55 protein-coding genes, 1 pseudogene and 1 riboswitch (1 of these 57 only partly in view) are annotated in these 57,671 nt (G+C 37.8%); of the genes and pseudogenes, 16 read left to right on the forward strand and 40 right to left on the reverse strand.

The features are described from left to right. The first annotated feature begins 147 nt into the window (after positions 1 to 147). Positions 148 to 936 (forward strand): Cof-type HAD-IIB family hydrolase, encoded by a 789-nt coding sequence (locus E2K98_RS21670; RefSeq protein ID WP_133337854.1) that lies wholly within the window; start codon positions 148 to 150, stop codon positions 934 to 936. Positions 937 to 984: 48 nt separating this feature from the next. On the opposite strand, the gene E2K98_RS21675 is transcribed toward E2K98_RS21670, so the two are convergent. Beyond that, entirely contained in the window at positions 985 to 1,821 is an 837-nt protein-coding gene (locus E2K98_RS21675) for a DMT family transporter (RefSeq protein WP_133337856.1), read from the reverse strand. Positions 1,822 to 2,063: 242 nt separating this feature from the next. Between E2K98_RS21675 and E2K98_RS21680 the strand changes: the two genes are divergently transcribed. Further along, the gene (locus tag E2K98_RS21680) at positions 2,064 to 3,029 is read left to right on the forward strand and encodes a MerR family transcriptional regulator (RefSeq protein ID WP_133337858.1); all 966 of its coding nucleotides are present in this window, start codon (positions 2,064 to 2,066) and stop codon (positions 3,027 to 3,029) included. Positions 3,030 to 3,083: 54 nt separating this feature from the next. Continuing rightward, positions 3,084 to 3,596: a MerR family transcriptional regulator gene (locus E2K98_RS21685; RefSeq protein ID WP_133337860.1), complete on the forward strand. Its 513-nt coding sequence runs from the start codon at positions 3,084 to 3,086 to the stop codon at positions 3,594 to 3,596. Positions 3,597 to 3,897: 301 nt separating this feature from the next. Here E2K98_RS21685 and E2K98_RS21690 read toward each other — a convergent pair whose 3' ends face one another. The 10 genes from E2K98_RS21690 to E2K98_RS21735 form a co-directional block, all read right to left on the reverse strand. Beyond that, the gene (locus E2K98_RS21690) at positions 3,898 to 4,917 is read right to left on the reverse strand and encodes an acyltransferase family protein (RefSeq protein ID WP_133337862.1); all 1,020 of its coding nucleotides are present in this window, start codon (positions 4,915 to 4,917) and stop codon (positions 3,898 to 3,900) included. A gap of 329 nt (positions 4,918 to 5,246) precedes the next feature. After that, entirely contained in the window at positions 5,247 to 5,795 is a 549-nt protein-coding gene (gene hxlB / locus E2K98_RS21695; protein ID WP_133337864.1) for a 6-phospho-3-hexuloisomerase, read from the reverse strand. Then, complete coding sequence (gene hxlA / locus E2K98_RS21700; protein ID WP_133337866.1) at positions 5,788 to 6,441, reverse strand: 3-hexulose-6-phosphate synthase; 654 nt, start codon at positions 6,439 to 6,441, stop codon at positions 5,788 to 5,790. Before hxlA ends, hxlB begins: the two co-directional genes overlap by 8 nt. A gap of 156 nt (positions 6,442 to 6,597) precedes the next feature. Continuing rightward, positions 6,598 to 7,581 (reverse strand): LacI family DNA-binding transcriptional regulator, encoded by a 984-nt coding sequence (locus tag E2K98_RS21705; protein WP_208025405.1) that lies wholly within the window; start codon positions 7,579 to 7,581, stop codon positions 6,598 to 6,600. A gap of 183 nt (positions 7,582 to 7,764) precedes the next feature. Next, positions 7,765 to 8,400: a bifunctional 4-hydroxy-2-oxoglutarate aldolase/2-dehydro-3-deoxy-phosphogluconate aldolase gene (locus E2K98_RS21710; protein WP_133337870.1), complete on the reverse strand. Its 636-nt coding sequence runs from the start codon at positions 8,398 to 8,400 to the stop codon at positions 7,765 to 7,767. A gap of 117 nt (positions 8,401 to 8,517) precedes the next feature. Next, on the reverse strand, positions 8,518 to 9,798 hold the full coding sequence (locus E2K98_RS21715) for an MFS transporter (RefSeq protein ID WP_133337872.1): 1,281 nt from the start codon (positions 9,796 to 9,798) through the stop codon (positions 8,518 to 8,520). 1 nt (position 9,799) lies between these two features. Then, positions 9,800 to 10,759, reverse strand: coding sequence for a sugar kinase (locus E2K98_RS21720; RefSeq protein WP_133337874.1), 960 nt, complete (start codon positions 10,757 to 10,759; stop codon positions 9,800 to 9,802). Then, positions 10,747 to 11,526, reverse strand: a complete 780-nt coding sequence (locus E2K98_RS21725) for a sugar phosphate isomerase/epimerase family protein (RefSeq protein ID WP_133337876.1) — start codon at positions 11,524 to 11,526, stop codon at positions 10,747 to 10,749. Before E2K98_RS21725 ends, E2K98_RS21720 begins: the two co-directional genes overlap by 13 nt. Positions 11,527 to 11,689: 163 nt before the next feature. Continuing rightward, positions 11,690 to 12,937 carry a DHHA1 domain-containing protein gene (locus E2K98_RS21730; RefSeq protein WP_133337878.1) on the reverse strand — a complete coding sequence of 416 codons (1,248 nt, stop codon included), beginning with the start codon at positions 12,935 to 12,937 and terminating at the stop codon, positions 11,690 to 11,692. 118 nt (positions 12,938 to 13,055) lie between these two features. Then, a complete protein-coding gene (locus E2K98_RS21735; protein ID WP_133337880.1) occupies positions 13,056 to 13,541 on the reverse strand; it encodes a nitroreductase family protein in 486 nt (161 codons plus the stop codon). Positions 13,542 to 13,700: 159 nt separating this feature from the next. Between E2K98_RS21735 and E2K98_RS32110 the strand changes: the two genes are divergently transcribed. Next, positions 13,701 to 13,829 carry a hypothetical protein gene (locus tag E2K98_RS32110; RefSeq protein ID WP_268884126.1) on the forward strand — a complete coding sequence of 43 codons (129 nt, stop codon included), beginning with the start codon at positions 13,701 to 13,703 and terminating at the stop codon, positions 13,827 to 13,829. A gap of 77 nt (positions 13,830 to 13,906) precedes the next feature. Here E2K98_RS32110 and E2K98_RS21740 read toward each other — a convergent pair whose 3' ends face one another. From E2K98_RS21740 to E2K98_RS21750, 3 genes are all read right to left on the reverse strand, one after another. Next, positions 13,907 to 14,296 (reverse strand): hypothetical protein, encoded by a 390-nt coding sequence (locus tag E2K98_RS21740; protein ID WP_133337882.1) that lies wholly within the window; start codon positions 14,294 to 14,296, stop codon positions 13,907 to 13,909. A 233-nt stretch (positions 14,297 to 14,529) separates the two neighbouring features. Continuing rightward, complete coding sequence (locus E2K98_RS21745) at positions 14,530 to 15,909, reverse strand: sensor histidine kinase (RefSeq protein WP_133337884.1); 1,380 nt, start codon at positions 15,907 to 15,909, stop codon at positions 14,530 to 14,532. Further along, positions 15,910 to 16,581: a response regulator transcription factor gene (locus E2K98_RS21750; RefSeq protein WP_133337886.1), complete on the reverse strand. Its 672-nt coding sequence runs from the start codon at positions 16,579 to 16,581 to the stop codon at positions 15,910 to 15,912. A 238-nt stretch (positions 16,582 to 16,819) separates the two neighbouring features. Here E2K98_RS21750 and E2K98_RS21755 point away from each other — a divergent pair, with 238 nt between their 5' ends. After that, positions 16,820 to 17,944, forward strand: a complete 1,125-nt coding sequence (locus E2K98_RS21755; RefSeq protein WP_133337888.1) for an ABC transporter ATP-binding protein — start codon at positions 16,820 to 16,822, stop codon at positions 17,942 to 17,944. Beyond that, positions 17,944 to 19,506, forward strand: a complete 1,563-nt coding sequence (locus E2K98_RS21760) for an ABC transporter permease/substrate-binding protein (RefSeq protein ID WP_133337890.1) — start codon at positions 17,944 to 17,946, stop codon at positions 19,504 to 19,506. Before E2K98_RS21755 ends, E2K98_RS21760 begins: the two co-directional genes overlap by 1 nt. Positions 19,507 to 19,544: 38 nt before the next feature. Here the strand turns inward: E2K98_RS21760 and E2K98_RS21765 are convergent, their stop codons facing one another. Beyond that, positions 19,545 to 20,162 (reverse strand): TrkA C-terminal domain-containing protein, encoded by a 618-nt coding sequence (locus tag E2K98_RS21765; RefSeq protein ID WP_026576495.1) that lies wholly within the window; start codon positions 20,160 to 20,162, stop codon positions 19,545 to 19,547. Between the two features lie 167 nt (positions 20,163 to 20,329). On the opposite strand from E2K98_RS21765, the gene E2K98_RS21770 reads away from it, so the two are divergent. Together E2K98_RS21770 and E2K98_RS21775 are read left to right on the forward strand one after the other, a co-directional pair. Then, entirely contained in the window at positions 20,330 to 20,896 is a 567-nt protein-coding gene (locus E2K98_RS21770; protein ID WP_133337892.1) for a membrane-spanning protein, read from the forward strand. A 16-nt stretch (positions 20,897 to 20,912) separates the two neighbouring features. Continuing rightward, on the forward strand, positions 20,913 to 21,488 hold the full coding sequence (locus E2K98_RS21775) for a hypothetical protein (RefSeq protein WP_133337894.1): 576 nt from the start codon (positions 20,913 to 20,915) through the stop codon (positions 21,486 to 21,488). An 86-nt stretch (positions 21,489 to 21,574) separates the two neighbouring features. Here the strand turns inward: E2K98_RS21775 and E2K98_RS21780 are convergent, their stop codons facing one another. From E2K98_RS21780 to E2K98_RS21830, 11 genes are all read right to left on the reverse strand, one after another. After that, positions 21,575 to 22,822 (reverse strand): NAD(P)-dependent malic enzyme, encoded by a 1,248-nt coding sequence (locus E2K98_RS21780; RefSeq protein ID WP_133337896.1) that lies wholly within the window; start codon positions 22,820 to 22,822, stop codon positions 21,575 to 21,577. Positions 22,823 to 23,145: 323 nt separating this feature from the next. After that, positions 23,146 to 24,507: an aspartate kinase gene (locus E2K98_RS21785; RefSeq protein ID WP_133337898.1), complete on the reverse strand. Its 1,362-nt coding sequence runs from the start codon at positions 24,505 to 24,507 to the stop codon at positions 23,146 to 23,148. A gap of 184 nt (positions 24,508 to 24,691) precedes the next feature. Beyond that, the gene (locus E2K98_RS21790) at positions 24,692 to 25,306 is read right to left on the reverse strand and encodes an NUDIX hydrolase (RefSeq protein WP_133337900.1); all 615 of its coding nucleotides are present in this window, start codon (positions 25,304 to 25,306) and stop codon (positions 24,692 to 24,694) included. Positions 25,307 to 25,441: 135 nt separating this feature from the next. Further along, complete coding sequence (locus E2K98_RS21795) at positions 25,442 to 26,023, reverse strand: O-methyltransferase (RefSeq protein WP_133337902.1); 582 nt, start codon at positions 26,021 to 26,023, stop codon at positions 25,442 to 25,444. 218 nt (positions 26,024 to 26,241) lie between these two features. Then, positions 26,242 to 26,350, reverse strand: a riboswitch (SAM riboswitch). Between the two features lie 101 nt (positions 26,351 to 26,451). After that, positions 26,452 to 27,615, reverse strand: a complete 1,164-nt coding sequence (locus tag E2K98_RS21800; RefSeq protein ID WP_133337904.1) for a homogentisate 1,2-dioxygenase — start codon at positions 27,613 to 27,615, stop codon at positions 26,452 to 26,454. A gap of 15 nt (positions 27,616 to 27,630) precedes the next feature. After that, on the reverse strand, positions 27,631 to 28,554 hold the full coding sequence (locus tag E2K98_RS21805; protein ID WP_133337906.1) for a fumarylacetoacetate hydrolase family protein: 924 nt from the start codon (positions 28,552 to 28,554) through the stop codon (positions 27,631 to 27,633). Further along, the gene (locus E2K98_RS21810; protein ID WP_133338070.1) at positions 28,551 to 29,174 is read right to left on the reverse strand and encodes a flavin reductase family protein; all 624 of its coding nucleotides are present in this window, start codon (positions 29,172 to 29,174) and stop codon (positions 28,551 to 28,553) included. The genes E2K98_RS21805 and E2K98_RS21810 overlap by 4 nt, the downstream gene beginning before the upstream one ends. A 117-nt stretch (positions 29,175 to 29,291) precedes the next feature. Next, positions 29,292 to 30,407 carry a 4-hydroxyphenylpyruvate dioxygenase gene (gene hppD, locus E2K98_RS21815; RefSeq protein ID WP_133337908.1) on the reverse strand — a complete coding sequence of 372 codons (1,116 nt, stop codon included), beginning with the start codon at positions 30,405 to 30,407 and terminating at the stop codon, positions 29,292 to 29,294. A gap of 232 nt (positions 30,408 to 30,639) precedes the next feature. Then, on the reverse strand, positions 30,640 to 31,434 hold the full coding sequence (locus E2K98_RS21820) for an ABC transporter ATP-binding protein (protein ID WP_026576505.1): 795 nt from the start codon (positions 31,432 to 31,434) through the stop codon (positions 30,640 to 30,642). After that, positions 31,409 to 32,440, reverse strand: coding sequence for an ABC transporter permease (locus E2K98_RS21825; RefSeq protein ID WP_133337910.1), 1,032 nt, complete (start codon positions 32,438 to 32,440; stop codon positions 31,409 to 31,411). The genes E2K98_RS21820 and E2K98_RS21825 overlap by 26 nt, the downstream gene beginning before the upstream one ends. A gap of 201 nt (positions 32,441 to 32,641) precedes the next feature. Continuing rightward, entirely contained in the window at positions 32,642 to 33,640 is a 999-nt protein-coding gene (locus E2K98_RS21830; RefSeq protein ID WP_133337912.1) for an ABC transporter substrate-binding protein, read from the reverse strand. A gap of 681 nt (positions 33,641 to 34,321) precedes the next feature. On the opposite strand from E2K98_RS21830, the gene E2K98_RS21835 reads away from it, so the two are divergent. Together E2K98_RS21835 and E2K98_RS21840 are read left to right on the forward strand one after the other, a co-directional pair. Beyond that, positions 34,322 to 34,870, forward strand: a complete 549-nt coding sequence (locus E2K98_RS21835) for a cupredoxin domain-containing protein (RefSeq protein ID WP_133337914.1) — start codon at positions 34,322 to 34,324, stop codon at positions 34,868 to 34,870. After that, positions 34,860 to 36,326 carry a cbb3-type cytochrome c oxidase subunit I gene (locus tag E2K98_RS21840; protein WP_133337916.1) on the forward strand — a complete coding sequence of 489 codons (1,467 nt, stop codon included), beginning with the start codon at positions 34,860 to 34,862 and terminating at the stop codon, positions 36,324 to 36,326. The genes E2K98_RS21835 and E2K98_RS21840 overlap by 11 nt, the downstream gene beginning before the upstream one ends. A 434-nt stretch (positions 36,327 to 36,760) precedes the next feature. Here the strand turns inward: E2K98_RS21840 and E2K98_RS31780 are convergent. The 3 genes and pseudogenes from E2K98_RS31780 to E2K98_RS21855 all read right to left on the reverse strand — a co-directional run. Further along, positions 36,761 to 36,871 (reverse strand): annotated as a pseudogene (locus tag E2K98_RS31780) (cell wall hydrolase); the annotation flags it as partial. A gap of 13 nt (positions 36,872 to 36,884) precedes the next feature. After that, positions 36,885 to 38,048: a cation:proton antiporter gene (locus E2K98_RS21850; protein ID WP_133337918.1), complete on the reverse strand. Its 1,164-nt coding sequence runs from the start codon at positions 38,046 to 38,048 to the stop codon at positions 36,885 to 36,887. A 328-nt stretch (positions 38,049 to 38,376) separates the two neighbouring features. Beyond that, positions 38,377 to 41,787, reverse strand: a complete 3,411-nt coding sequence (locus E2K98_RS21855) for a hypothetical protein (protein ID WP_133337920.1) — start codon at positions 41,785 to 41,787, stop codon at positions 38,377 to 38,379. 191 nt (positions 41,788 to 41,978) lie between these two features. On the opposite strand from E2K98_RS21855, the gene E2K98_RS21860 reads away from it, so the two are divergent. Continuing rightward, positions 41,979 to 42,077 carry a YjcZ family sporulation protein gene (locus E2K98_RS21860; protein ID WP_133337922.1) on the forward strand — a complete coding sequence of 33 codons (99 nt, stop codon included), beginning with the start codon at positions 41,979 to 41,981 and terminating at the stop codon, positions 42,075 to 42,077. A gap of 45 nt (positions 42,078 to 42,122) precedes the next feature. Here E2K98_RS21860 and E2K98_RS21865 read toward each other — a convergent pair whose 3' ends face one another. The 3 genes from E2K98_RS21865 to E2K98_RS21875 all read right to left on the reverse strand — a co-directional run bounded on the left by E2K98_RS21865 (position 42,123) and on the right by E2K98_RS21875 (position 45,695). Continuing rightward, entirely contained in the window at positions 42,123 to 42,662 is a 540-nt protein-coding gene (locus tag E2K98_RS21865) for an HD domain-containing protein (protein ID WP_133337924.1), read from the reverse strand. Positions 42,663 to 42,782: 120 nt separating this feature from the next. Then, the gene (locus tag E2K98_RS21870; RefSeq protein ID WP_133337926.1) at positions 42,783 to 43,670 is read right to left on the reverse strand and encodes a thermonuclease family protein; all 888 of its coding nucleotides are present in this window, start codon (positions 43,668 to 43,670) and stop codon (positions 42,783 to 42,785) included. A 63-nt stretch (positions 43,671 to 43,733) separates the two neighbouring features. Further along, entirely contained in the window at positions 43,734 to 45,695 is a 1,962-nt protein-coding gene (locus tag E2K98_RS21875) for an LTA synthase family protein (RefSeq protein ID WP_133337928.1), read from the reverse strand. Positions 45,696 to 46,160: 465 nt separating this feature from the next. Between E2K98_RS21875 and E2K98_RS21880 the strand changes: the two genes are divergently transcribed. Continuing rightward, complete coding sequence (locus E2K98_RS21880) at positions 46,161 to 46,364, forward strand: hypothetical protein (RefSeq protein WP_133337930.1); 204 nt, start codon at positions 46,161 to 46,163, stop codon at positions 46,362 to 46,364. 129 nt (positions 46,365 to 46,493) lie between these two features. Further along, complete coding sequence (locus tag E2K98_RS21885) at positions 46,494 to 46,673, forward strand: H-type small acid-soluble spore protein (protein ID WP_026576515.1); 180 nt, start codon at positions 46,494 to 46,496, stop codon at positions 46,671 to 46,673. 294 nt (positions 46,674 to 46,967) lie between these two features. Here E2K98_RS21885 and E2K98_RS31125 read toward each other — a convergent pair whose 3' ends face one another. The 5 genes from E2K98_RS31125 to E2K98_RS21905 form a co-directional block, all read right to left on the reverse strand. After that, on the reverse strand, positions 46,968 to 47,129 hold the full coding sequence (locus tag E2K98_RS31125) for a hypothetical protein (RefSeq protein WP_165976339.1): 162 nt from the start codon (positions 47,127 to 47,129) through the stop codon (positions 46,968 to 46,970). 44 nt (positions 47,130 to 47,173) lie between these two features. Continuing rightward, positions 47,174 to 48,328 carry an acyl-CoA dehydrogenase family protein gene (locus E2K98_RS21890; protein WP_133337932.1) on the reverse strand — a complete coding sequence of 385 codons (1,155 nt, stop codon included), beginning with the start codon at positions 48,326 to 48,328 and terminating at the stop codon, positions 47,174 to 47,176. A gap of 63 nt (positions 48,329 to 48,391) precedes the next feature. After that, positions 48,392 to 49,045 carry a potassium channel family protein gene (locus E2K98_RS21895; RefSeq protein WP_133337934.1) on the reverse strand — a complete coding sequence of 218 codons (654 nt, stop codon included), beginning with the start codon at positions 49,043 to 49,045 and terminating at the stop codon, positions 48,392 to 48,394. Between the two features lie 25 nt (positions 49,046 to 49,070). Beyond that, the gene (locus E2K98_RS21900; RefSeq protein WP_133337936.1) at positions 49,071 to 50,408 is read right to left on the reverse strand and encodes a TrkH family potassium uptake protein; all 1,338 of its coding nucleotides are present in this window, start codon (positions 50,406 to 50,408) and stop codon (positions 49,071 to 49,073) included. 27 nt (positions 50,409 to 50,435) lie between these two features. Then, positions 50,436 to 51,716: an ArsB/NhaD family transporter gene (locus E2K98_RS21905; protein ID WP_133337938.1), complete on the reverse strand. Its 1,281-nt coding sequence runs from the start codon at positions 51,714 to 51,716 to the stop codon at positions 50,436 to 50,438. 300 nt (positions 51,717 to 52,016) lie between these two features. Between E2K98_RS21905 and E2K98_RS21910 the strand changes: the two genes are divergently transcribed. Together E2K98_RS21910 and E2K98_RS21915 are read left to right on the forward strand one after the other, a co-directional pair. Next, positions 52,017 to 53,522, forward strand: coding sequence for a nitrate/nitrite transporter (locus E2K98_RS21910; protein WP_133337940.1), 1,506 nt, complete (start codon positions 52,017 to 52,019; stop codon positions 53,520 to 53,522). Between the two features lie 223 nt (positions 53,523 to 53,745). After that, the gene (locus E2K98_RS21915; protein WP_133337942.1) at positions 53,746 to 55,047 is read left to right on the forward strand and encodes a NarK family nitrate/nitrite MFS transporter; all 1,302 of its coding nucleotides are present in this window, start codon (positions 53,746 to 53,748) and stop codon (positions 55,045 to 55,047) included. A gap of 127 nt (positions 55,048 to 55,174) precedes the next feature. On the opposite strand, the gene E2K98_RS21920 is transcribed toward E2K98_RS21915, so the two are convergent. Next, on the reverse strand, positions 55,175 to 55,348 hold the full coding sequence (locus E2K98_RS21920; RefSeq protein ID WP_165976340.1) for a hypothetical protein: 174 nt from the start codon (positions 55,346 to 55,348) through the stop codon (positions 55,175 to 55,177). A gap of 395 nt (positions 55,349 to 55,743) precedes the next feature. Here E2K98_RS21920 and E2K98_RS21925 point away from each other — a divergent pair, with 395 nt between their 5' ends. After that, on the forward strand, positions 55,744 to 56,220 hold the full coding sequence (locus E2K98_RS21925; RefSeq protein WP_133337946.1) for a GNAT family N-acetyltransferase: 477 nt from the start codon (positions 55,744 to 55,746) through the stop codon (positions 56,218 to 56,220). A 322-nt stretch (positions 56,221 to 56,542) separates the two neighbouring features. Here the strand turns inward: E2K98_RS21925 and E2K98_RS21930 are convergent, their stop codons facing one another. Both E2K98_RS21930 and E2K98_RS21935 read right to left on the reverse strand, forming a co-directional pair. Next, positions 56,543 to 57,127, reverse strand: coding sequence for a 3D domain-containing protein (locus E2K98_RS21930; protein WP_133337948.1), 585 nt, complete (start codon positions 57,125 to 57,127; stop codon positions 56,543 to 56,545). 208 nt (positions 57,128 to 57,335) lie between these two features. Next, on the reverse strand, positions 57,336 to 57,671 hold the final stretch of the coding sequence (locus E2K98_RS21935; RefSeq protein ID WP_133337950.1) for a molybdopterin oxidoreductase family protein. 888 nt of this gene lie beyond the right edge of the window; 336 of the gene's 1,224 nt are visible here — the last part of the coding sequence; its start codon lies off the right edge, out of view; its stop codon occupies positions 57,336 to 57,338.

Here is a 57,671-nt window from a genome sequence, read left to right on the forward strand (position 1 = left end):
AAAAATATCATACAAACCGACGGTCGGTTTGTCAATAAGTTTATTCCCAATCTAAACCCAATTTTTTTATGAATGGTCTCCTTATGTGACTTCTTTAATTCGAAAGTGGTAGACTAAAATTATATTCACAAAAAAGGAGTACCAATCATGCCGGAATACAAAGTATTATTTCTTGATGTTGATGGAACCATCCTAAGGCCGGATGACACTATTGAAGCCTCAACCAAAGAGGCAATTTCCACTGTCCAAGAAAAGGGAATCGAAGTTTTTTTAGCAACCGGGAGACCACTACATGAGCTTGATAAAATTGCTGAGGAATTAAATATTCATTCTTTTATAGGCTACAACGGTGCCTATGCCGTCTACAATCAGGAAGATCTTTTTAAAGAGTATATGAATGAGGAAAATGTGAAACAGTTTCTGCAAATAGCAGCAGATAATCAACATGAAGCCGTCCTTTATACAAACGATAGTAATGCCTTTACCCATCTGGAATCTCCTATTGCAGCACAGTTTATTGAAAAATTCCACATACACAAAAATAGCAGCTACACTACATCATTGGGTAATCAGATTTTAGGAATAACGCTGATGAATTTAAAGGAAGGTGATGTTGAGCATTATAAAAATAACGATGGGATTCATTTATCACAGGTGCATCTTGAAGGCTTAAAGCACTGTTATGATGTCATCAGGGACAAAGTGAACAAGGGAATCGGGATCCAAATGGTTTTAAAACATCTTGGGATTGACAAGGAGAGCTCGATTGCTTTTGGTGACGGAATGAATGATAAGGAAATGCTAATGAGTGTGGGCGAAGGTTTTGCGATGGGAAATGGCCACCCGGATCTCTTTCAATACGCGAAACATAAAACGACTGAGGTAACAAACTCCGGGATTTATAATGGCTTGAAAAAACTTGGTTTAGTAGGTTAATAAAAGAAGCAGTGGAATTAAATTTTCCACTGCTCTTTTAACTTCATATTATATTTTTGTTAAAAGGATTCCCAGCACTGCCGAGAACACACCAATAATTTGATATAATTTTAATTTTTCCTTATAAATCCAGCAACCCGCCAAAACGACGATTAAACAATTTAAACTAACAATTGGGAAAACAATGCTGGCAGCTCCAAACTGTAAGGCAAAGAAATAAGCAGCATAACCAAAAACACTAATGATTCCCACCATTGCCCCTACACCCGCCTCATTCCGCCGCCATTTTTCTTTTTGCAGAAGGCTGCAAACGGCCAAATAAACACTGCCGCCGCCATACATCGAAATAAGGATATTTACAGAATTAATGTGTAAATAGGTGGAAGTTTTCATCAAAATCCCCAAAATACCAAAAGACAAAATGGCAAGTGCAACCCTTAGAATCCACGGCAGATAACTTGTATTTCGTTTTGAAGACGGTGAATACTGAATCACCATCGCTGACCCTAACATAAATACAATACCCAGCCATTGTAATAAGCTTATTTTCTCGTGAAAAATAAGTCCAGCACTTAAAATTGGAAAGAGTGCATTCGTGCCGATTAGTGGTGAAGTGAGACTTGCTGGTCCCTTTTCAAAGGCTTTAGACATTTGGATATTACCGTTTGCATTTAAAATACCAATTAAAGAACCTAGTAAAATGGTGAATAGGTTAAAGTGAAGGATTCCATTCATCGCTCCATATCCAAATGATACGATAAAGGCAACAAAATAAAAGAAAAATTGGATATGAAGTTTTGATAGTCCATTTCCGGTACTCCACTTAAAAATCGTGTTATTCGTTCCAAAGCTAATCATGGTTATAAATGCAGCTGCGATCCACATGATGAACCTTCTTTCTGTCTATCAAATTCTCTTAAAATTTTATTCCTTTTTTCGAAATTTCTCAATCCCTTTTTTGTCAATTTTCGATATTTACGCTCTTTTTGCAGAAAGCTGTAGGTATTTTGAGATTTCCGTCTTGTTTTGATAGCTTTTGTCACCTAGCAGGAAAAGCAGGTACTTCTTGGTGAATTATAAGATTAAGAGAAACATTCGTAGATAATAGGGGAAGGAATGAATTTTTTATGAAAGCATACACAATCAAAGAAGCCGCTAAGGAAATTAATATATCTCATGGAATTATTCGGAAGTGGGTAAAAGAGTTTGATGGACTCTTAGACATTCCAAGAACAAAGCAAGGAGCAAGAATTTATACCGAGTCAGAAATAGAGCTCTTTCAAGAGATTAAGCAGAGGTTTGCAAATAAAGAAAGCAAAGAATCTGTACGTGAATGGCTACTAATTAGACATGAACCAGTCGTTGAAACAATATCTGAACCAGAGGAAGTAACCGTTCCAATGGATTCTAATCCATTGGACAATGACCTCGATCCGGTGCCAAACCCGGATGAAAGTGAAAGCCCCGAAACTCAAGAAATCTCCTTAGAGCTTGTTTCCAGCCCTGAGCAGGAGTCTGCTATTGCAACCCATGAACTTTTAAACAATGCTAATTTGTTTTTTGAAGCAATGGATACGTACAAGCAAACCTTTTTAAGTGAAGTAAAAAGCGAGATCCGCAGTGTGGTCCGCAAGGAAGTTCTTGATGAAGTAAAAAAAGAGATTCAAAAAGGTAGTTGCATAACTGTAAAATCCCTCTCTGATGCGGTTTATAAGTCATCGGAAAACACCAAGGAAGAAATTAAAGAGCTATCTGCTGCAATTGAAAAAAACGGTGAACAGACAACGGATTCCCTTAAATATCTTTCGAATAGCATTGCAAACGTATCAATTGAAACCGCTGAAGAGATTTACTCCCTTTCCAAGCAAGTTGCCGAAACATCAGAAGGCCTTTCTCACTATATGGATGTCACCAATGAGGAAATTACAAATTTAACTGAAGCGATTACAAAGGAACGAGAGATTCACCTGGAAGAACGTGAACATTTGTCACGAGAAATTATAAAAAGAGAGGCTGCCTTTCAAAACATGTTAACCAGTTTTCGTGATGTTGCCGCCACTAAAGAGAAGAAATGGTGGAAATTCTGGTCTTAGGATTATTGATCACTTATTGCCAAGGGTCTAAATAATTTTAGGAGGGTGATATTGATGAATACAAGTGAGGTTTCAAAATTATTAGGAGTATCTTCAAGTACCATCCAACGCTGGGTAAAACAACTCGAACTTCCAATGGAAAGAAATGAACGGGGACATTATTTTTTTAAAGATGAGGATATTGCCTTACTAAAAAAAATCCAGGAACAAATCCAAAATGGAGCACTCTTACAAGATATTGCTCCCGTCCAAGAGAAAAAGCCACGAAGGGGGATTGTTAAGGCAGTAGAAAACGATCATGCAATAGAAAAACTGTTTGCAAAGGTAAGTGAGTTGGAAATCAGCCTGAATGAAAAAGCGGATTCCGTTGCCTCCTATCAACTCCTGCAGCACCGTAGAGAAATTGAGGAACTTCAGTCCCAAGTAAAGGCATTAAATCTCCAGCTCGAAACACTGCAAAAGCAAGTTACCGAGCTATCCACCCCTGTTCAGACAGAAATCGTTCATTTTCAAAAGAAAAAACCTAAAAAGAAGAACATTGTCAGCATGTTATTCGGATTGTTTTAATAGGCTGTGTTAAAGGACAATGTTGATTTTAACCAACGTTGATTGGAGCGGAAGGCACGAAGACTCCTCGAAAATGCTAACGCATTTTCTTCGTGCGTGGGCGGATTCAAGGAGCAATTCAGTGTCCTGTGGGATTACGGGACAGGGGAGACCCCGCAGGAGCGAAGCGACGAGGAGGCTCCCCGAACCGCCCACGAACCGCTTGTGCCTGGAGCGGAAATCAACAACCAGGTTTAACAGAGCCTTGTAATAAAAAGAGGGTCGAATGTAGGAAAACACATTCGACCCTTTTTATTATAGATTATCTGGTCAAACCCTTCTGCCTATGACCAGATAAAATATCTAATTCAACCAAAGGACTTGTATACTTCTTTATAAGATAACTTCCGAGACCTATACAAATGATAAATGAAAAAATAATCAGTAAAACATAATTATTCGATACCAAATCTAAACGATCGTTCGGTAAAAACGATTGAATCGATTTTAAAATAAACCCATGAAATAAATAGACATAAAGGGTTCTCTCCCCTATTTTTGTTACTTTAAACTTATTTGAAGGAATTAATGCCAAAAAGCCAAATACCACAACAAGTGTAAGGACATATTGACCGGCACGAAGTAATCCATCGATAAACTGCTCTTTCCCCATATGTGCATAAGAGGTATCACCTAATAGCCATGGGACCGCATCCTTCGGAAAGCCAATCGCAAACAATACGATTATTGCAAGAATGACCACCACTCCAAGAGGACGTGAAATTTTTGAGCGAATAAGTCCTCTAAGCATTTCCTTATCCAACAAATACCCTAATAGGAAATAAGGAAAAAACACAAAGGTTCTCGAAAGGCTTAAAAAACTGCCGACGGAATCAATATAACCAATGGCGATTCCCAATATGACGGAAACCAAAAATCCATACCATCTGTATTTTGCAAATAAATAAAGCATTATATTCCAACAAAACATACTGAGTAAAAACCATAACGACCAATGGGGATGAAGAAAATCAATTTCAAATGATTTTTCCTGACCGCTTACAAAGTAAAAGATGGAATAGATAATTTGAAAAATAAAATAGGGTAATAATACTTTCTTTACTGTTTTTAATAAGTAGCCTTTTTTTCGGTAGCCCTTGGCAAAATACCCCGAAATCAAAATAAATGCCGGCATATGAAACAGAAATATGACTGTATATAACGTGAATAAGAATCCATCATCCTCTTTTAACGGACTGATCACATGACCAAAAACAACAAGAAAAATTAATACAAATTTCGCATTATCAAAAAACATACTCCTTTTTGAAGCTGAAGCCATTTTATCACCTCAAATATTATTTCAAAAAAGGTATTTAAAATTATTCAAGATTTTAAAAGTGGAGATCTAAAACCATTATACCCTTTTTATATTACAGGGATATGTAACTAAGTTTTCTTTCTGTTTCATCCTTTTTACAATTTTACAATAATAATCAAAAATACCCACGATTAATTTACCATATAAATCTTAATCCAAGCTTAATATTAGCAGAAATTTTTTGCGCAAGCTTTGGATAAGCTTATCTGCTGATTTGCGCTCCAGGTGCAATAAAAAAGGGGCAAGTTCAAAAAATTGAACCTGTCCCTTTTACTTGTTCATCTATTCATTTATTCTAAATTGCTGTGTTGTTTAAACGCTATTTGATGGTTTACCTGATTTAGTTCACCGTAAAAAAGACAAATCGTATCAAAAAGAATATGAGCACATTGATCAAATAAGGAACCTAGCGGCTGAATGGTTTCCCGTTCATTTTCACGACGGTATTTTGTTGCAGCCGGAACATGAAGAATTTGGTCTGCAACAGCGGCTAATGGTGAACCGGTATTCGTTGTCATCGCAATAATCGTAGCTCCGATTGATTTCGCTTTATCGGATGTCCATGTAACACTTTTGGTTGTGCCCGAACCCGAAACAGCTACCAAAACATCCCCTTCCTTAATGGAAGGTGTAATTGTTTCCCCTACAACGTAAACATTCGCACCGAGATGCATTAATCTCATTGCAAAAGACTTTGCCATTAAACCTGAACGGCCTTCTCCGACAACGAAAATTCTGGTTGCCTTTATAAGATGATCTGCTAAGTCATGAAGAGGCTGTTCCTCTATTTGTCCGAGCACTGCTTCTATCTCTTTTAAAATAGTAAAGACCTTATTCATCGACGTGTTCACCCTCCAATTTTACAATTAAATCTTTGAATTTTTCTGCCGCTTCTTTTGGATTACCAGCCTTTGTGATCGCCGACCCGATAATGACCACATCAGGATTCAACCTTGCTTTGAGGGACTTTAATGTATCCGTTGTAATCCCTCCTGCCACCGCGGTTTTAAGAAAATGTTTTTTAAACATCTCGGTTTGACGTATTCCACTTTGGGATTTACCATTTTCTTCTTGTTCATCCTTGCTGACATGGTCACAAAAAATCGCATCTTTATATTTCATTAAATAGCTTTTCTGCTCTTCAGATGTATTTAATAAATCAATCATAACTTGCTTGTTATGCTGACTGGCAACCTCAAGACATGTATCAATGGTTACCAATGGTGAGACTCCCATAACTGTAGCCACATCAGCTCCTGCCTTAAAACACATTTCAAATTCATAACGTGCATTATCAATTGTCTTGATATCAGCAATAATTTTTTTATTAGGAAAGGCATTCTTTAGTTCTTTTATACTTGTCATTCCAAATTCTTTAATTAAGGATGTTCCCACTTCAATCCAGTCGATGGAATGCTCTACTAGTTTTGTTAATTGAATGGCTTCTTGAATTTCTAATCGATCAAGCGCTAATTGTATTTTCATCAAGCGAGCTCCTCTTATTTAATAAATCGGTTTACTAAATCGGTTTATTAAAATTATAAACTACTTTTCTTTAATATACAATCCCATTCATAAAATGGATATTAATAATAAAACAGCAATGGTACTGAACCGTTTGCTGTTTTTACTTAAATTTTTTCATTGAATCATTATTTTACTTTGAAAAACAATCTCTTCTGGTTTTATTTCGGTTTTGTTAATTTTCGCAAATAATAATTCTGCCGCCTTTTTCCCCATTTCAAATGCAGGTTGTGTAATAACTGTAATAGGCGGTTCAACCAAGTGGGCAAATGGAATATTATCGAACACAATCAAATCGATATCTTTCCCTAACGCTCGGTTTGTTTCTTTAAGGAATTCTAAAACTTCTAAAAATACCCGGTCATTTCCAGAAAATAATGCGGTTGGCGGTTCACTTAGGGAAAATAATTTTTCCAAATTCGCTTTCAAATCTGAAATATTGGCTTCAATTATATAATCAGAATTAATAGTAATACCCTCATCCTTCATCGCTTTTTTATAGCCTTCTAGCCTGTCTTTACGTGTACTAATCGTCAGTGGCTGAACAGCAAAAGCAATTTTCCGGTGTCCCCTTTTTAAAAAATAGACAATCGCATTATACGTAGACTGCATATTATCTGTCACAATCGAGAGGGCCTTTAGGTTCTCTACCTTCCGATCCATGAATACAACTGGATAGTCTTCCACAATCATATTTTTGTATAAATCATGATTTTGACCGGTAGGAAAAATAATCAGTCCATCTACCTGCTTTGCCCGCAACATTTCAATATAGTTCTTTTCCTTTTGCGGATCATCATCCGCATTACAAACAATCGCGTGAATTCCATGTTCATGAAAGTAATCCTCTATTGCACGGCTAACCTCCGTAGAAAATCGATGCATAATATTGGCCACAATAATCCCCACCATTGAGGTTCGTTTTTGCTTTAAGCTTCTTGCAATATAATTTGGCTGGTAGCCTAAGTTTTTTATCGCTTCTTCAATTTTTAATTTTGTTTTTTCCCCCATATATTCAAATCGATTATTCAAAAATTGTGAAACTGTGCTTTTCGATACGCCCGCTTCTTTTGCTACGTCGGCCATGGTGACTTTTTCCATTCTATCTTCCTCTTTCATCCTATTTCAATGACTTCATTGTAGCCCTAAATCGGTTTATTATCCAGTTTAGAAACAAAAAGAGGATGACGATTCTGTTTTAATACAACACATCCATAAGAAAAATTCTTATTTGGACATGTGCTCTTAAACCCGAATCTAAGTCATCCTCTAATTAATAATCTATTAAATACGTGAAGAATTCGCCGCTTCTATAATTTTTTTAGCGTTCAACTGAACTTCAGCCAGATACTCGGCAGTTAATTCCCGGTTCGGATTGATTAATGTGCTGCCAATCCCAACTGCAACTGCACCTGCCTTGAAGAATTCTTTTACATTTTCCAAATGAATTCCCCCGGTTGGCATAAGGGGAATGTGCGGCAATGGACCAGCGATATTTTTTAAATAATCCGGTCCCAAACACCCTGCCGGGAACAATTTTACTAGATCAGCACCATTTTCAAATGCAGTTTGAATTTCGGTTGGCGTAAATGCACCAGGTACACTGATGATCCCATACCTTTTTGTCATTTTAATTGTTTCCTTGTTCACTATCGGAGAAAAAATAAATTTTGATCCGGCTTGGATTGCTGCTCTAGCTGTCTCAGGATCAAGAACCGTTCCGGCACCTACTAATACCTCGTCACCAAATTCATTCCCCACTTTTTCAATAATGGATAAAGCATTGGGTGTTTCCATCGTGATTTCCACGGCAGTTACGCCGCCGTTTTTTAATGCTTCTGCAATTGGTACGATAGTTTGCAATGTGGCACCACGAATGACTGCAACAACCGCGCGATTTTTTATTTCCTCTACGCCCATTTTTAAGGACTCCCTTTTTCTTTTCATTTATTTCATTTTTTTCTATAATGAATCATGTATGTGTTTCTATTGGTCAACAGCTAAAGAACTGATTGTTCTTTTTAGCTGTTGAATTTTTTATGCACTAACATCCATATCCGTTGCTTTATTAGGCTTTTTTGCCGCATTAACTGCCCAAATTGTTAATATTGCGGAAAGGAATAATGAACCTGCCATAAAGATATATGATGCTCCAAAACCTCCAGTAGCTCCGTTCAGGTAACCAACCACATAAGATCCAACAAACGAGCCTAATGCGCCCATGCTATTTATCAGTGCCATCGCACCCCCGGCAACATTGCGTGGCAGAATTTCGGGAATAATCGCGAAAAACGGTCCATATGGAGCATACATGGCACCTCCGGCAATCACTAATAAAATAAAGGAGAGCCAGAAATGATGGGTTCCGATTGCATATGAGATGTAGAAGGCTACTGCTCCAATCAATAGAAATGGCCAAACAAATGCTTTGCGATTTAATGTTTTATCTGAGAAATAAGAGGCTGCTAACATTAATACAACCGCTAAAATGTATGGTACAGACGACAACCAACCCGTTTTTACAATATTCATATTTGGCGCTGCTTTAATAATCGATGGCAGCCACATAACGAATCCATAAACCCCAATACTCCATAACGCATATTGTAAGCTTAATAAAATAACATGCTTTGATTTAAATGCTTCACGATAATTTTTAACCGGCTTTAATCCTTCTTGTTCTTTTCGTAATTGCTCTTCCAAATCTAATTTTTCTTGTTGTGACAACCATTTTGCATCCTTCGGTTTATCATTTACTAGTTTCCACCAAATAAATGCCCAGATGACTGCCGGCAGACCCTCAATAATAAACATCCATCTCCAGCCAAAAGATTGTAATAAATATCCTGATACGATAGACATCCATAAAACAGTTGCGGGGTTTCCTAAGATGAGGAAGGTATTGGCACGTGAGCGTTCCGCTTTCGTAAACCAGTGGCTTAAGAATACAAGCATCGCTGGCATAACAGCACTTTCAACCACTCCAAGGGCGAACCGAATGACAAACAATAATTTAATATTGGTAATAAGACCTGTTGCAGAAGCCAATACTCCCCATGAAATAAGCGACCAGAAAATGAGTTTTTTCGCACTTTTATTCTCAGCGTAATGCGCTCCAGGTATTTGGAAAAAGAAGTAGCCTAAAAAGAAAAGTGAGCCCAATAATGATGACGTTCCCGGGGTTATATGAAGATCCTTCGCTAATCCAGCAGCTGCGCCAAATCCATAGTTGGCACGGTCAAGGTAGGCAAGACTATACGTAATAAAAGCAATTGGAATTAAGAAAAACCATCTTTGCTTTGCAATTGTCTGTTTCATATTATTTCACTCCTTGAAAATGATTTGCCATATAATCATTTAATTGACTGCTTGTCGGGTACCCTGTATGATCCCCCGGCGATTGAACAGCTAAAGCACCTATCGCATTTCCTCTTAATACTGTCTCATGGACCGGAAGACCTTGTAATAAGCCACTCATGACTCCTACTGCAAAACCATCTCCGGCTCCCACCGTATCAATTACCTTTTGTACTTTGTACCCTGGAACCATTCCTTCTTCGATTTGCGTCTTATAGAACGCCCCTTCTTCACCAAGTTTAATAATGACGAGCTCAACGCCTTTATCAAGATAAAATGATGCGATATCATAAGGTTCTTGGTAACCCGTTAAAATTTCACCCTCTTTTATCCCAGGAAAAACATGATTCACTTGAAAGGCAATCTCATTGGTTGCCTGAATCATTTCTTCCTTTGAAGTCCATAAATTTGGGCGTAAATTTGGATCAAAGGATATGCTTCGGCCATTCCTTTTCATCAGAGCCAGCGCATGATTGGCAAATGCCCTTGTATGACTTGATAGAGCCAATGGGATACCTGTCATATGCATGTGCCGAGCTGATAAGAAATATTCTTCATTAAAATCATCGATACTTAGGTTGCTGGCAGCAGAGCCTTTACGAAAATATTGAACTTCAGGATCTCCAATAGTAACCTTTGATTTTAATTGAAAACCAGTCGGATAATTGGTATCCACTAAAACTTGATTAATATCAACCTTTTCCTCTTTAAGTCTGTTCACGATGAACTTTCCGAAGGCATCATTTCCCACTTTACTTACCCACCCAGATTGAAATCCAAGACGAGTGAGCCCAATGGCCACATTCGTTTCAGCCCCAGCCAGTTCGAGTGAATATTGACTAATTTCATGTAAAGGGCCTGGTTGGTTAGCAATAAACATGGCCATAGCCTCTCCAAAAGTAATGACATCTAGCTGTTGCATAATTCTTTCTTCCTTTCATTTGTAAAGTTTTTCACCAACTCTACAAATTCCTTTGTCTTTTCTTTTGGTTGAATCGGGAATTCAAGCGCTTTCACAAGATTGTTTGGAAATTGATTCATTACTTTCTTCCAGCAAAGTTTTCCCTCTGTTTCAAGCGGCACCGGGATGAATTCTCCATTTATATTTTCAACCTGTTTTAAATGAATGTACAGAACAAATGGGGCAAGTTCACGTAAAGCAGATTCAACCTCTTCATTCGAATAGATCCAGTTTCCAACATCAAACGTCATTTTAATCGGGACATGGAATTGGCGAGCGCTTTCAAAAAATAATTTTAATCGGTTTACATTTCCGCCATATAAGGTTTGGTCATTCTCAACTAAGAACTGAATATCAAGAAATGGTATCAGGAATCGTTTTAATTCTTGAATATTGGATTTGAATTTTTCAAAATGACCTAATGATACTTTGATCCAGTTTGCACCTAGGGCCTGGCCTTCTTCCATCACCATCATTAATTCCTCTGTATTCAAGGAGTGATCCGGCTTCCATAATTCAATCGGAGCTGAGTATACAGTGAAAAGTTGATATTTTTCGATTTCATTTTTAATGTATTCTAATTGAAAGTCATGGCCGGGGAATAGTTCTCTGCGAATTTCTACCCCAAATGCCCCGGATTTCGCGATCAATTCAATAAATGCAGCTTGGCCTTTCTTTAAAACTTCTATACTATCAAATGCATTTAAAGGAACGATTATATTTTCCATCTGAACACACTCCTTTCCTTTTAAATAAATCGATTTACTAAATCGGTTTAGTAAATCGATTTATTTAAAGTATAAACGTAATGTAAGCGCTTTTCAATATTAATTTTAAAAAAATCATAAAAAAATAACTCGGACCAATTTTCAGATCCGAGTTATTTTTTTCTTATTTATCCAATTTATCGATTAATTTTTTTACTAAAGGTTGATAGTTTTCTTTGACCTTATCTATTCTGATTGAAAAAGCTTCAGCCAATTGTTGGATACATTCCTGATCATAACGAAGCCAAGATCCGTATGTCCGTTTAATATACCGTTCTGCTTCCTCATATGTTTCAAATAAGGAAGCATATCTCTTACCATTATGTATGACCGCATAGGCATTATCATTTACCAGACGGATAAAGGAAATTTCTCCTTTTACACTTTTATAACTTGTACCAGTTTTTGCTTCTTTTAAATTAAATTCATTCTTGTCCGGATCCGGTTTTAGCGTTGGCAAACTAAATACCTTTATCACAAATTTTTCAAATGCATCGGCTGACATTTCTGAGCCGGAAGCTTTCGGATGGCCGCCGCCTCCAAACCGTTTTGCATATTCAGCGACATTCACTTCGTCATGTATGGTTCGATACCCAACTTTCTTGCCACTTACATTTAGAAGTAGAATCATATCTAAATGAGGATAGAGTTTATTTAACGCGTTCCCAAGCTCAGATAAATACTGTTCTGCATGAATGATTCCAATGCAATAATCATCAATAAAGGCTTGCACGGTCTGTCTGCTTTTCGAATGAATATAGCGGTTAATTTTCGCTTCTTCCATATCCAGCAGCATATTTTCAGTTTCCGTTAAATAGAAATTCTGCGGATTTTCAGAAAAACGCTTAAGCATCGCTTCTTCAAATTGTTCACGATTTAAAATATAGAACAAATCATTCAGGCGTTTGGCATCAATATTATTATTTTCGTCCCATTCCCATGTATCATATTGGCGGACTAATTCGATAAATTCCTCAAGTGCCTGATTCCTCTGTATTAAACCCTGTTCCTTTAAATAATCATAAAATAAGGAAGTTGCGCAGGTTTTCTTTCCTGTATCATATTCCGGGTGAACAAATGCCCACTTATATTCATTGAAATGAAGGGCTGTAACATGATGGTCAATCATTCTGATATGCTTCCCTTGTTGATAACGGGCTGCTAGCTTTTTCTCATTCGTTTCATTGACGGCTAAATCAGTAATATAGATTTGTGAACTATGATTTTCGGGATTTTCGATATATGTTTCTACCTGTTGGTTCAAGGTCCGATATGAGCAATATGAAACATCAGCGTTTTCACCAAATGCAAGTTTAGCAATGATTCCGCAGCCAAGTCCGTCCAAATCAATATCGGTAAATAATTTTACCATCTTCCTTACCACCATTCTTTATTTTTTCCATAAGAGTTAGTTTGTTGTTGGAACAATTATCTTATACGATTGTCAAAAAAGTGGAGCCAACTGCAAAGTAGCAATTGGCTTTTCTAGTCTATGGCAGTTCCTTTAGTTTATTTTGCATTGGCGTCCGTGGTTTTGGCTCACTGATTTCTTCAGGGTAACCAACTCCAAATACCCCAATCACGTCATATCCTTCCGGTACCCCCAGAATCTCCCGTTTGTTTGCTGCCGCTGCAATAGAGGACCAAAATGTCCCGACCCCTTCTTCCCATGCAGCTAAATTAAAATTTTGAACAAAACATGCCGTTGCAAGAGCATTTTCCTCTGTTTCAAGAGCTGTTGCCCCATGTTTTGATAAAACAGCCATTAAAACAGGAGCATTTCCAAAATTGGTTTTATGGTTCAGTTTTGCTCGAGTTTCTTGCCCAATAAAATATACTTCCCAAGGCTCCGTCATTCGATGATTGGGGGCCATGGCCGCCGCCTCCAGCCAGGTCATCAGTTTCTCGGAATGAACCGGATCAGTTTTAAATTTTTTTATCGTACGGCGTGACTTAATCGTTTCCAAAATACTCAATGGATTTCTTCCTCCCATTCAAAATACAGTTAACGAATACACGTTATACTATCATATGTAGGATGTATTTTCCAGATTCTTTTCTTTTATAGTAGCGGTTATAAAAAACACACACCTGTACACAATAATGGTCGAGGTTAAAGAAGAGGGGTGAAAAACATGACAAATCGTAATGATAACCGTGAACGTAAAAACAAGTATCCTAATAACCAAAAACAAGACAGTGAATTTGCGAAGGAAACAAGTATTCGCAGTGAAATCACTAAAAAAGATATGCAAAATAAATAGTATAAAGAAAAGAAACTCGTTCCTAAGGAGAGTTTCTTTCTTTATGAACCAATTCAATTACTCTTTTAATCTTTCATTTAATCCTCATTACCTTGTGTAAATGTAAGAATGCAAAAGAGAATGAAACTAATGAGGAGCACGGCCCCACCGCCAATATAAAGGCCTGTCTCAACAGTTGCTGGCAGAAATGCCGGTTTAAAATTGTACAAGGCCATTCCAACAGTTAATCCAACTACACCAATAATGGCACTATAAACATGCAGCCCTGCTAAAATACGACTTTTCGGTTGAAATAGTCGATAATAAACTGCCCATGCAAACATTGTCAACCAACCAACCACTAAAATATGAGCGTGGATCGGGCGAAACGCATAATCACCCGAACCAGCCATGTGACCACCAATCGCAGCACCAGCTAAGGCAAAAACAGAGGACACCCTTAACAACAAATTACTGTACTTTTTCATATTTAACCTACCTTTCTTACTCCACCAACTGTCCGTCCTTCATTGACAGCCCATGCGCCAAACCGCTAATAATAAAACCAACGAGAATACAAAAAACAAAATAAACTAATTAAAAAATATCAATTTGATAAAATGTCATCTCTTTAAACGGTAAGAACATAAAAAAATCACCTTCCAATTTTCATTTCGTAAATAGAATACGTTACGAATATGAACGGAAGATGAACGATAGTTTACATTTTCGGAAGTGTCACTTTAACGGATGTTCCTTTGCCTACTTGGCTAACTGCCTCCACTTTTCCATGATGCAACTGAACAATCGATTGGACGATCGACAGCCCAAGGCCAGTTCCATCAACGGATCGTGTCCTAGAAGTATCCGCGCGATAAAACCGGTCAAATATTCTTTTCAATTGCTCTTGTTCCAAACCAATTCCACTATCTTTAACTGTCACTTTAACGGATGAACCTGAATCAATTAGGTCAATTTCAATATTTCCATTTTCATTATTATACTTAATCGCATTTGTCAGCAGGTTTTCCCAAACAGAATATAGCAAAGAGGAGTCCCCATTAATCCACGTTTCAGGGAGTGAATAACTCATCATAATCCCTTTATCACCAATACTCCACTGATATTGATGAAGCACACCTTTTAATTGTTCAGCAAGATTAAAGCGGCTGATCTTCATTAAGTCCTTCTTGCTTTCAATCGAGGCAAGAAGAAGTAACTGCTTTGTAATCGTCGATAACCGCTCTACTTCCGATTGAACAACTTGGATATATTGAGTTTTTTCCTTCTCCTCAAGATTTTGATCATCAATTAAGTTTAAATATCCCTTTATATTGGTTAGCGGGGATTGTATATCATGAGAAATATTTGAAATCAATTCTCTTCTTAATTGTTCCACTTTCGCTAATTTCTGTGACATATTCGTAAAGCTGACTGCCAAATCCCCTAATTCGTCACTCCGGTCAATGTCCAATTTTACCGAAAAATTCCCTTCTGAAATTTCCTTTGTTGCTGCGTTTAGCTTTCTAATCGGTTTCACCAAATAATTTGTACTGACTAGGACCAAAATAACACTTAGCAAAATCGAGAGCAGCAAGAGCCAGCCAAATAAAATATGCATTTCATTAAACATTAACTTAATATCAGGGCGAATAAAAATAGCATATGATTTTTTCTGGTATGTAAACGGAACACCGATTGAGTTCTCTAATTCATTCGCAAAAAAACCAGTCACAAAGGTTTGTTTCGGAAATTGACGAATCCCATGGTACACCTCACCATTAAGCACCTTTTCCTTCACTGCATCAGGGAGATTTTTTTTTCGAAAGGCTGACCCAAAAGACTGTTGATGACCCGTTGAATCGACCAAAAGGATTTGGTAACCGATTCCGCCAATATGAGTGAAATAATCCTTTAAACTGATCTTTTTTTGCTTACTGGCAAAATCAGCAATTTTTTGAGCAAAACCGGTGATTTTCTCATCATTCTGTTTTTTCAATGTCACCTGATAATAATGATTGGAAACAATAAACGAAAGAACCCCGCTTAAAATCATGATTAAAATCGTCGTAATCGCGAACTTACTATAAAGAGATTTCATTTATTGAACCTCCAGCGAATAGCCTACCCCTCTGATTGTCTTGATGGAAAAATCTTTTTCAATCGTATTGAATCGTTCTCTGAGGCGCTTAATATGTACATCGACGGTTCGTTCATCCCCTTCAAAATCCAGTCCCCAAATCTTTTCAATTAAATGGCTGCGGCTAAAAACTTGGTTTTGGTGTTCAGCTAGAAAGGAAAGCAATTCAAATTCTTTTAATGGCAGCATATACGTTTTCTGATTAATTTTTACCTCGTAGCCTTTTTTATTTATATAGAGGGAGCCGAGACTTATATTGGCTTCACTTGTTTTACCATATCTTCTTAACAGTGCGTTTACACGGAAAATTAATTCGCGGGGTTCAAATGGTTTAACTAAATAATCATCTGTTCCCGACTCAAAGCCTTTTTCTTTATCTTCAATTTGGCTTTTGGCTGTTAATAAAATAACCGGTATGTCATAATGCTTCCTTATTTCTCTTGTTAAACTATATCCATCCATAACGGGCATCATAATATCAACAATGGCCAAATCACATAGGTCTGTTTCCAGAACCTTTAATGCTTCTCCACCGTTCTTTGCGGTAACAACCTTAAATCCTTCCTTTGTTAACAGCCCCTTAATCAGATTAAGGATATTCACATCATCATCTGCTGCTATAATCGTTTTCATCTACTACTCCTTCTACTAACTTACATTATTTATTCCATTTCAATTGTAATCAATCCATAAGAATTAGGAAAGATTAAGCCTTTAAACTCAGGGATTTCAGCACCGAATTCGACAAAGTAACAACTTATGTGTTATAATTAGGTTGTTGCATTAAGGCGTGCTAAATAACAATGTTGATTTTTAAAACATAGTTAAACGAAGCGGAAATCAACAACCAACACAAAAAGGAGGACAAAACATGATCGAATTTAAAAATATAGTTAAAAAGTATCGGACAAAAACGATTATCAATTCATTTTCGTTAGATATCGAAGCGGGACAATTAGTCGTATTTATCGGTCCCAGTGGATGTGGAAAAACAACACTACTGAAAATGATTAATAAATTAATTCAACCAACATCAGGAAAAATCTATGTAAATGGGAAAGATATCTCGACCATGAATACGATTGAACTTCGCCGAAACATTGGCTATGTTATCCAAAATACGGGTTTATTCCCACATATGTCGATTAAGGAAAATTTGGAGCTCATTCCGAAGCTTAAAGGAGAAGATCCCGAGGCAATTGCCAAAAAAACGGAGGAATTATTGGAGACGGTTGGATTAAATCCAAAGGAATATCTGCACCGCTATCCAAATGAACTGAGCGGCGGGCAGCAGCAAAGGGTTGGCGTAGCTCGTGCTTTCTCCACTAACTCCGATATCATCTTAATGGACGAACCATTCAGTGCCTTAGACCCCGTGACTAGAAGCTCTCTGCAGGATGAACTATTCCAAATGCAAAAGGAATTTAACAAGACGATTATCTTTGTAACGCATGATATGGATGAAGCTATTAAAATAGCTGACAAGATTTGTATTTTAAAAGATGGTGATATTCTTCAATATGATTCACCGGAAAATATCTTAAAAAATCCGGCTAACCATTTTGTTGAAGACTTCATTGGAAAAAGAAGAGTATGGAATAATCCTGAATTACTATTGGCCGAGGATATTATGATCGCTCATCCTGTTAAAATTACCGGGAAACGTAATGTTCTTCAGGCAATTGAAATTATGAAGGATCATAAGGTAGACAGCTTAATGGTAACGAATAAGAATAATATTCTCATCGGTTTAGTGACATTGAAAGGAATTCAATTGCTGAACCGTAATGATGCAATTGAGGATGTTATGGAGCAAAATGTTCTATCTGTATCACAAGATGCAAATTTGATTTCTGTTCTTACAACGATGAATGAACACAAGATTGGCTATGTACCTGTTGTAAATTACATGAATCAATTAACAGGTCTTATTACAAGGAGCAGTATTTTATCAGCATTAAGCAGTCAACTAATTGACTTGGAGGTGGCCTTTTAATGAAGGATTTCTGGAACTATCTACAATCAAACTCAGACCAAATTTTTGGTTTAATAGGGGAACATTTATATTTAAGTGTCATTTCAGTTGTGATTGCCATTATTGTCGGCATCCCGCTCGGAATCTTGATTTCCAGAGAGCCGAAATTATCAAAGCCGATTATTGGAACAACAAATGTCATTCAAGCGGTTCCAAGCTTGGCCTTACTCGGGTTTTTAATCCCGTTTATCGGGATTGGCAGCACCCCTGCCATTGTAATGGTTGTTCTTTATTCTTTACTTCCTATTGTTAAAAATACCTACACTGGGTTAACGAATATTAATGCAGACATTCTGGAAGCCGCCAAAGGTATCGGTTTAACCAAGAGCCAAACAATGAGAAAGGTTCAGTTGCCGTTAGCTTTCCCGATGATTATGGCGGGAATCAGAATTTCAGCGGTTACCGCTGTCGGATTAATGACGATCGCAGCCTTTGTCGGGGCCGGCGGACTAGGTTATCTAGTCTTTTCAGGTGTGCAAACTGTTGACAACAACATGATCTTAGCAGGTGCGATTCCTGCATGTATCCTGGCACTGTTAATTGACTTTATTGTTGGAAAACTTGAGTCTTCCATCTCTTATACTAGTAAAATCAAATCCTCTAAAATGAAGAAGAAACCAGCAAAAAAATGGTTCATTGCAACAAGCGCCATTGTGGTTCTTGCTGCAGGAGGATTTGGTGTTTACGCAAAAGCAACAGGCGACTCCAAAGATAAAATTGTCATTGGTTCTAAAAATTTTAGTGAACAATTAATTTTAAGTAATATGCTTGCTGATGTCATTGAAGATAAAACAGATTTGCAAGTCGAACGAAAATTAAACCTCGGTGGTTCACAAGTGGCTTTTAGTGCCCTTAAGAATGGTAATATTGATGCCTATGTCGAATACACTGGCACTGGTTTAGTGAATATTCTAAACCAACCGCCTGAAAGTAATCCTGATAAAGTTTATAAATATGTCCAAAAAGAATTTAAGAATAAATATGGCATTGATATGCTAAAACCGCTTGGTTTCAACAATACGTACGCACTGGCAGTACGTCAAGATACGGCGAAGCAATATGGATTAAACACTATTTCGGACTTGGCAAAAGTGAGTGATGGTTTAACCTTCGGACCAACCATTGAATTTCCGAATCGGGAGGATGGGTTAATTGGTCTTACAAAAACATATGGAATAAAATTTAAAGATGTGAAGGCTGTTGATGGCGGCCTGCGCTATACTGCTTTAGATCATCATAAGAGTGATGCCATTGATGCATTTTCTACTGATGGATTACTTGAAGCCTTCCATTTAAAAGTATTAAAGGACGATAAAAACTTTTTCCCTCCATACTATGCCGTACCAATCGTAAAAGAGGAAACATTAAAAAAACATCCGGAACTGAAAAAGGCATTAAATGCTCTCTCGGGTAAAATAACAGATGAGAAAATGCGTGAATTAAATTATAAAGTAGACAGCTTGAAGCAGTCTCCGGCAAAAGTTGCAAAAGAGTTTTTACAAAAAGAAGGAATTATAAAATAATTCTAAAGACCGGTCTATACTATAGACCGGTCTCCTTTTTATTCCTCTAAAAAATGCTGAACTCTTTCGTACGTTTTTTCATCTCCTATGACAAGGAGAATATCGCCTTCGTGGATTAAAGCATAAGGGCCGGGTGATATAATCATCTCCCCTTTCCTTTTCATTCCAATCACTGTCCCTCCAGTGTTTTGCCAAAACTTCATATCTGAAATCGTCTTGCCAATATGGATGCAGCCAGGAAAAATTTCAATCTCAAGTGGTGCTAATGGATTCGTATGGCGCAGTTTGTCTGAATAGTCCATAATTTTCGTTAACGTTTCATACAACTGTTCGTCCAATTTTTCTCGTTCCACAATCAAATGGTTCATTTGCTTTTTCAGGTCTTTTACACTGGCAAGATTCGAAAATCGATGAATATACTTGAAGGCATTTTCCCTAGAGGAAATTACAATTCCACTGCCTTTGGTAGAATGAACAATTTCCACATCTTCTAAAATTTTTATTGCTCTGCGGACGGTTTCAGGTGAAACCTTGTATTCACTAGCCAATGTGGATCTGCCATGAATTTTTTCTCCTACCTTAAATTTACCATCATAGATTCGATTGGCTAAATCAATGGCGATTCGTTCATATGTAGGTATTTGTGTCCTTTCCATAAAAAACCTCCGACACCACTAGTATTAAAAAAGTCTTATCTTATTTTTTTGTATCTAATACCCTTCCACTATACTCTTTTAGACGATAGCTTGCGAGTGAAAAGTTAAAGACTTTATTCAGAGAATTTTGGGCATAATTGTAAAAGGAAATGGAATGAGGTGAGGACATGAAACGTAAAATAATTCTTTGTTTAAGTATCGCCTTTATGATTTTTATGACCACCCTATTTGTCTTTTACCTCATTAAAGATGACACCTCTAATTGGCAGGTAGCTCTCGGCGGTATCATTGTCAGTGCCTTACCATTATTACTATTGCGCTTAAAAAATAATCCTTTTAACATTCCGCAAATTTTAGGTTATTTCTTATTTCTGTTTTGTTCTACTTACTTAGGTTCCATTGCTCTTTTTTATCTTCATCATAAATGGTGGGATTCAACACTTCATTTTTACAAGGGAGCATACGTTGGTGTGATCGCCATTACACTTTTTAAGATACTGGTGCCTTCTCAAAATCGAGAGGATGTATCGCGGTGGGTTCTCTTCCTATTTGTGCTTTCACTTGGTGCTTCAGCTAGTGTATTTTGGGAAATCTATGAATTTTTAGGGGATCTAACATTTACACACACGATGCAACGAGGCGGCAACACCGATACCATGTATGATTTATTGTGTGGTTTAGCCGGCGGACTCCTGATTGCACTATACTCCTTAGTCCGCAAACAACAGGTTTAATTGGAGGAAATAAACAATGAATCGGAAACTTGTCATTCTCATTAGTGCAGCCTATGTACTATTTATGGCCATTTTGGCTTTTTATTATCATTCAACCGGTGCATCATTTAAATCTACTGTAGCAATTGGCGGAATTGTCTGCGGTGCGATTCCGCTTCTGTTGGCTCTTTTTACAAAACTTCAATTCAATTTGCCGATCGTTTTTTCTTACTTGATTTTCTTGATTGGTTCACAATATTTAGGTTCGATTCGCGGCTGGTATGGCCTTGGCTGGTGGGACACCTTTATGCATTTTATCAGCGGCGGTATCCTGGCATTTGCAGCGATTGCTTTATATGAGCGACTTATTCATCGAAATGCAGGAAATGCGATTTCCCCTTGGTTTGTATTTTTGTATACCCTATCTTTTGCTGCCCTCGGCGGAGTCCTATGGGAAGTTTATGAATTCAGCTGTGATCAATTTTTGGGCATGACCCTGCAAGGCGGCGGAAATACAGACACGATGACCGATTTGATTGCCGATACTGCAGGAGGGCTTGTCATCGCGATTTGGGCAGGGGTTCGAACAAAAATTAAATTAAAGAATCAATGAGACTTATCATGAGCTGTGTTTAAATTTTATACAAATTAAACACAGCTCTTTCTACCCCACTGATCCTTTTGTTGCTTCAAATAGATTTATACCAAAACAGGTTGTTTTTCTTCTACTAGTAATAATAGACGATTTCTTATGTCTTCTACATTTACATTTTTTTGTGAAACACCCGTTTCCATTGCAGCATTCGCAACAGCTGCTGCTACATGGGCAGCCACTCGGCGGTCAAATGGGTCTGGTATCACATAGTCGGCATGGAGATCTTCCGCTGAAATCAATCCAGCAATAGCATAAACTGCTGCAAGCTTCATTTCTTCATTGATTTCTTTTGCATGTACATCTAAAGCCCCCCGGAAGATGCCCGGAAATGCTAGTACATTATTAACCTGATTAGGGAAATCAGATCGGCCAGTCCCTACTACGAGTGCTCCAGCTTCTTTTGCCTCCTCCGGCATAATTTCCGGTATTGGATTGGCCATCGCAAAAATGATCGGATATGGATTCATGGAACGAACCATCTCTTTTGTGACAGCACCTGCAGCTGATACGCCGACAAACACATCTGCTCCCACCAACGCATCCGCTAATAACCCTTGTTGCTGTTCTTTATTGGTAATACAGGCTATTTCCTCTTTAAATGGATTCATTCCTACAGGGCGGCCATTATAAATGATTCCATTTGTATCACATAAGATGACATCCTTTACTCCCATATGTAGTAAGAGTTTCACAATCGCCACACCTGCTGCACCTGCACCGTTTATCACAACACGAATATCATTAATACTCTTCTCAGCGAGTTTTAGAGCGTTAATTAATCCAGCAGCAGTAACGATTGCAGTGCCATGTTGATCATCATGAAAAATTGGAATATTGCAGGCTTCTTGTAAGCGGCTCTCAATTTCAAAACATTGAGGTGCAGCAATGTCTTCTAAGTTAATCCCGCCAAATGTAGGCTCAAGTAATTTGACAACCTCGACAATTTTATCCGAATCAAATGTATCTAAACAAAGGGGAAATGCATCTACATCAGCAAATGATTTAAATAACAATGCTTTTCCTTCCATCACGGGCATTGCAGCTTTGGGGCCAATATTCCCAAGACCGAGTACAGCTGTTCCATCTGAAACAACGGCAACAAGATTCCCCTTCATTGTGTAGTCGTATACTTTGCTTTCATCCTCATGAATGACTAAACAAGGTTCTGCAACGCCTGGTGAATATGCTAAACTTAAATCGTTTGCATTGCGTACTGCGACTTTTGAATGAACGCCAAGCTTTCCTCGATTTTCTTTATGCATTTTTAATGCTTCTTCACGTAAAGTTGACATAAATTGACTCTTCTCCTCCTTGTTTTACATATAAAACAATGTTACATATATCTATAATAATATATTTAATTTTATTAATAGTCAATAATATTCAGATAATTTGTTTTTATATTAAAAATTAGTTTTATATACAAAACTATTTATGTTGTACAAAAATAATTATTTGCTTATCATCGTTTTATTTTTAACGGGGAAATACGGGAGATGTTATATTATTTTCTCTCAAAATTAAGAAGGCCTAACCGAATAACGGTTAAGCCTTTTTAATTGATTAAATTCAATAACGTTGTCGTCGTAATCTCGTCTTGTGATGTATGTACCTTTTAAACCATCACGGCTGCAAAGAATTCATCATAAAGTGCCTGAACGGCTCTTTTTTCTTCGACTTCTTTTACCCCAAACATCATGCTCACTTCAGATGAACCCTGATTAATCATTTCGATATTAACCTTTGCCTTTGCTAAAGCTTTGGAAGCCCTGGCCATTGTTCCCACATTCCTGCGCATGCCTTCTCCCACGACCATAATCAAAGCCAGGCTGTGTTCGAATTTAACTAAATCAGCATTAAGGTCTGTTTCAATACGTCTTTTAATTTCTTCCTCCATTCCCGGAGCAAGCTGATTCTCTCTTAGGATCACTGAGATATCATCAATACCGGAAGGAGTGTGTTCATAGGATAGACCAAACTCCTCTAGAATACCAAGAAGCTTACGGCCAAACCCAACCTCTCGATTCATTAAATACTTGCTTACATAAATACTGCAAAAGCCTTCATCACTAGCAATTCCGATAACAGGACCGTTTGTATTATCGCGTTCATAAACAATTCTTGTACCAGGTGCAGAAGGATTATTTGTATTTTTAATATTCACCGGAATTCCTGCTCGGAAGGCCGGAACAAGTGCTTCATCATGAAGAACAGAAAATCCTGCGTAGGAAAGCTCGCGCATTTCACGATATGTCAATTCTTTGATCTCCTTTGGGCGGCTCACTAATGATGGATTAACGGAATAAACTGCATCCACATCGGTAAAGTTTTCATAAAGATCGGCCTTTAAGGCATTGGCAAGGATTGAACCCGTAATATCTGATCCGCTTCGTGAAAAGGTAAATACATCCCCTTCCTTGCTATAGCCAAAAAATCCTGGGAATACTAAAATTCCTCGTCGATCATGTAGTGAGGCTAATTTTGTATATGATTCCGGTAGAGTTTGGGCATTTCCTGGCTCATCACTGACAAGAAGTCCTGCATCTTTAGGATCAACATAAGAGGCATCAACACCTTGCGATTGAAAATAGGCAGCAACTAATTTTGCGTTGTTATCCTCTCCACTAGCCTTCATTAAATCCATAAACCGTTCAGGGTTACTCTTATCCGAGGAAACTCTTCTTTTAAGGTCATTCTCAATTTCCTGAATGATATCTGAAGAAATGGCTAATTCTTCAGCAATTAACGCATATCTTGCCACTACAGCATCTAATTTTTCCTTTGGATCTTGATTCTGTAAGGAAAGTTCAGCACACTCAATCAATAAATCCGTTACCTTCTCATCTTCAGAAAATCTTTTTCCTGGTGCCGAAACGACTACTACCTTCCGTTCAGGGTCTGAAACAACAATCTGGAAAACCTTCTCTAATTGTTTTCCTGATGCTAAAGACGATCCTCCAAATTTAACGACCTTCATTTCTTACAACTCCTAATCTTTTAAAAATATAATCTTAATTTTATTCTAATTCTGAAAATAATCAATAGTTTTTTTCCTTCTATCGAGGACATTTGTTTATTTGCAGTGGACATTAATACAATTAGACCAAAAAAGCAGTAAAATTTCAACTATTAAAGCCCACTGTCTTTCCTATAAATAAAATTTAACGAATGAGTTCAATAAAATGAAAAAGAATCTTGGCAGTTAACCCCCATATAACCTTTTCTTCATAAATATAGAAATATTCGTCCAATCCTCTTGTCCGCCATTTATAATTTTCTCCCCCTGGAATTAACTCCAACGGAAAGTTTTTTTCCGGTTCAACTTTAAAATTCAAATTGTACACTTCAGGCTTATGATTTAAGAAAAAGGACATGGGTACCGAAAAAACATCCCCCACTTCAGCTGGATTAGGTTGTATCGATTCAGGACAATCAATAAATCCAGCGAAGGGATAAATAATCATACCAAACTGTGAAACCATATAATCCAAAGGAAATACTCTCGAGATATTTTCTCTTTTTATTCCTAATTCCTCAAGTGTTTCCCGTATTGCCGCTCCTTTCTCATCAGAATCGTCAGAATCAATTCTTCCACCTGGGAAACAAATTTCTCCCGGCTGTCTCCTAAGCTCCATAGACCTGACTTCAAACAGGATATGGATTCCATCCTCTTTTTGAATAAGAGGTAAAAGTACTGCATACTTGGAAAATTTTTCACTTCCCAGTATCGTCGGCGTATGTGTTTTTAATTTATGATGAATAAATTCCAAATCCATAAATTTCACCTCTTTTGTTTCACTCAACTTGATAAACTGCCATCAAGTATTCCCCGTCATAAAGGAATTGTTATTTTAATTTTAGACAAGATTCATGGTAGAAATTACTCTTTTAAAACAAATTTATTATTATACTCATACATTTGTCTTGATTGCCAATAACAGCCCGGTTGACCAATCCATTTCTGTTATCACCAAATCCGGTCTTTTTCGGAGTGTATCAACAAGTTTGGGAGCTTTGATTCTATATTCTTCCGGCACTCTCTCATCTGGCAGCAAATCATGAATCACATAAAACCCTCCCACATTTAAATGATCTAGCGTTTTATCAAGTAGTTCGAATTTTCCTGGCCAGGTATCGGCAAAAATAAAATCAAATTGCTCAGACATTTTTTGAATAAAAGCCGCCCCATCTTCGCACCGGAATGATACTCTGCTGTCTTGCCCGAGGTACCTCTTAGCAATAGATTGCACACTCGCATCTATGTCAACCGTCGTAAGCCTGCTTTCACCATCCATTCCCTCAATAATCCATGAAGCCGATGCCCCTGCGCCTGTTCCCAGCTCTAAGAAATTTCCTCTTGATTTTGAGGAAGCCAATCCTTTTAGCAAAAACCCTGTTTTTCTGTCACATGATTGCTCAAAGCCAATCACCTGAGAGTCTTGTAATATTTTCGCGTAAGCAAGTGGCGCTTGCAAAACTTTGTTTTCCTCCATGACAATTCCCCCTATTTATAATGGCTGATGATTTCCGCTCCAGGTGCTTCGCTTTCCGCGGGCGGTCCGGGGAGCCTCCTCGGCTCCGTACTCCCGCAAGAGTCTCGCACCTTCCACTACAATCAAAATGTTTAAAATCAGCAATGACCTTTTATATAGAATATGAAAAAATAAAAAGGCCTCTTATGATAAGAGGCCTTTGGATAAACGATACCGACCTCTTATCTCCCAGAGTATGTCTACTCTGTTGGAATTAGCACCTTCCTGAAATAATCAGGGGTTGCTGAGGTTTCGCAGGGCCAGTCCCTCCACCTCTCTGGATAAGAATAAATTTTATGGAATTTATTTCATTTGCCAATAAGTATCGCACAGTTTTTACAAAAAGACAATACTTTTACTCGATAATAATCTCCACCCATTTAATAAAATTATTGCTTTTTCTCTGCCCAAGAGTACATATAATCAAGATCTTCAACGGCAGCTGCGGCTTTAACAACCTTCAATGGATGAAACGTATCAATCATAACAGCTAATTCCAATGTTTCTTTTTTGCCAATGCTTGCTTCTGTTTTCCCAGGATGAGGCCCATGCGGGATGCCGCTTGGGTGAAGCGTGATTGAGCCCTCTTGAATCCCCTTTCGGCTCATAAAATTACCTTCCACATAATAGAGGAGCTCATCACTGTTCACATTGCTATGGTAATATGGCGCCGGTATTGATTGCGGATGATAATCATATAATCTTGGCACAAAGGAACATACCACAAAATTACTTCCTTCGAAGGTTTGGTGAACAGGCGGTGGCTGATGGATCCTTCCCGTAATCGGTTCGAAATCCTCAATATTAAACGCCCAGGGATAGAGATACCCATCCCATCCAACCACATCGAACGGGTGATGGCCAAGGATATGTGAATGGATATTTCCTCTCGCTTTCGTTAACACCTCAAACTCGCCCTTTTGATTAAACGTCTGTAACGATTCCGGACCACGGATATCCCGCTCGCAAAACGGACTATGTTCCAAAAGCTGCCCGTATTCATTGCGATAACGCCTTGGTGTTGTAATTTGGCTGAAGGATTCTACAAACAGCATTTTAGTCGTTTCATTTTCATTTGGAATCACACGATAAATTGTTCCAATTGGAATCACTAAATAATCCCCCGGCCTGTATGGAATCGTTCCAAACATCGTCTCAAGCCTTCCGGAACCATAGTGAATAAAGAGCATCTCATCGCCATCGCCGTTTCGGTAAAAGCTAGGCATTCCTTCCGTCACATTTGCAGTTCCAATCAGCAAATCCTGATTACCTAAAAAGTACTGTCTTCCTATTAGTGCATTTCCGTGCTTAGATACGTTGCTGGTAAAAAAATGACGGTGCCGTAAACTTGGCTGGTCTTCATATTCCGGCAAAAAACTCATAACTAATTCGGATTTCACTACTTCGGTAGGCATGTATTCATGATATAAGATCGACTGAGTTCCCGAAAACCCGCGTGTCCCCATCACCTGCTCACGGTAAAGGCTACCATCTTCCTTCTTATGGATTGTATGACGTTTATGGGGAATCTTGCCCATCTTACGATAAAACATCCGGCCACCCCTTTTCTATCCTTCTATAATGGTATTCTTTAAAACCCCTAATTTTTCAATCTCAAGCTCTACACAATCTCCGGGCTCTAACCAGCGGTGGATCTTAGGGCCAAGCTCAAGAATACACCCTGTCCCAACAGTCCCAGACCCTATGATTTCCCCGGGATATAGTGTCACTTCTTTGGAGGCCTGTTCAATCATTTCGGCAAAAGAGTAGTAAATGTCTTTCATATTCCCTTCCGATAGAAGAACACCATTTACACGCGCCCTCATGGCAAGATTAAAGCCTTTCCCCGCCTTAAATGGTTCTACTTCATCCTTCGTTACAATCCACGGTCCTATAGAAGTAGCAAAATCCTTCCCCTTCGCAGGTCCAAGTCCTACCATCATTTCTTTTCGCTGAAGATCTCTTGCACTCCAATCATTTAATATACAATAGCCGAATATATACTTGTCTGCTTCCGCGGCAGGAATATTTCTGCCCTCTTTACCGATGACACAAGCAACTTCCAGCTCATAATCCAGCCAATCTGATTCTGCCGGCTTCACAATTTCCTCATCCGGTCCCTTGATGGCTAAATGATTGGAAAAATAAAATACAGGAATCTCATACCATTCCGGAATCATTTCAAGTCCTCTGTTGTCTCTTGCCGTTTTTACATGCTGCTCAAATGCATAAAAATCTCGGAAACTCTTCGGTACGGGTAATGGAGCTTTTAAGCGAATATCTGATAATCGATGTACTGCGGAATCTTCAACTGAAATCGAAATAAGCTCAGCAGCCTTTTTCATGTATTTTTCATGGGAATTGATAAAGTCTAGTAAGTTAGCAGGTAGGTCATCGCCTGTTGCTTCAATCAAATCAACAACATACTCTTCGTTTAACAAGAGGCCTATCCGATACGTTTTATCACTTTTTTCAAAAGTTACAAATTTCATTTTCCAGCCTCCGTTTTTCTTACCATATCAAAAGTCCGCACTAACGGATCCGTAAAGGTGTTTCCCGCCATCCTGCCCAGCGGCTTTAGTTTTTCAGAATCTATCCTGCCATTGTTATAAAGGTCGTCGGCCACATGTACATGGACCACTTTGCCAATAACAAGGCTTCCGGCCCCTGGCTGATCGCCAAAATCCAATACTTGGTACAACTCACATTCCAAATGGACAAGCGACTCCCTTATCCGAGGGACCTTGATTTTTTTACTAGGTTCTTTCGTTAAACCGGTCTCATTTATTTCATCAACTTCAGGGGAGAATTCAATCGCACAGTCATTCATTTGTGATGCTATTCCCTCACTGACGATATTAATAACAAACTGTCGCGTATTTTCAATGTTAACAAGTGTATCCTTTTTCGCACCGTCCTTCCCTCTCCGCATCGGAGAGAAACAGACCAGCATTGGACTGGCACAGATAGCAGTAAAAAAACTAAACGGCGCCGCATTCGCCGTCCCATCCTCCGCCAAGGTTGATACAAATGCAATCGGCCTTGGCAAAATAGATCCAACTAATAGTTTATAGGCTTCTTTCCATTCAAGTGTCTCCGGGGTGATTTCCACTGTATCCACCACTCTTCCTTACCAACATTAACTTTGAAAAAAGGGAGAAAGTCTTTCCTCCCTTTTTACCGACCATATGGTGATTCCTTTAAAAATATTACACTCTTTATCTAGTCATTATAAGTTTCCTCGTCTAGCCTGCTCACGTTCAATCGACTCAAATAAAGCTTTGAAATTTCCTTCCCCAAAACCTCTTGCACCTTTACGCTGGATAATTTCCACAAACAAAGTGGGGCGGTCTACAATCGGTTTCGTAAAGATTTGCAGTAAATATCCTTCATCATCCCGATCGACTAAAATATTCAGCTCACGGAGCTTTTCTATTTCTTCATCAATTTCTCCAATCCGACCTCCTAATGCTTCATAATAGGATCCCGGGGTTTTTAAAAACTCAACACCATTCTTTTTCAATGTTGTTACAGTCGATACAATATCTTCTGTTAAGATCGCCAGATGCTGTACACCAGGGCCATTATAAAATTCAAGATATTCTTGAATTTGTGATTTCCGTTTTCCTTCTGCCGGTTCATTTATCGGGAATTTAATCCTGCCGCCATTGTGCATGACCTTTGACATGAGAGCAGAATATTCCGTTGTAATATCTTTATCCGTAAAATGCTTCATTTCCTTAAAGCCCATGACTTTCGAATAGTATTCCACCCATTCCTCCATCCGTTCCACATTGCCGACAACATGGTCGAACCCAATTAATCCGGCATCTTCGATTGGCAAATCATTTGAATAGGGTTCAAAGCCTGGCATGAATACGCCTTGATAATTTTTCCGTTCTATTAACGTATGGATGGTATCCCCATATGTACCAAGAACGGCCTTTTTTAACACTCCCTTTTCATCCTTCATTTCAAAAGGTGCAATAATGGCTATCGCCCCTCTTTCAACTGCTGCATTGTAAGCCTTTTCAACATCATCTACTAGTAACGCCACATCCTTGACACCATCACCGTGTTTCTTTACAAATTGGGAAATCCTGCTATCTTCAGTATAGGAGCCTGTGATGATCAAACGAATATTTCGCTGCGTAAGGACGTAAGATACGGACTCCCGATTTCCCGTTTCTAAACCGGAATAAGCCACTGGCTTAAACCCAAATGCCGTACAAAAATAATGACAGGCTTGCTTAGCATTGCCTGTGTAAATTTCAATATAGTCAACATCACATACCGGAAAGAAGTCATCCGCCAGCTGTTCAGCTCTCACTCTTTGTTCTTTCATACGAAAACCTCCAAATGGAAAATTTAAACTTTTCATGATTTTATTTTATCGAAAGGTTTTTCGTCCTCTCAAGAATAGAGTGTAAAGCAATAACGCTTTTAGGCAGTAAAGAAAACAACACACCTATAGTGATAAATCCTTAATAAATCAAAAAAGGAACAGCCTCATGCCGGCTGTTCCCCTTCCTACTTAAAAAATATTTTTTTATCGACAAAATCTCGCTTAAATTTCATTATGCCAGAATGGCTCTATCACTTGCCATCTGTTCGCCGCGAATGCGTTTAAATTCTAATAATAAGCCCTCGATTGTTAAATTCTTCTTATTTTCCTCATCTACTTCAAGGATGATTTGGCCCTTATCCATCATGATTAATCGGTTACCAAGGTCGATCGCCTGCTGCATATTATGTGTAACCATTAAGGTAGTGAGCTTGTATCGATCGACAATTTCCTTTGTTAGATTCGTAATCAGTTCAGCTCTTGACGGGTCGAGAGCCGCTGTATGTTCATCGAGAAGAAGAATCGATGGTTCAGTGAATGTAGCCATCAATAAGGATAGCGCCTGACGCTCCCCACCGGATAGTAAACCAACCTTTGCACTTAGGCGGTTTTCCAAACCTAAATGTAATGTTTCAAGCACCTCACGAAAATATTCTCGGCGCTTTTTTGTAACTCCACTTTTAAGTGTTCTTGTTTTATTCCGTGAATAGGCCATAGCAAGATTTTCTTCAATGGTCATACTTGGAGCTGTTCCTGCCATTGGGTCCTGAAAAACCCGGCCAATCATCTTTGAACGTTTATATTCCGTCATGGCTGTAACATTTTTATCGGCAATATGAATATCGCCAATATCCGGAGTAATCACACCAGATATGATATTCATTAAGGTTGATTTACCGGCCCCATTACTTCCGATAATCGTGACAAAGTCGCCCTTTTTTAGATTTAAATTGATTTGGTCAATTGCAATTTTTTCATCAGGTGTCCCTTCGTTAAATATCTTATGAATCTGATTTAATTGCAGCATGACTTTCACCCCTTTGATCACTTGAAGCCTTTATGATGTTCATTCTTTCTGCTTTTTTGCGTGCTTTTCGCTTTTTCTCTTTTGTGCCGTCAATAATTTTGGGAGCGATTAAAGCAATCAAGACAATTACGGCTGTAATCAATTTCATATCTCCCGGATCCAAAAACTCAATTCGTAATGCGAGCGTAACCACAATACGATATACGATGGATCCACCAATCACAGCAAGGGTTGTTCTGGCAATGGATTTGGTTCCAAACAGTGCTTCACCAATGATAACGGATGCAAGTCCGATGACAATCATCCCAATCCCCATTCCAACATCTGCAAAACCGCCCTGCTGTGCAATTAATGCCCCGGAAAAAGCCACTAATGCGTTAGAAAGCCCCAAGCCAAGAACAACAAGAAGGTTCGTATTGGCTGAAAGACTGCGAATCATTCGCTTATTATTTCCTGTCGCCCTGATCGCAAGACCAATTTCTGTTTGTAAAAACCAATCTGTAAACCCTTTAATAATAAAGGTAATGATAATCATGGAAATCAGAATTCCCCATGTAGAAGGAAGGCTGTCTCCTAAACCGACAAGTGATAATAAATTGTTGAAAAAGGAATCGATTCCTGTTTTTTCAAACAGACTGCTTATTTTTGTGAATGATGTGTCGGAATTTAATAATGGTATGTTTGATCTGCCCATGATTCGCAAGTTAATGGAATAAAGAGCAATCATCATTAAAATTCCCGAAAGTAAATTATTTATCTTTCCAACAGTATGAATCAATCCGGTCAAACATCCTGCAATAAAACCCGCGAATAAGGCCATGATTGTAGCAAAAAACGGATTGGCTCCACCTGCAATCATTACCGCCGAAATCGCTGCCCCTGTAACAAAACTCCCATCCACCGTTAAATCTGGGAAATCCAGAATTCGAAAGGAAAGATAGACGCCCAGTGCCATAATCGCATAGATGATACCTGCTTCGAATGATCCAAATATGGCTGTAAACATTGAGTTCATCCTTTCTTTGTCTAAGTCCTAAAGGAATAGGTATAAAACCTATATGTAAAAAATTTTGGGAGAAGACCTAATAAGGCCTCCTCCAAACGTACTATTTTAAAGGCTCTATTAAACTAGTCGTTGATTTCCGCTCTAATCAACGATGTTCAAAATCAACTTGTTCCTTTAACACAGCCAATTTAAGGGTAAAAATTATTTTCCTTCGTAAAATTCTCCTAGCTTACTCCATTCATCTTTTACAGTTAAGCCCTGAGCTTCTGCTGCTTTTTTATTGATTACAAGTTTCAAAGATTTAGGTAGTTCAACTGGAATTTCTGAAGGCTTTTTCTTACCTGTTAAAATGTCAGCAGCCATTTCACCTGATTGATAGCCAATGTCATAGTAGTTAAATCCGCTTGCCGCAACAGCTCCGCGCTTCATTGAATCAAGTTCACCAACGAACAACGGAATTTTCTTGCTGTTTGCAACTGAAATAACCGACTCAAGTGCGGATACAACAGTATTATCTGTTGGAACATAGATTGCATCGACACGTCCTACCAATGATTCAGCAGCCTGTTTAACTTCTGCAGAGGTAGAAACAGAAACTTCCACTAACTTAGCTCCTTTTGCCTCAACCAATTCTTTTACTGCTTTTACCTGGACTTCTGAGTTTTGCTCACCAGAATTATAGATAACACCGATCTTCTTTGCTTTCACTTCATCTGTAATAAAGCTGATAGTTTTTTTCGTTGCATCCGGGTGGTTATCCGTCGTACCGGTAATGTTTGGTCCTGGTTGATCGAAGGATTTTACCAATTTAGCCCCGACTGGATCGGTAACAGATGTAAAAACAATCGGAATATCCTTTGTTGCATTTAATGCTGCAGTTGCACTTGGAGTTGCATTAGCAAAAATCAAATCTACCTTGTTGCCGACAAAATTCTGAGCAATTGTCTGGGTATTATTCATATCCGCCTGCGCATTTTGGTCATCGTACTTAACCTTTAGACCTCTATCAGCAAGCGCCTTTTTAAAACCTTCAGTTGCTGCATCTAATGATGGGTGTACGGCAAATTGGGTAATACCAATTGTATATTCCTTTTGACCCTCTTCTTTTTTCCCGCTTCCAGCTGTATCCTTGCTGCCGCAGCCTGCAAGCATCAGCATTCCCGCTAACACAAAGGATAGCGATCGAACTGACTTCTTCATAAGTAAAAATCCCCCTTAAATTTCTCTAAAACCAATATTCAAAAAATTCTTATATTAAAAATTATTCTAGTATTTCTTTGAGTTAAAATCAATAGAAAATTGAAAAATATTTTTCTGCTTTAAAGCGGCAATTTCCACCAAAATTACTTTGAACTGAAAAATATTTTAGAAAACCGTCATTATTCTCTTTTTTAAAAACAAAAAACCTTCTTTTAATAAAGAAGGTTTTTGCAGAAATGTATATTAATGGATAAATTTCAAAACAAAAGATTCTACCATTCTCTTGTTTTTTCTAGTAATTGATCAATTTCTATTGGCTTTATCTTATAACTGTTCTTTTCAGATGTTAGATCTGATGTAGATTCTAGTAATTTGTCAATATCTATCAAAATGATTCCCATTATCTAACCTCCAAGTTTTGATTTAATTAGGAAATTTTTTATCTTGCTAAACGGTTCGAAACTTCTTGGATTGCTATGGGGGTGTTTTTTCTAAAATAATTGTTTTTCTTTTTCCCGGCATCTAAATAGTACTAAAGGATTAGCCCTTATAATAATGCACTAGTAAGGTATGATTTATTTCACTTTTATTTCACAATTTGCACATTAAAATGATAATGGGAATTCAAGTAAGTAGTTGGGGGACTCCTTGCTTGATGAAAAAATAATGGGAGGGGTTATTATGTATCAATCGATTGCATGGTACGCTACACTCTTTTTCGTTTTCCTCATTGCACTGGCATTTTCCTTCGTGTACGGGGAATCGAGAAAACTCAAAGATTATGGGCCAATCCAAGAGAAAGGCTACAAAATTCGCAAATTTTATTTTCTAGGTTTAATCACCATTTTAGGATTTGCATCTGCCCTATCGCTAAGCAGACTGCCTTATCATGCTCAACATGCGCAGGCAAAAGAAATGGGGAAAGTAGTTAATGTTACGGGAATGCAGTTTTCATGGGAATTAAGTGACGATCATTTTACGGTTGGGGAGCCGGTAATGTTTCATGTCACAAGTAATGATGTTACACATGGGTTCGGGTTGTATGATGAAAATCTACATCTTATTGGCCAAACACAGGCAATGCCAGGATACACAAATATACTCCAGGTTACCTTTAAAAAATCTGGAACCTATAAAATCCTTTGCTTGGAATATTGCAGCACAGGTCATCATTTAATGATGAAGGACATCGTTGTGGAGCCTAAAGGAGGAAGCAGTAATGGCGACTAATGCACGGAATGCCATCAAAAAGGGTGTTTCAATTTACCTCATGGTTACCTCAGTTGTTCTGGTTCTTATGATGATTTTCGGTGTAATAATGCTGTTAAATCAAGGGAATGTTATTAAAATTTCCGCCCAAACCTTTTATAAGGTGATGACGATTCATGGAACTGGAATGATTGGGATTGCGTCTTTAGGTGGTAGCGCTATCCTTTGGTACTTCCTATCAAAGTATATCCATTTAAATCCAAAGATTCTGTTTGCTAATTTGATTTTATCGCTTATCGGAGTAGTCATGATTCTTGTAGCGATTTTTGGATTTAATTTTTCTGATGGATGGACTTTTCTTTATCCGTTGCCATCTTTTTCATCTAAACTGAACGGTTTAACAGGTGCACTATTATTCTTGTTTGGCCTATTATTACTAGGCGTTGGTTATCTAGTAATGTATTTTTATTTAGCAGCAAGACTAATTAAAGAATACGGAGGTCTAGGTAAATCACTTGGGTGGGATTATATTTTCCGAGGTAAAAAGGGCTATGGTCCACCAGCTGCAGTCGTTGCTACAACCATGGTGATTATCGCTAACTCTGTCGGAATTCTAGCAGGTGCAACTGCCTTAGTAGAATCGATTGTAAACATTCTTAATCCGAATTTTGCATTCGAACCAATGCTGGCGAAACACTTAACCTATGCTTTTGGACATATTTTTGCTAACTGTACGATTTATATGGCGGTTATTGCTGTTTACGAAGTTCTTTCTGAGTATACAGGGCGCCCTTGGAAATCAAATAAAGTATTTTTAATCGCTTGGAACTTTTCGACCTTGTTTACTTTAATGATTTATACCCACCATCTATTAATGGATTTTGCTGTACCAGAATGGATGTTAATTATCGGGCAAATTTTCTCTTATGCAAACGGTCTTCCAGTTATGGTTATAACCGCATATGGTGCCTTAATGATTGTTTTCCGCTCAGATATGAAATGGGATTTTGCTTCAAGTATGTTTTTCCTTTCTATGTTTGGATGGGTTGCAGGGGCCGTTCCAGCGATTATTGACGCAACAATCGTGGTTAACCATGTAATGCATAATACAAAATGGGTTCCCGGCCACTTCCATACTTATATGGGAATGGGAGTAATTGCAATGATTTTCGGATTCATGTACTATTTCAATAAAATGGAAGGAACCCAGAAACAAAAAGGTATTGATAAGTACGCAATTTTCACTTATTTCGTTTTCTTTTCCGGTTTAACCGGCTCATTCCTCTATGCTGGAAAAATTAGTGCGCCAAGAAGATGGGCTGAACATCTGCCGCAATGGACCGGCTCTGACCAAGTCGGTGCACTGTGCGGTGTCTTTATCATTATTGCAGCAATTATTTTTACAACTAGATTTTTCATTGGCTTAAGAGATGTTGGTAAAAATACACCAACAAAGTCATTTAAAAGAGTTTCATAGCATACGAAAAATCCAGTCAGTGAGACATGACTGGATTTTTTTAATAGGCTCTCTTAAACTTGATCGTTGATTTCAGCTCCAGGCACAAGCGGTTCGGGGGCGGTTCGGGGAGCCTCCTCGTCGCTTCGCTCCTGCGGGGTCTCCCCTGTCCCGTACTCCCACAGGACACTGAATTGCTTCCTTGAATCCGCCCACGCACGAAGAAAATGCGTTAGCATTTTCGAGGAGTCTTCGTGCCTTCCGCTCCAATCAACTCTGTTCAAAATCAACATTGTCCTTTAACACAGCCTTTTTATAAAATTAATAGACTAGTAATCTTTTATTCATAATTTATTCATTTTTGTTTTGTAAGATATTTTTTGTAGGACAATCACTTCCCCCCTTGACATCCGGCTAAAATTTAGCCGGATTTTTTTTTGCTGTATTAGAGCAGATTAACCGCTATAAACACTATCACATGTCCCAGCTTGTGGTTCATAAAAACAATGTTCTTTATATTGACCAGAATGAGGTTGACCGTACCATGTTGGAGGACATGACTGATATGCTCCCCTTAATTTATTGGTTAACTGCCTTTGAATTCATTTCAATTTCCTTGGATTTAAAGGACCATTTCATCATCGGTGGAGTTACTACTGTTGTTACAATTACAACAACAATGATTGTAGCAAATAAATCCTTAGTAATTAAATTGGATGCGAGGCCCATTGATGCAACGATTAATGCAACTTCACCACGCGAAACCATTGCTGAACCAATTCCCATTGAGCTATTCCAACCAAATCCTGAAAGTTTTGCCCCTACACCTGCACCAACAAATTTCGTTAAAATGGCTAAGAAGCTAAGCAAAATAATAAGACCTAAATTCTCAAGAATACCAGTAAACTCAGCCGAAATGCCAATGTAGGCAAAGAATACTGGAACAAAAATCGAATAGCTTAGTGTTTCAACTTTTTCAAAAACTTCCTGTTTAAATTTTGTTAAGCCGATAGCGATACCAGCGATGTATGCTCCAATAATATTAGCAACACCAGTATATTCAGCAGCAAATGCATATACAAAACAAATAATTAATGCCGATGAAATAACAGCCTCGCTTACAGGTAATTTTGTAAATTTATTCATTGCCCATGGAACAACTTTCCAAGCAAATAAGATAGATACCACAAAAAACAATACTTTCTTTATTACCAATGTTGTTAAAGATACTTCCCCACCGCCAGCAAAGGACATTAATATTGCCAAAATTAACATTACAACCACATCATCCAAGACGGCGGCGCCCAATATTACACTTCCTTCAGCTGTCTTTAATTGATTCATTTCTTTAAGAGTTTGAACGGAGATACTTACACTCGTAGCAGAAAGCATAACACCCAAAAACCAAGATTGCATGTTCGATAAATCCATCATGATTCCTGTAAAGTACCCCAAAAATAATGGAACAATAATTCCGCCGAAACCTACATATGCAGATGATTTTCCAGATCGTTTAAATTCATCAAGATCAGTTTCTAGGCCAGCAATGAACATCAGTAAAATAACACCAATTGTACTAAATGTTGATAAAGTATCTGATGCACTGATTAATCCAAAAACAGATGGCCCTAATAAGACCCCTACAATAATTTCTCCCAACACGGAAGGTTGACCTAATTTGGCACTCAAACCTCCTGCAAGTTTTGCAGCAATGATAATAAGCGCTAATTGAAGAATAAACATATAATTCCACCTTTCAATAATTTATAAATTTCTTACATGCAAGAGTAAATAAAAAAAGTCCGTCACCAAAGGACATAGTTATCCCTTGGTGACAGACTCCTCCTAGTGTCTAACTTATTTGTTTATATACTGTATCCTGCTTGATCTCTATCCCCCTTTTCAAAATACAAAAAGAGCCTATTTTTCCAAAAACAGGCTCTTAATAAGATATAGAAAAAGCCCATCAACCAAAGGGCAAAATACCCCCTTGGTGACAGGCTCCTCCATACGTACAATATATAATTATTATTATATTAACAGATATTATGGTGTTTTTCAATACCGATTTCTAATCCCATTTCCTTATTTTGGTGATTATTTTTTCCTTTAGCACCATTAAAAAGGTTGTTTCACCCTTTTGGATTTTTTGCTTGTTCCATTCATTGGTGCTGGCAACGGTAATGAGGATAAGCCCTGCAATCAGCAGATATCCCCACCAAGGCATATTTCCCCAATAGGGTCTTGTTTGTAAAAAGACATTTAAAAGCAACACGCTAGAGCCAATAAAGAAGTACGACTTAATTTGCAGGAACATTCCTGCTAACAACGAAAGCAGGGATAATGACCCTAAAATAATCGCATCGTAAATGGTTGAACTAGCCAGCCCATCTTGGATTAAAAGAATTGCAACCGCACATAGGACGGCCCATTCAAGCGGTTTTGTCAGGCTTGTATAATGATCTTTTAATTTGACGCGTATCAATATCACCACGACCACCAGCGGCAATACCATTGCTTCACGGTCCCATAATGCCGGAATATCTAAATCCGTGACAACCGAGTAGTAAGGCTGCAATAAATAAAGGCTCCCTAACATCACAACCAAAACGGAATAATTTTCTGGAACCCTTTTACGCTGCATCCAAATGGAAGCAGAGATAAGCAATCCCGGAAGCGCATCTGTCCAGACAGATTGATCATTAAAATAATACATAAACGAAAAAAATAAAGGTGCAATAACAGTGTAACCATCTAGCTTTATTTCCTGTGGTTTTTTTCCAAGCTCAATTAATTGTCTATATATCAATTGACCAACCAAAACCAATAAAATCCCTATTCCTCCAGAAAGGAGCATCTTTTCAACCAGAACCAAATTGTCCGAAAAGGAAACTTCAACGGTTGCAATAAAAGCAATAAATAGTGGAAATATAACAAATTGATTCCATTTGATCTTGTGTAAAAAAAACAAGACACCAATTGTATAGACGCTAGTAGTTAAATATGGACCCCAACCGAACGGATAAGCATTCAGGGTACAGCAAAGCCCAAATAAAGAGAAAGGTACGAGATAATATATAGTTCGTTTTTTGTATGCAGGGTTAGCGGCAAGCCAAAATAAACCGAGCACGATACTTGTAATTGGAAATTCGTAGTACCGTTTCAGCGAATCAAATAGATGGTCCATACCAAGGGAAGTCACACAAAAAACACTGGAAAAACAGCCATAGAGAAAAAGCTTGATCTTCCACTCATCCCCTGCCTGCCTGGCGCTAATGGCATAGGCAATAATAGCAATGACAAAGCTTACCCAAGCGGTATCGTGATCAAACAACCACGTATACCCGAGTACTGCCGGTAAGAGGATATGGCCAATCCATGCAAAGGCAGATGATAGATTCTGATCTTTATTACGCCAAAGATAACAAATGACAAGCAATATAACAGCACTCATAGTCGCAATCAATGTATTCATCATTTGATTAATTTCAATTTTCATGGACAGGGCATGGACACAAGTTAAATAGGCCAATAATGTTGCCATTCCAATTAAAAACGGTATCCATTTTGTCCCGATTCTTTTGTACAAATACGAATACATCCATACCCCAATCAGGAGGACAAGCGGTTGTACCCATAGTTCGTTAACCGAACCTACATAAGATTGACCAATGGCCAATGTATATAAAATTTGGGATACGAATAAGGAGGTATGTTCCAACCTCTTTTCTTTTACCTGTTTCCAGCCGAAACTTGACAGTAAGACAAGAATCGCCCCAATGGCAAAATTAACTGTGTCCCCATAATCATTTTCATATAAAGCTGAATGAGCATTTATTTCACTGCCAAAGGCTATAATTGAAAGCCCAAAAGTACTTGGTAAAATCCATTCTGCTGCTTTTTTATAATGCAACCTTTTCTCCGATTTTAACAGTAAATAGGCACAGGAGACGAGCAATAAAAGCATAACCCCTAACTCCCACCATTTTTGGAATACGAATGCCGCCAGAATAGCGAATCCCATAACAACTGCGCCGACGTCTCTTGAGCTAATTCTTACAATTTCCAAGTATGCTCCTAAATGTAAAATTCCAAATAGAATAAACAAAAGGAAACCTGTAAAAAACAGTGTCAATGAAAAATGGAAATCAATTACTAGGCTTATGAAGGAGAGTACTTCCATGATTGCGACCGTCAAGAAGAACGAGCTAAAATACGGGAATATTGCTCTGGGAGTGTGATGGGATAAATACGTAAAATTAGCTGCAATAATGATATACGCAATCAATAGTACTAGTGATGGCTCACCAGAACGCAGCAGAATCCCTTCAAAACTGATATAAATAAAGGCTAAACCCGAAACGACTGCACTCGTAACCTGGAAAACCTTATCAAGGGAAAATTCTTCTTTTATAGCTTTAGGAACAAACATAAATCCAAAGGCTGCTAAAGCATAAAGGATTGGCCCAACAGATTCAAGCATAGAATGTTCGATTACCTGATAAAAACCATATACAATCATGGCACTGAAGATAAAATGATATTCCTTCCTGCCACTGACATACATCATCGATAAGTAGATGACCGCTGTCAGCAAAAGATTGAAACCATATACGATTTGATTATCATAGATAAACAGCATTAAGAGTGTACATATGACCAGATTAGCTTGGATATAAGGAACAAACTCACTAGTAAATAACCTTAGGCCTTTTCTTTTCTTTACCAAATGATAAATAAAAATTAGAATAGCATTGAAGCCCATCAAGCCTAAATAAAATAAATCAATTTCAAGCTTCAGGCTTGCTAGTAAAAATGCAAACCCAGAAGTCAGCGAAATATAGGTAAACCAAACAAACAATCTTGAATCAAGTTTTTTTGCAAAGTACACATAGTCAATGATGGGGATGAAACTTCCCAGCGCTCCGAGAATATAACGTCCATCACCTGTTATGGATAAATAAGGCCCTAAAAGACCGAACCAACCCAGGGATAGAATGAAAATGGGCAAAAATAAACTTCCCAGAATGATGAAGGCAAAAGCGGTTTTGTTTATATGCAAAATCTTTTCGGATAATCCTGCAATCCCGAAAAATAACAATGCCACAATCCCGATTGATCCACTTTTCATCAGGCTGGACATGGATTCCCAATTGCTTGTCGCAACAAATAATCCACCGATTAACAAAAAGATCACGCCAATATTAAGCAACCATGTTATATTACTTTCTCTGATTTCCTTTTGTGATAATGCCTTTTTTATTTTTTGAGGCTTTTTAGGAACAGATTTTTGAACGGATATTTTCTTCTCTGATTCTTTTAATTGTTCTTCAGCTTCTTTATTGATTAAATCAAGGTGAAATGTATGATGAGCTTTGGCAACCGCTTCAACAATTGCTTCAGATACGTACCCCTTTTCTTTTAATATATATAATTCCTGCCTGAAAATTTTTCTTCTCTCTTCCCTTATATTTGTCTCCATTCTATCTCCCCTCAAATCATTTTCTTTATATTTCTACCACATTTTCCCTCTATAGTGTAATTTTACACTATAGTTTATTTTTTTCAACAATTTCATAAAATTTTCCTTTTTATAGAATCGGAAGTTCGTTCAAACAAAAGGACTAGCAGTGAAATACATTAAAGTAAGTGAATATAGGGGGTGTAAAATTAATGGGCTACGGTGGAAATAACAGTTTCGCGTTAATTGTAGTGGTGTTCATTCTTTTAATCATTGTAGGTGCTGCTTTCATTGGTGGAGGTTACTACTAAACCTCTGTATCAAACCTCTTTATAGAACAAAACAAGCTGTGCAGGTTAGCACAGCTTGTTTTTTGTTTCATTTGCCTTTAGTTCTTGAGTGATCCACTCATCCAAACGAGTGATACTTTGTTTAGCCCGTTCATACTCAATTTTTCGGTAGTGATGCATTCCACCGGTTTCCTCGTCTTTTTCATCGGCCCATTTGACAATTTGCTGTAAAGGGGTACGGACAATATCGTTCGACGGCAAAAAGGAATCTGTATGAAAAAGAATTGCAAGAGCTATCGTTTTGGCCTTTATTGGATTCTCTCCTAAGCGGATTAACAGTTTGTGAGCACGTTCAGCCCCTTTAATGGGATGGATATCATTTTGCTTGTACAATTCATAATCCCACTTCCCGTTTTTATACCATGTATAATGCCCCATGTCATGAAGGAGACCAGCCTTTGCGGCAATATCCACATCGACTTTATGCTCTTTCGCTAACTTAAACGCATGATAGGCAACGGCAATGGCATGGGCGAGGCCTGAGCGGTTTAAATATTTTTGGGCAATGTGATGTTCAAATATATTTAATAATGTTACATCTCTCATATGGTTTTCCCCCATCCATTGTAGATTTTTTTATCATACATTATATGACAAACTTGTCTTTAATGCTATTTTTTCATGCAAAAAAGGGAATTCAAATTGATGAATTCCCTTTTTCAGAATTTATCGTTTAGATTTCCGATACCCAGCTTGCTCTGCATCTTGTTCTGAGCAAAACCAGACAATATTGTCCTTTACTGTATCATAATAGGCTCCATCAGGAACATGATAAATATGAGAGTTGGCATTTCCTTTTATTTTCCCTTTACAATTCAGGTTTGTTTCTTTGTCATCACTTGGATTATTTTTATAATAATTGCTGCCTGAACTTGTTGATTTTGAATCTGTAGATTTTGTAGATGGTTGACCTAAAGATCCTTTCACCACTTCTTCATGATACCCATCTTCTTCAGCATAATTTTCAATTGACCAAATGCCAATTCCCTTTTTCTGTGCCTTTTTTTGAATCGCATAGAATTGATCGACATATTTTGTATTTGGAGCATAAATATAGGCAACCCGCGCCAAACCCTTTTCTAAGAGCATTTCATTAAACATTTTTCCATCGACATAAATATAGGCGAGTAGACGGCCATATTTATCACGCCCATCCCCAATACCTGTTTCGATTTGTACCTTCTTTCCAACAGGGAGGATTTTTTTGGTATAAGCGGATGCTTCCGGTCCAAACGGCTGAACACCTAAACGAGGATGGTGTGTTTCAGGGGTATCCACACAAAGCATCCTCACCTTTTCCTCTCGGCCATTTAATTTAATAACAACCGTATCCCCATCGACATTTTTAACAATAGTTGCTGGGAGCAACTTTTTATCGGTTTGCAGGCTGCTATCAATTGATTGATTTTCACTATCATAATCACTTGCAACTGAAGCATGCTGTTGTGGGTGATTTGAATTTGTGTTTGTGTTTGTATTGTCGCTCGTTGAACAGCCTGATATCATCATTGTAAAAAGGAAAACAAGGGATAACATGCCAAATCTTTTTCTCATTTTTACTCTCTCCTTTACTTCAAAAAAAGAGAGAAGAACCAAATGTTCTTCTCCCATTACCTGTTAAGGCGCTTCGGTTCCTGTTGCTTTGGTGGTTCCTTTTGGCCCTAAATATTCATAATCATCCGGATTTATCGGTGTATATCCTTCAGGTTTATAGAATCTTAACAGGTCCTTATAAACCACTTCATCAGACATTTGAAGTTCTGTTTTTACTTTTTCATCAATGTCCTTACATGAGCTGTTATCTGGCAGTAATTCCTCTGTATTGGTTGAATAACACTTATCACTCACTTGGATTACTTTAGGAGAAACATAATCCCCATTTCTGAATAATGCCCAGTTGCGGTGGTCCTTTGATAATAAGTCAGAACCAAACTCCATGTAATCCTTCGTATCCACACCTAGTAAATGAAGAAGTGTTGGGCGTACGTCGACTTCACCACCGTATTGATGCTGAACTCCGCCTTTTACACCAGGTACATGAATATATAATGGAACCTCTTGCAGCTTTGCGTTCAATGCAGGTGTAATCTTATCAACACCAAGAACCTTTGCCATTGCCTCATTATGGTTTTCAGAAATACCATAGTGATCCCCATAAAGGACAATAACAGTTTTATCATAAAGTCCATCTTTCTTTAAGTCATTAAAGAATTGTTCCAATGCTTGGTCCATATAATGGGCAGATTGGAAATATTGGTTTACCACTGTATCACCGTAATCTCCAGCAGGGAAATCGGTATCCTGAGGATCCATTTCAAACGGGAAGTGGTTGGATAACGAAATAAACTTTGTATAAAAAGGCTGTTTTAAGCTTTCAAGCATTGGCATGGATTCCTTAAAGAACGGTTTATCCTTCATCCCATAGTTTTTGATATTTTCATCTGACATATCATAATATTCTGCATCGAAGAATTGATCATAGCCTAATGCTTTATACATAACATTTCGATTCCAGAAAGTCTTGTAGTTACCATGGAACACAGCTGAATTATAACCAAGACCCTTTAAAATGGCCGGGCTTGCTTGATAGGTATTTTGTGCCTTATTCACGAAAACCGCACCCTGTGACATTGGATATAATGAGTTTTCCATTAAGAATTCAGCATCCGAAGTTTTACCCTGCCCAGTTTGATGGTAGAAATTATCAAAATAGAATGTCTTGCCATCATGTGCTAATGAATTTAAGAATGGTGTAACCTCTTGGCCATTTGGCATTTTATAATCAATCATAAAGTTCTGGAATGATTCAAGCGAGACGTAAATCACATTCATTCCTTTTGCCTTGCCAAAATACTTTGGATTTGGTTTTGCATAGTTCGCTTTCCGATAGTTTTCAACATCGGTAATATCACTGCTGTCAGCAAGTGCACGCTGACTAGATGATTTAATATTTTGAATCATGTCATAAATTGTAAAGTTATATGCCCCAAGATATTTAACTAAATAGTTTCTGTCAAAAGAACGTGATAATAATTGCGGGCGATCCTTTTCTGCCAAACCAAGATTAAAAAGGAACACAGTGATTGAAAATAAAAGAACAATCTTGAATGATTTCCTTGTTTGAACCGTAACCTTTTTAAATACTGTTAAGGCAAGAATAATTAGAATAATGAAATCCGAAAAATAAAAAATATCTAATGGTGACATTAAAGAAACCGCGCTATCACCCAGCTGTCCTGCATTCGTCTTTGTTTGCATAATAACAGGAATGGTGATGAAATCATTAAAAAATCGGTAATATGCAATATTTGCATACAACAGGAACGACAATAAGAAATTTATGATAATCATCACAAGCTTCACATGCTTTTTAAAAAGCAAAGCGATACCGAAAAATAGTAATGCGGAGCTTAATGGATTAATGAACAATAAAAATTTCTGCAGGTTATTATCAATTCCTAATTTAAATTCAATTTGGTAGGCTGCATATGTTTTAATCCAAAACAATACCACAGCAATTGCAAAAAAAGTAATATGGTTATTATTTTTTAGTGTTTTGGGAAGATTAATCTTTTCCATCTAAATTCTCCTCTCACTTACCAATAAAAAACTTCGGTAAACGAACCTCAATTACTATAACACATTTTCTTTAAAAATAAAAACATAAATAATCCCAGTTTACGCGTCCTTTAGGACATAATTTTTCGTCAATTTTCTTACTTTTTCGTTAAACTTTTATTACTAATATTCGGGTTCATTTCTTTCATTAGTCATGAATTTCACTTTTTTATTCTTATGCCAATGACTAGTGGGACATGACTATTTTTCCGACCTCAATTATATAAGACGAACAAAAACCTTTTTAGTTTCACTGTGGATTTAATTTTTTAGCGATAAGTATATTTTTAGCTATCTTAATCGTGAATGTAGTTAGATGCAATAAGTATTTGGTCTTATCTTTAAAATAATGATCTATGGCTTGAATAGTGGAATGCGGTTATGAAAAGGATAAATTTAAAAAGAAAGAAGGAGGAGATAAAAGATATGCCGAGAATAAGACCGGAGTTTACAAAAAGTCCTTATTTTGTAGATGAGCCTGGGAATTGGCACCTAAAACCTGGCGCACCAGTGGAGCTGCAAGAAGAATTTGAACAGTATATGGCATCGCTAAGAGATACAGATGAGGATGGGGCATTTAACGGCATTCATATATCCTATCCCTATAATCGAGGTAGGGATCAATACTGATCCTTCCTCTTTTTCCAATTTAAACGAATTTCTTCTATTATATAATAAAAAACGTTTACATTAATCATTGAATAAAAGGACATATACTAACCAAAAATAAAATGAAAAACTGTTTTAGGAGTGAAGGAAATGAATGTAAATCGTGTAAAACAAATTTTATCTTCATCAGCTGATATTGAAGTAAAATACAATGGTGCATCCGTTTGGATTGACCAATTAAACGAAGATGGAAGAACAGCAACTGTTCATTTAAGAGGGCCATTGGAGGAACGTTCTACTGTTGAAATCCATGAGTTAATCGAGGAGTAATCTCTTAACCACCTATTTTCCAATGGGTGGTTTTTTAATAAGGGCTCTGTTAAGTTGATTTCTACTCCAGGCACAAGTGGTTCGTGGGCAGTTCGGAGAGCCTCCTCGTCGCTTCGTTTCTGTGGGGTCTCCACTGTCCTGTACTCCCCACAGGACACTGAATTGCTTCCTTGAATCCGCCCACGCACACATTTTCGAGGAGTCTTCGTGCTTTCTGCTCCAATCAAGGCAGTTCAAAGATCAACATTGTTCTTTTACACTGAGTAAAATAAATAAGACAGGAATTTTCCTGTCTTATACCATGTCTTCGTTTTCTCTTTCTATTTCACTTGGCTGGGGTTGTTCATTTTGAACGATGCTTCCGAGTACTTCTCTGTCCATTTTTCCGGCATCTTTTCCGGCCTCCGGTGCTATATGAGACATTGGCAATTGTTCTAATTCTTTACCTCTTGGCAACTTTCTTCACTCCTTTTTCTTAGAGTGTGCATTTCCAATAGGTTTTACTCCGCAGTGTTCGCTATTGCATGTTTGGCAAGAAGCTGAATCGTCATATCATCCATAGGGGGATTGTGAAGGCCGGCTCTCACATCACGATAATAACGCTGCAATGGGTTTTTTAATGAGAGGCTTTTAGCCCCGACAATTCTCATCGCGATATCGACAATCTCAATGGCAGAATTCGTAACGGTCATTTTGACCGCACCTAAAACCGGCCCCATTTGATTCCGCTCTTGAACACCTGAGGAATCCCATTCTTTAGCCACCGAATTTAAAAAGTACTCAGCCTCCATGATCCGCCATTCTACTTCACCAATTTTTTGCTTGACGTTCGGTAAATCTATAATCGCTCCCTGTATACTACTTGGAGAATACTCCTTGGCAAATTGAATACAATAGTTTTTTGCAGCTTTGGCAATCCCCAAATAACAAGCCGGAATATGGAGCAGCCAGCCGCTTGGTTTTTTCCCTTCTAATCCAAGCTGTTCAACAAAGAATTCGTCAGGCACTTTCACATTTTTAAGTATTAAATCATGGCTTCCTGTACCGCGTAACGCAATACTATCCCAGGTTTCTTCAATGGAAACCCCTTCTGTAGGTCGGGGAATAAGAAAATTTCCAACCCTATCTGTTTCCTTGATTGCTGCACTGACAATAAAATAATCAAGCACAGGAGACATAGTAGTAAACGTCTTTCTGCCATTAATTATCCAATAATCGCCTTGTTTTTCCGCAATTGTTTCCGGCCTGCCCCCTCGCGTTGGACTTCCGGTACTTGGTTCTGTCGCAGCACTGTTAATTAATGCCCCTTTTTTAACTTCCTCACAAAGCATTTTAAAGACCGATTCTTTCCAATTATCTTTTTCTCCGAGATTCATCATGATTCCCATATGCCAGCCAATCGAAAGTGCCGTGGCCCCGTCACCTTCTGCCATCTTTTCCTGCAGGCGTAGTAATTCATATAAAGAAATTTCTTTACCACCATTCTTTTTAGGAACAGTTAAGGCAGTATATCCTGTATTTTTAAGATCATCCATATTTGCATACGGAAAACTTCCCTCGATATCCACTTGATGTGCACGTAATGAAAATTGCTTGGCTAAGATACTCATCATTTCGAGACGTTCTTCAACTGAATTTTTTTCTAAAAAACTCATCTAATCCTCTCCAATTCATAAAAACCATCCAAACATTTAAGGATGGTTTTACTATCTATCTGTTTATTCTATATTCGAAAATTGCTCCAAATCACTATTTTCCCCAATTACGACAAGAACATCACCCCTCGCAATTTTCTTATCAGGAGATGGGGTAATATTGATTTCATGCCCATGGCGAATCGCTATCACTGTTAGGTTAAACTTCGCCCTGAGGTCGAGTTCCCTTAATGTTTTTTCCGTCATTTTTTCAGGAATTTTCACTTCCTCCACACTATAATCCTTTGAAATTTCAATGAAGTTAAGAACATTGGGAGAAAGAAGCTGATGCGCCACCCTGATTCCCATATCTCTTTCCGGATATACCACCCAATCGGCTCCAACTTTTTTAAGAACTTGACCATGTAATTTATTAAGTGCCTTGGCAATTACTTTTTTAACCCCAAGTTCTTTTAATAACAGGACACTAAGGATGCTTGCTTGAATGTCATTTCCAATTGCCACGATGACGGTGTCAATATTACGGATGCCGATGGATTTCAACGCCTCGGCATCCGTCGAATCTGCAATTAATGCATGTGTCGTATATGGATGGGCATCATCCACCCGCTCCTCATTTACATCCACGCCAAGAACTTCTTTACCTGATTCGAATAATTTCGTTGCAATACTAAGGCCAAATCTTCCTAATCCAATCACTGCATATTGTTCTGTCATGGAATTCAACCTCCTGCTCTTATATTTAACCAATCATAATTTTCCCTTTAGGGTATCGGAACGCATCCGGATTTCTTCTCATTGTCACTGCAAAAGCAATCGTTAATGGCCCAACTCTGCCGGCAAACATCGTAAAAATTATCAATCCCTTACCTACATGAGACAGCTCTGGGGTTAATCCCATTGAAAGTCCTACAGTGGCAAAGGCTGATGTTGCTTCAAATAGGATCATTAAAAAGTCTTTGCCGGTTTCGGTAATGGTCAAAAGCATCGTAATCACTACAACTAGAAATAATCCGCTAAATGCAACTGTTATCGCTTTATAGATCGTTTCATAAACAATCCGCTGGCGGTAAAAAATAACATCTTCCTTCCCGCGGATTTGGGACCAAACCGCACCGATAAGAGTGGTAAAGGTAGTGGTTTTAATACCGCCCCCTGTGGAACCCGGTGAGGCACCAATAAACATTAAGATAATAATTAAAAATAATGAAGGGTGAGTCATATCACCAATACTGATGGTATTAGCCCCCGCTGTTCTCGCTGTAACCGATTGAAACAACGCACCAAGAAATTTCCCTAAAAAGGATAATGGTTTTAATGTTTTTGGATTTGCATACTCAAATGAAAAAACACCAATTGTTCCAACCACTAATAAAAATAAACTTGTCATTAGGACTACTTTTGTATGTAACGATAACCGTTTAGAAACCCGAAATTCGTAAATCTCATTCATAACAATAAAGCCAATCCCGCCTAATGTAATTAAAGAGCATATGGTAAGTACAACAATCGGATCATCTACATAACTTGTCAGACTATGAAACTCCCCCATTAAATCAAAGCCGGCATTATTAAAATTGGAAATCGAATGAAAAATACCAAAATAAATGGCTTTTCCAAGCGGCATATCCAAAGAAAAACGCAGTGTAAGTAAAATCGCCCCTGCCAATTCGATTACCGCCGTAAAAATTAAAATTCGTCTTGCTAGCCTTACTATCCCTTCCATTGAAAGGTTGTTCAGCGACTCTTGAAGTAAGATTCTTTCTTTTAATGAAATTCTTTTTCCAATCAGAAAGGCAAAGAGCGTAGCAAATGTCATGAACCCTAACCCACCGATTTGAATCATGGATAAAATGACCAGCTGGCCGAAAATTGTAAAGGTGGTTCCGGTATCTACAACAACTAGTCCAGTTACACAAGTGGCAGAAGTTGCGGTAAATAAGGCATTAAGAAAAGATAACCCTTGTCCATTTGTTGTTGAGATTGGCATTGTTAATAGCAAAGCACCAATTAATATAATTAGTGCAAATCCCAAAACCAGTACCTTTGGAGGGTCAAGATAAAATTTTTTTCGCTGCATAATTTTCTCCTTACCTAATATGGAATTCTATAATAAATATCTGACATAAATATAAATCATTGATATAAAAATGGATAATAACATAAGAGGAAAGCCTACCTTTAAATATTTCAAAAACGTTATATGATATCCTTCCTTCGATGCGATTCCGGCTACCACCAAATTGGCACTGGCGCCAATAAGGGTTCCATTTCCACCTAAACATGCTCCAAGAGAAAGACTCCACCATAATGGATCCAAATTGGTTATACCCAATTTCCCCATTTCTTTTATCATCGGAATCATGGTCGCAACAAACGGAATATTATCAACAAATGCCGAGATAATCGCACTCATCCAAAGAATTAAAATCGTGGTTGCTTTTGGTTCTCCCCCTGTAAGTGCAATTGCTTTTTTAGCAACTGCAGCAACAAGACCTGTCTCAACCAAACCGCCAACGATGACAAATAAACCAATGAAAAAGAAAAGAGTTGTCCATTCTACTTTTTCCAATACTGTAACTAAATATTTGTCACCAGTCAGTAGCAGCAAGATAAAGGCCCCGATTAAGGCAATTGTAGCCGTCTCAATATGTATAAGTTGATGAGCAAAAAAGCCGCCCAATGTCAGGACAATGACAAATATACATTTTGCTAGTAAATCATAATCCTTCAATTCCTGTTTCGCATTTTTACCTAATAGATGACTCTTTAGTTCCTTTGTTGATTTTAGTTGTTTCTTATATATTAGCGTAAATATAAAAATGGTAACAACTAAGATAATGATGTTAATCAAAGCTAGATTATTGATAAATGTCATAAAATCTAATGATTTTACCGCACTTCCAATCATCAGATTTGGAGGATCCCCAATCATGGTCGCAGTTCCACCGATATTGGATGCGAATATTTCTGACATTAAAAATGGAATGGGGTGTACCTTTAGCTGATGAGTAATACTTAAGGTAACCGGTACAACGAGAAGAACCGTTGTAACATTATCAAGAAAAGCAGAAGCCACAGCAGTAAAAAAACTCAATACAATTAAAATTCGAACCGGTTCCCCCTTTACCTTCTGGGCGGCCCATACAGCAATAAATTCAAAAACACCTGTTTGTGAAGTAATTCCAACAATAATCATCATACCAACCAAGAGACCAATTGTATTAAAATCAATATGATGAACGGCCGACTTCTGATCTAGTATCCCAAAAGCAACCATCAAAAGACCGCCCAGCATAGCAATCGTTGTCCGATGAATTTTTTCCGAAATAATTGTTGCATATGTAAATAAAAAAATAATCAAGGCAATCCACTCTTGTGATCCCATACTCCTACTCCCCTTATATATAATAGATACAGAAAAAAATATACTACTATCATTTATATATGTAAATATTTAATATCTTTTAAAAACTCTGATTTCAGGAATTTCAATAAAAAATAATTAAAAACTTCGTAAGAGCTAAAAATAGTAATAATAATGAAATTTTTGTGTCAAACCTCACTGTTTATTCGCCAAATATCAATTATAATAACAAAAGGAAAATTTCCCCACTAAAAGAATAATAAATTTCTAATGAGGGGAATCTATTCATTTTATAATGAGTCATTATTAAGGGGGATTTGAATGAATCAAGGACCAAAACAACTTTTTGTTCAAACCGGAAGCCTTGTTGCCGGTTTTATGGTTTGGGTACTTATTTCTTCGCTTATGCCATTTATTAAAGCAGATATTAATCTATCTACAACCCAAATTGCTTGGGCCACTGCTGTTCCGGTCATCCTTGGATCACTACTGAGGGTACCAATTGGTTTTTGGACGAATCGATTTGGAGCAAGAGTCTTATTTACCATTTGTTTTCTTGTTCTGCTGATCCCTATTGTGGTCCTTAGCTTCGCCCATTCATTTGCCATGCTCATAGTGGGAGGGTTTTTACTAGGGATTGGGGGCGCGCTATTTTCAATCGGTGTAACTTCATTACCGAAGTATTATGAGAAAAAAAAGCATGGATTTATTAATGGGATCTATGGTGCAGGAAATATCGGGACAGCTATCACCTCTTTTTCCGCTCCTGTCCTTGCAACAGCGTACGGATGGAGAAGCACGATTAAAGTCTTTCTAATTGTTGTCTTGGTTTTTGCTGTCATTAATTTCTTATTAGGTGACCGAAAGGAGCGAAAAGTGAACAACTCCTTTTCAGTGGTCATTAAAGAGGTTTATCGGAGCCCAAAACTTTGGCTGCTAAGTTTGTTTTATTTCATCACTTTCGGTTCATTTGTTGCTTTTACGATTTATTTGCCATCCTTTTTAGTCAATCACTTTGAATTAGAGAAGGTAGATGCGGGTCTCCGGACAGCAGGTTTTATTGCTATTGCCACTCTTTTTAGACCTGTGGGCGGCTGGCTTAGTGATAAACTGAATCCATTGTTAATCTTAATGTTTGTTTTCTTTTGGCTTACCTTTGCAGGTTTTCTCTTGTCATTTACCCCATCCTTGCCGATTTATTCCTTTGGCTGCCTCTTAGTGGCTTTTTGTGCAGGTATTGGCAATGGTGCCATTTTTAAGCTTGTTCCCCTGTTCTTTTCAAAGCAAGCAGGTGTTGTGAATGGTATTGTATCCGCAATGGGCGGACTCGGCGGATTTTTCCCGCCATTAATTTTAACTATCCTATTTAATTGGACCGGGCATTACGCTATCGGCTTTATGTCCTTGTCTGAAGTTTCATTATCAAGCTTCGTTTTAGTTGTCTGGCTTTACTATCAGGATAAACTTGATATTTCGAATAAAATTGTCAATCATGCAGTCGATGGCATCGTGGTAACTGATCCGAATGGAATTATTCAAAAAATAAATCCGGCATTTACCAAAATCACTGGTTACCGTCAAGAAGAGGTGGTTGGAAAGACACCAAGCGTTCTCCAGTCAGGAGAACACAATAATGATTTTTATAAAAGTATGTGGAATCAGTTGAGAGAAGAAGGGTATTGGGAAGGTCATATTTGGAATAAACGTAAAAATCAAGAGCTCTATCAGGAATGGTTAACCATTACAGCCATTAAGGATGAATCAGGCCAAACAAAAAACTTTGTTGGGATGTTTAGTGAAGAACGCGAAGAAGAAAAAAAGAAATAAAGATGGATCAACAGCTTTCCAATCGGAAGGCTGTTTTTTTTGCTCACTTTTTATTTAATAATAATGCTTTTTTGACAACTTTTTGACTTTGAACCCGTGTTCACAGTTCCTTCACCATTTTTGTGACGTACGTCACAAATTTCATGTTACCATCTGTTTTATAGTTTCAATATAAACAACAAACATCAAAAAATATAAATTTAAAATTTAGGAGGAGACAATAATGGCACGAATTAATTATTGGAATCCAGAGGACGAAAAATTTTGGAAAACAGAAGGAAGGAAACACGCCCAAAGAAATCTATGGATCTCAGTACCATCTCTAATGCTAGCTTTCATCGTTTGGCAAATCTGGTCAGTGGTTGCCGTGAGACTTAACGATATTGGCTTCCATTATACAGAAGAACAACTATTTACACTTGCTGCTATCCCAGGACTTGTCGGAGCAACACTTCGATTTGTTTACACCTTTGCGGTTGGAATATTCGGGGGCAAGAACTGGACAGTCATTTCAACTGCCATCTTAGCAATCCCTGCCATCGGAATTGGTTTTGCTGTACAAAATCCTGACACACCATTTTCAATAATGCTTTTGTTGGCTGCTCTTTGTGGTCTTGGCGGCGGTAATTTTTCTTCATCTTCAGCGAATATCAGCTTTTTCTTTCCGAAAAAAGAAAAAGGTACAGCACTTGGTATTAATGGCGGTTTAGGAAATATGGGCGTTTCCGTTGTACAATTTGTAACACCATTGATTATTACTTCCAGCACCTTCGCATTTGTTGGAGGCAAACAAGTATTATCTACTGGTCAACATGTTTGGTTACAAAATGCTGCATTTATCTGGGTAATCCCTATTGTGATTGTTACATTACTTGCATTATTTAAAATGGATAACGTACCAAATGCAAAACAATCTGTTGCAGATCAATTCGTGATTGTGAAACGTAAACATACTTGGATTATGACCATCCTATATATTGCAACATTTGGTTCCTTTATTGGGTATTCAGCGGCATTTCCGCTTCTATTAAAATCTCAATTTCCTGAGCACCTCTCTCTTGCTTTCCTTGGTGCTTTAGTGGCAGCAGCAGCTAGACCTGTTGGCGGCTGGTTGGCTGATAAGTTTGGCGGTGCGAAGGTAACAGCGTATGTATTTGTTGTCATGGCAATTGGTGCTCTAGGTGTTATTTATTTCTTAAATGACAAGCAATTTGCCGGTTTCTTGCTAGCGTTCTTGGTTCTTTTCTTAGCATCTGGAATTGGTTCTGGATCAACGTTCCAAATGATTCCGAATATCTTCGTTCCAAAAGAAGCAGCACCAGTTATCGGTTTTTCAGCAGCATTTGCAGCCTATGGTTCATTCTTTATTCCAAAGCTTTTCGGTTGGTCTATTAATACTACTGGCTCTTATGTAACAGCATTCTACTTCTTTATTGGTTTCTATGTAATTAGTTTTGGTCTTAACTGGTTCTTCTATCAAAGAAAATCTACATCAGCTAAAACATTGGCAAAACAAGTCGGTTAATCCGGCTTGTTTTTTCATCTCTGTTAAACATGTTTGGTGATTTCTGCTCTATCAACTTAGTTAATAAAATGCCATTGACTTAATAAAGGTTTTTACTCTTAATTCACTATTTTGTGAAAACCTTATATTAAAAGATTGTCGATGCTATAGGGCCAGTTGATTTCCGCTCCAGGTGCTTCGCTTTCCGCGGGCGTGCCGGGGAGCCTCCTCGTCGCTTCGCTCCTGCGGGGTCTCCCCAGCCCCGTACTCCCGCAGGAGTCTTCGCACTTTCCGCTCCAATCAACAGGGAGAAAATCAGCATAAAGAATTGCCACACACCTTTTCCAATCAGGCTGTATTCAGGTGGTCAAGGAACAATTTGTCAATCAAGGGAAGAAGGTGTTCATCGGAGCTAATTCATCAATAGAAACAAATTAATATTCACTGTGGATATACCCTTTGGCTTATAGTGTTTTTGCCAAGTTATAATATCAAAAAGTTGATGGTAAAGGATGTCCGGAATTTGCCAGATATTTGACCAAACTAATATATTGTTTAAAGCATTTGTTTAAGTATTTGCAGTATACATTTTTCCAATGTTGTTGTTATAACAAGCTTTCAGTTTAGCATAAGAAGGATTTTTGGATTTTTTTACTAAATATTTTATTGTAGACATTTTGCGTTGTAAGAAGGAAATTAATGAATAAGGAGTAAGAAATGAATTTTCGTATAATTGATATTGAGAAAGACAAGGATTTTCTTATTAAGTTTAGAAAGGACACTTATATCCAAAGTTTTGGTACAGAAGAAGGTTTTGATGAAATAGCCTATTTAAACCGAATGGAAGAAAGGATTAATAAATGCCCTAGTGGTCAGTTAATTGTTGAAGAAGACAATTCTTCAATTGGACAAATAGGACTTGGTATCGATATTTATTGTGGAACACAAATTGGATATATAAATCTAATCTACTTATTATCTGAATATCGAGGAAAAGGACTTGGAAAAGATTTAATATCGTATGCAGAAAACTTTTTCAGGGATATGAATGTTTCTGAGTATCATTTAAGGGTATCTCCAACAAACGAAAGAGCAATACAGTTATATACCAATTTGGGAATGGTCAAATTGATGGAAGAGAATGAAGAACACCTAGTATTGAGGATGAGGAAAATTTTGAGTTGTGACACTTAAACATTAAATTCTCCAATTATTTTTTTATTTATATAGAGTTGTAGGTCTTTATTGAATACACCTGTTGATTGGAGCGGAGGGCGCGAAGACTCCTGCGGGAGTACGGGGCTGGGGAGACCCCGCAGGAGCGAAGCGACGAGGAGGCTCCCCGGCACGCCCGCGGAAAGCGAAGCGCCTGGAGCGGAAATCAACAGACCTATTGAACATCCTATACATTAATCTTTTAAAAATAAATTAACACGGTGAATTGATAAAGAAAGTGAATGGAATAAAAAGGCTATCGAAAGTTTTTTTCGATAGCCTAACTGCCTTTGCCGGCAGTTTAATTCATGATTGTAACATTTACATGTTTTCTTCCCCAATTGATCGCTTTGGTTTTAGATGGGATAAACACATCGATATGATGGCCTTTAATGGCTCCGCCAGTATCCCCGGCAACAGCATACCCATACCCTTCCACGTAAACCTTTGAACCTAATGGAATTACATTCGGGTCAACCGAAATAACCTTTGCTTTCGGATTTGATTTAAGATTAATCCCAGTCGCAGTAATTCCGGAACAACCTTTACACTGTGCAGTGTAGGCAGTTGCTTTCACGGCAATTACTTTTGATTTTTTCACTGCCCTTTTTATCTTAACATGTTTCTTTTTTGTAACATGTTTTTTCTTTTTTCCATGTTTAGAAGCTTTTTTATTTGAATCAACAGTTAGTATATCTCCAGGATGGATTACACTAGAAGACAGATGATTTTTCTTTTTAATCTTATGTACAGTTGTCTTATGTACTTTTGCAATATCCCAAAGGGTATCTCCCTTTTTTACTGTAATCTCAGCGGCATCGACATTAGCACCTATAGTACCTGAGAGTGCAGCTACTGCGAATAATGCTATTAATTTTTTAAACATTTTTTACCCCCCATGTTCTTTCGTTCGCTAACTAGTACCATGATAACATGGAATTTCCTTATAAAAAGAACAGGGAGATGTTAATTGCTTTACACAAAATCCAATTATATTACAATAACATTTCAATGGTCAGAAAAATTATTCTTCTTCGAAATATATATATTTCATAAAAAAAACGGAGGTCAAAACCTCCGTTTTCACTATAAAATTAGCTTATTTTGGAAATCGCAACTGCACAGGCCTTATATTCAGCAGTTCCGGAAATAGGATCAAATTCATTTAAGGTTAAAATATTGGTAGGAGTTTCGCTCCAGTGAAAACTCATGAACACTAGACCAGGTACCACTTGAACAGTTATTTTCGCCTTAACGTTTAATTCTCCTCTACGGGAACGTACCTGAACAACCTCGCCCTCTGCGATTCCTAATAAGATTGCATCTTCCGGATGAATATCAACAGTTTCTTCTGTCTGTTTTATCTTTACTCCAGCTGCATAATGACGTGTTTGTGAGTGCGTATTATAGGATTCATATCGGCGTCCGGT

This window comes from Bacillus salipaludis (assembly GCF_004358205.1).

Coding starts and splice junctions, on each gene's coding strand:
- E2K98_RS21670 (WP_133337854.1), top strand. CDS start 148: ATGCCGGAATACAAAGTATTATTTCTTGATGTTGATGGAACCATCCTA.
- E2K98_RS21675 (WP_133337856.1), bottom strand. CDS start 1,821: ATGTGGATCGCAGCTGCATTTATAACCATGATTAGCTTTGGAACGAAT.
- E2K98_RS21680 (WP_133337858.1), top strand. CDS start 2,064: ATGAAAGCATACACAATCAAAGAAGCCGCTAAGGAAATTAATATATCT.
- E2K98_RS21685 (WP_133337860.1), top strand. CDS start 3,084: ATGAATACAAGTGAGGTTTCAAAATTATTAGGAGTATCTTCAAGTACC.
- E2K98_RS21690 (WP_133337862.1), bottom strand. CDS start 4,917: ATGGCTTCAGCTTCAAAAAGGAGTATGTTTTTTGATAATGCGAAATTT.
- hxlB (WP_133337864.1), bottom strand. CDS start 5,795: ATGAATAAGGTCTTTACTATTTTAAAAGAGATAGAAGCAGTGCTCGGA.
- hxlA (WP_133337866.1), bottom strand. CDS start 6,441: ATGAAAATACAATTAGCGCTTGATCGATTAGAAATTCAAGAAGCCATT.
- E2K98_RS21705 (WP_208025405.1), bottom strand. CDS start 7,581: ATGGAAAAAGTCACCATGGCCGACGTAGCAAAAGAAGCGGGCGTATCG.
- E2K98_RS21710 (WP_133337870.1), bottom strand. CDS start 8,400: ATGGGCGTAGAGGAAATAAAAAATCGCGCGGTTGTTGCAGTCATTCGT.
- E2K98_RS21715 (WP_133337872.1), bottom strand. CDS start 9,798: ATGAAACAGACAATTGCAAAGCAAAGATGGTTTTTCTTAATTCCAATT.
- E2K98_RS21720 (WP_133337874.1), bottom strand. CDS start 10,759: ATGCAACAGCTAGATGTCATTACTTTTGGAGAGGCTATGGCCATGTTT.
- E2K98_RS21725 (WP_133337876.1), bottom strand. CDS start 11,526: ATGGAAAATATAATCGTTCCTTTAAATGCATTTGATAGTATAGAAGTT.
- E2K98_RS21730 (WP_133337878.1), bottom strand. CDS start 12,937: ATGGTAAAATTATTTACCGATATTGATTTGGACGGACTTGGCTGCGGA.
- E2K98_RS32110 (WP_268884126.1), top strand. CDS start 13,701: ATGACAAATCGTAATGATAACCGTGAACGTAAAAACAAGTATCCTAAT.
- E2K98_RS21740 (WP_133337882.1), bottom strand. CDS start 14,296: ATGAAAAAGTACAGTAATTTGTTGTTAAGGGTGTCCTCTGTTTTTGCC.
- E2K98_RS21745 (WP_133337884.1), bottom strand. CDS start 15,909: ATGAAATCTCTTTATAGTAAGTTCGCGATTACGACGATTTTAATCATG.
- E2K98_RS21750 (WP_133337886.1), bottom strand. CDS start 16,581: ATGAAAACGATTATAGCAGCAGATGATGATGTGAATATCCTTAATCTG.
- E2K98_RS21755 (WP_133337888.1), top strand. CDS start 16,820: ATGATCGAATTTAAAAATATAGTTAAAAAGTATCGGACAAAAACGATT.
- E2K98_RS21760 (WP_133337890.1), top strand. CDS start 17,944: ATGAAGGATTTCTGGAACTATCTACAATCAAACTCAGACCAAATTTTT.
- E2K98_RS21765 (WP_026576495.1), bottom strand. CDS start 20,162: ATGGAAAGGACACAAATACCTACATATGAACGAATCGCCATTGATTTA.
- E2K98_RS21770 (WP_133337892.1), top strand. CDS start 20,330: ATGAAACGTAAAATAATTCTTTGTTTAAGTATCGCCTTTATGATTTTT.
- E2K98_RS21775 (WP_133337894.1), top strand. CDS start 20,913: ATGAATCGGAAACTTGTCATTCTCATTAGTGCAGCCTATGTACTATTT.
- E2K98_RS21780 (WP_133337896.1), bottom strand. CDS start 22,822: ATGTCAACTTTACGTGAAGAAGCATTAAAAATGCATAAAGAAAATCGA.
- E2K98_RS21785 (WP_133337898.1), bottom strand. CDS start 24,507: ATGAAGGTCGTTAAATTTGGAGGATCGTCTTTAGCATCAGGAAAACAA.
- E2K98_RS21790 (WP_133337900.1), bottom strand. CDS start 25,306: ATGGATTTGGAATTTATTCATCATAAATTAAAAACACATACGCCGACG.
- E2K98_RS21795 (WP_133337902.1), bottom strand. CDS start 26,023: ATGGAGGAAAACAAAGTTTTGCAAGCGCCACTTGCTTACGCGAAAATA.
- E2K98_RS21800 (WP_133337904.1), bottom strand. CDS start 27,615: ATGTTTTATCGTAAGATGGGCAAGATTCCCCATAAACGTCATACAATC.
- E2K98_RS21805 (WP_133337906.1), bottom strand. CDS start 28,554: ATGAAATTTGTAACTTTTGAAAAAAGTGATAAAACGTATCGGATAGGC.
- hppD (WP_133337908.1), bottom strand. CDS start 30,407: ATGAAAGAACAAAGAGTGAGAGCTGAACAGCTGGCGGATGACTTCTTT.
- E2K98_RS21820 (WP_026576505.1), bottom strand. CDS start 31,434: ATGCTGCAATTAAATCAGATTCATAAGATATTTAACGAAGGGACACCT.
- E2K98_RS21825 (WP_133337910.1), bottom strand. CDS start 32,440: ATGTTTACAGCCATATTTGGATCATTCGAAGCAGGTATCATCTATGCG.
- E2K98_RS21830 (WP_133337912.1), bottom strand. CDS start 33,640: ATGAAGAAGTCAGTTCGATCGCTATCCTTTGTGTTAGCGGGAATGCTG.
- E2K98_RS21835 (WP_133337914.1), top strand. CDS start 34,322: ATGTATCAATCGATTGCATGGTACGCTACACTCTTTTTCGTTTTCCTC.
- E2K98_RS21840 (WP_133337916.1), top strand. CDS start 34,860: ATGGCGACTAATGCACGGAATGCCATCAAAAAGGGTGTTTCAATTTAC.
- E2K98_RS21850 (WP_133337918.1), bottom strand. CDS start 38,048: ATGTTTATTCTTCAATTAGCGCTTATTATCATTGCTGCAAAACTTGCA.
- E2K98_RS21855 (WP_133337920.1), bottom strand. CDS start 41,787: ATGGAGACAAATATAAGGGAAGAGAGAAGAAAAATTTTCAGGCAGGAA.
- E2K98_RS21860 (WP_133337922.1), top strand. CDS start 41,979: ATGGGCTACGGTGGAAATAACAGTTTCGCGTTAATTGTAGTGGTGTTC.
- E2K98_RS21865 (WP_133337924.1), bottom strand. CDS start 42,662: ATGAGAGATGTAACATTATTAAATATATTTGAACATCACATTGCCCAA.
- E2K98_RS21870 (WP_133337926.1), bottom strand. CDS start 43,670: ATGAGAAAAAGATTTGGCATGTTATCCCTTGTTTTCCTTTTTACAATG.
- E2K98_RS21875 (WP_133337928.1), bottom strand. CDS start 45,695: ATGGAAAAGATTAATCTTCCCAAAACACTAAAAAATAATAACCATATT.
- E2K98_RS21880 (WP_133337930.1), top strand. CDS start 46,161: ATGCCGAGAATAAGACCGGAGTTTACAAAAAGTCCTTATTTTGTAGAT.
- E2K98_RS21885 (WP_026576515.1), top strand. CDS start 46,494: ATGAATGTAAATCGTGTAAAACAAATTTTATCTTCATCAGCTGATATT.
- E2K98_RS21890 (WP_133337932.1), bottom strand. CDS start 48,328: ATGAGTTTTTTAGAAAAAAATTCAGTTGAAGAACGTCTCGAAATGATG.
- E2K98_RS21895 (WP_133337934.1), bottom strand. CDS start 49,045: ATGACAGAACAATATGCAGTGATTGGATTAGGAAGATTTGGCCTTAGT.
- E2K98_RS21900 (WP_133337936.1), bottom strand. CDS start 50,408: ATGCAGCGAAAAAAATTTTATCTTGACCCTCCAAAGGTACTGGTTTTG.
- E2K98_RS21905 (WP_133337938.1), bottom strand. CDS start 51,716: ATGGGATCACAAGAGTGGATTGCCTTGATTATTTTTTTATTTACATAT.
- E2K98_RS21910 (WP_133337940.1), top strand. CDS start 52,017: ATGAATCAAGGACCAAAACAACTTTTTGTTCAAACCGGAAGCCTTGTT.
- E2K98_RS21915 (WP_133337942.1), top strand. CDS start 53,746: ATGGCACGAATTAATTATTGGAATCCAGAGGACGAAAAATTTTGGAAA.
- E2K98_RS21920 (WP_165976340.1), bottom strand. CDS start 55,348: ATGCTGATTTTCTCCCTGTTGATTGGAGCGGAAAGTGCGAAGACTCCT.
- E2K98_RS21925 (WP_133337946.1), top strand. CDS start 55,744: ATGAATTTTCGTATAATTGATATTGAGAAAGACAAGGATTTTCTTATT.
- E2K98_RS21930 (WP_133337948.1), bottom strand. CDS start 57,127: ATGTTTAAAAAATTAATAGCATTATTCGCAGTAGCTGCACTCTCAGGT.